45 protein-coding genes, 5 pseudogenes and 1 riboswitch (2 of these 51 only partly in view) are annotated in these 57,671 nt (G+C 59.1%); of the genes and pseudogenes, 21 read left to right on the top strand and 29 right to left on the bottom strand.

Annotated features, from left to right (window positions below):
- Both ACVWYP_RS15770 and ACVWYP_RS15765 read left to right on the top strand, forming a co-directional pair.
- Positions 1 to 470 (top strand): annotated as a pseudogene (locus ACVWYP_RS15770) (YciE/YciF ferroxidase family protein); it begins 42 nt to the left of the window's first position.
- A 263-nt stretch (positions 471 to 733) separates the two neighbouring features.
- Positions 734 to 832: pseudogene (locus ACVWYP_RS15765) on the top strand (low affinity iron permease family protein); the annotation flags it as partial.
- 305 nt (positions 833 to 1,137) lie between these two features.
- Here ACVWYP_RS15765 and ACVWYP_RS15760 read toward each other — a convergent pair.
- From ACVWYP_RS15760 to ACVWYP_RS15745, 4 genes are read right to left on the bottom strand one after another with little or no spacing between them, the layout of a single operon-like run.
- Positions 1,138 to 1,848, bottom strand: a complete 711-nt coding sequence (locus tag ACVWYP_RS15760) for a hypothetical protein (protein WP_028344472.1) — start codon at positions 1,846 to 1,848, stop codon at positions 1,138 to 1,140.
- On the bottom strand, positions 1,845 to 2,261 hold the full coding sequence (locus tag ACVWYP_RS15755) for a phage holin family protein (RefSeq protein ID WP_038379332.1): 417 nt from the start codon (positions 2,259 to 2,261) through the stop codon (positions 1,845 to 1,847). Before ACVWYP_RS15755 ends, ACVWYP_RS15760 begins: the two co-directional genes overlap by 4 nt.
- Complete coding sequence (locus ACVWYP_RS15750) at positions 2,258 to 2,827, bottom strand: hypothetical protein (RefSeq protein WP_016846832.1); 570 nt, start codon at positions 2,825 to 2,827, stop codon at positions 2,258 to 2,260. Before ACVWYP_RS15750 ends, ACVWYP_RS15755 begins: the two co-directional genes overlap by 4 nt.
- A 10-nt stretch (positions 2,828 to 2,837) precedes the next feature.
- The gene (locus ACVWYP_RS15745) at positions 2,838 to 3,821 is read right to left on the bottom strand and encodes a hypothetical protein (RefSeq protein WP_038376411.1); all 984 of its coding nucleotides are present in this window, start codon (positions 3,819 to 3,821) and stop codon (positions 2,838 to 2,840) included.
- A gap of 191 nt (positions 3,822 to 4,012) precedes the next feature.
- Here ACVWYP_RS15745 and ACVWYP_RS15740 point away from each other — a divergent pair, with 191 nt between their 5' ends.
- The gene (locus ACVWYP_RS15740; RefSeq protein ID WP_016846830.1) at positions 4,013 to 4,972 is read left to right on the top strand and encodes a sensor histidine kinase; all 960 of its coding nucleotides are present in this window, start codon (positions 4,013 to 4,015) and stop codon (positions 4,970 to 4,972) included.
- A 637-nt stretch (positions 4,973 to 5,609) separates the two neighbouring features.
- Here ACVWYP_RS15740 and ACVWYP_RS15735 read toward each other — a convergent pair.
- Positions 5,610 to 6,065 (bottom strand): TspO/MBR family protein, encoded by a 456-nt coding sequence (locus tag ACVWYP_RS15735; protein WP_050999403.1) that lies wholly within the window; start codon positions 6,063 to 6,065, stop codon positions 5,610 to 5,612.
- A gap of 192 nt (positions 6,066 to 6,257) precedes the next feature.
- Here ACVWYP_RS15735 and ACVWYP_RS15730 point away from each other — a divergent pair, with 192 nt between their 5' ends.
- Both ACVWYP_RS15730 and ACVWYP_RS15725 read left to right on the top strand, forming a co-directional pair.
- Positions 6,258 to 6,461: a hypothetical protein gene (locus ACVWYP_RS15730; RefSeq protein ID WP_307724583.1), complete on the top strand. Its 204-nt coding sequence runs from the start codon at positions 6,258 to 6,260 to the stop codon at positions 6,459 to 6,461.
- Positions 6,462 to 8,475: 2,014 nt separating this feature from the next.
- Positions 8,476 to 8,736, top strand: a complete 261-nt coding sequence (locus ACVWYP_RS15725) for a hypothetical protein (RefSeq protein WP_035633761.1) — start codon at positions 8,476 to 8,478, stop codon at positions 8,734 to 8,736.
- A 17-nt stretch (positions 8,737 to 8,753) separates the two neighbouring features.
- Here the strand turns inward: ACVWYP_RS15725 and istB are convergent, their stop codons facing one another.
- The 3 genes from istB to ACVWYP_RS15710 form a co-directional block, all read right to left on the bottom strand.
- The gene (istB, locus tag ACVWYP_RS15720; protein WP_016842034.1) at positions 8,754 to 9,563 is read right to left on the bottom strand and encodes an IS21-like element ISBj11 family helper ATPase IstB; all 810 of its coding nucleotides are present in this window, start codon (positions 9,561 to 9,563) and stop codon (positions 8,754 to 8,756) included.
- Positions 9,560 to 11,074, bottom strand: coding sequence for an IS21-like element ISBj11 family transposase (istA, locus tag ACVWYP_RS15715; protein WP_026191872.1), 1,515 nt, complete (start codon positions 11,072 to 11,074; stop codon positions 9,560 to 9,562). The genes istB and istA overlap by 4 nt, the downstream gene beginning before the upstream one ends.
- Before the next feature lie 650 nt (positions 11,075 to 11,724).
- Positions 11,725 to 11,886, bottom strand: coding sequence for a sigma factor-like helix-turn-helix DNA-binding protein (locus ACVWYP_RS15710; RefSeq protein WP_018270246.1), 162 nt, complete (start codon positions 11,884 to 11,886; stop codon positions 11,725 to 11,727).
- Positions 11,887 to 12,195: 309 nt separating this feature from the next.
- Here ACVWYP_RS15710 and ACVWYP_RS15705 point away from each other — a divergent pair, with 309 nt between their 5' ends.
- Complete coding sequence (locus tag ACVWYP_RS15705) at positions 12,196 to 12,369, top strand: hypothetical protein (RefSeq protein WP_018270245.1); 174 nt, start codon at positions 12,196 to 12,198, stop codon at positions 12,367 to 12,369.
- 379 nt (positions 12,370 to 12,748) lie between these two features.
- On the opposite strand, the gene ACVWYP_RS15700 is transcribed toward ACVWYP_RS15705, so the two are convergent.
- From ACVWYP_RS15700 to ACVWYP_RS15655, 10 genes and pseudogenes are all read right to left on the bottom strand, one after another.
- Positions 12,749 to 14,083, bottom strand: coding sequence for a glutamine synthetase family protein (locus ACVWYP_RS15700; protein WP_016841940.1), 1,335 nt, complete (start codon positions 14,081 to 14,083; stop codon positions 12,749 to 12,751).
- Positions 14,080 to 15,369: an ATP-grasp domain-containing protein gene (locus ACVWYP_RS15695; protein ID WP_456684114.1), complete on the bottom strand. Its 1,290-nt coding sequence runs from the start codon at positions 15,367 to 15,369 to the stop codon at positions 14,080 to 14,082. The genes ACVWYP_RS15700 and ACVWYP_RS15695 overlap by 4 nt, the downstream gene beginning before the upstream one ends.
- Positions 15,366 to 16,268: a DMT family transporter gene (locus ACVWYP_RS15690; RefSeq protein WP_172648453.1), complete on the bottom strand. Its 903-nt coding sequence runs from the start codon at positions 16,266 to 16,268 to the stop codon at positions 15,366 to 15,368. Before ACVWYP_RS15690 ends, ACVWYP_RS15695 begins: the two co-directional genes overlap by 4 nt.
- Positions 16,269 to 16,397: 129 nt before the next feature.
- Entirely contained in the window at positions 16,398 to 17,216 is an 819-nt protein-coding gene (locus ACVWYP_RS15685) for a gamma-glutamyl-gamma-aminobutyrate hydrolase family protein (protein WP_016841943.1), read from the bottom strand.
- Entirely contained in the window at positions 17,213 to 18,271 is a 1,059-nt protein-coding gene (gene rtxC / locus ACVWYP_RS15680) for a dhydrorhizobitoxine desaturase (protein ID WP_016841944.1), read from the bottom strand. Before rtxC ends, ACVWYP_RS15685 begins: the two co-directional genes overlap by 4 nt.
- Positions 18,272 to 18,302: 31 nt before the next feature.
- Complete coding sequence (locus ACVWYP_RS15675) at positions 18,303 to 20,714, bottom strand: 2-aminoethylphosphonate--pyruvate transaminase (protein ID WP_016841945.1); 2,412 nt, start codon at positions 20,712 to 20,714, stop codon at positions 18,303 to 18,305.
- Positions 20,715 to 22,521: 1,807 nt separating this feature from the next.
- Positions 22,522 to 24,406 (bottom strand): annotated as a pseudogene (gene cysN, locus ACVWYP_RS15670) (sulfate adenylyltransferase subunit CysN).
- Entirely contained in the window at positions 24,406 to 25,305 is a 900-nt protein-coding gene (gene cysD / locus ACVWYP_RS15665; RefSeq protein WP_035632909.1) for a sulfate adenylyltransferase subunit CysD, read from the bottom strand. Before cysD ends, cysN begins: the two are co-directional and overlap by 1 nt.
- Before the next feature lie 271 nt (positions 25,306 to 25,576).
- Positions 25,577 to 26,695, bottom strand: coding sequence for a nodulation protein NoeE (gene noeE, locus ACVWYP_RS15660; RefSeq protein ID WP_253592501.1), 1,119 nt, complete (start codon positions 26,693 to 26,695; stop codon positions 25,577 to 25,579).
- A 13-nt stretch (positions 26,696 to 26,708) separates the two neighbouring features.
- Positions 26,709 to 26,900: a sulfotransferase gene (locus tag ACVWYP_RS15655; protein ID WP_259239969.1), complete on the bottom strand. Its 192-nt coding sequence runs from the start codon at positions 26,898 to 26,900 to the stop codon at positions 26,709 to 26,711.
- 269 nt (positions 26,901 to 27,169) lie between these two features.
- On the opposite strand from ACVWYP_RS15655, the pseudogene ACVWYP_RS15650 reads away from it, so the two are divergent.
- Together ACVWYP_RS15650 and ACVWYP_RS15645 are read left to right on the top strand one after the other, a co-directional pair.
- Positions 27,170 to 28,116 (top strand): annotated as a pseudogene (locus ACVWYP_RS15650) (IS630 family transposase).
- 757 nt (positions 28,117 to 28,873) lie between these two features.
- The gene (locus tag ACVWYP_RS15645) at positions 28,874 to 29,425 is read left to right on the top strand and encodes a MarR family winged helix-turn-helix transcriptional regulator (protein ID WP_018270242.1); all 552 of its coding nucleotides are present in this window, start codon (positions 28,874 to 28,876) and stop codon (positions 29,423 to 29,425) included.
- A gap of 1,863 nt (positions 29,426 to 31,288) precedes the next feature.
- On the opposite strand, the gene ccoS is transcribed toward ACVWYP_RS15645, so the two are convergent.
- From ccoS to ACVWYP_RS15595, 10 genes and pseudogenes are all read right to left on the bottom strand, one after another.
- Complete coding sequence (ccoS, locus tag ACVWYP_RS15640; protein ID WP_018270241.1) at positions 31,289 to 31,507, bottom strand: cbb3-type cytochrome oxidase assembly protein CcoS; 219 nt, start codon at positions 31,505 to 31,507, stop codon at positions 31,289 to 31,291.
- Positions 31,507 to 33,693 (bottom strand): heavy metal translocating P-type ATPase, encoded by a 2,187-nt coding sequence (locus ACVWYP_RS15635; RefSeq protein ID WP_016841956.1) that lies wholly within the window; start codon positions 33,691 to 33,693, stop codon positions 31,507 to 31,509. Before ACVWYP_RS15635 ends, ccoS begins: the two co-directional genes overlap by 1 nt.
- 19 nt (positions 33,694 to 33,712) lie before the next feature.
- Positions 33,713 to 34,207 (bottom strand): annotated as a pseudogene (locus tag ACVWYP_RS15630) (FixH family protein); the annotation flags it as partial.
- 22 nt (positions 34,208 to 34,229) lie between these two features.
- A complete protein-coding gene (gene ccoG, locus ACVWYP_RS15625; protein ID WP_026192394.1) occupies positions 34,230 to 35,699 on the bottom strand; it encodes a cytochrome c oxidase accessory protein CcoG in 1,470 nt (489 codons plus the stop codon).
- Positions 35,700 to 35,776: 77 nt separating this feature from the next.
- Positions 35,777 to 36,649 (bottom strand): cytochrome-c oxidase, cbb3-type subunit III, encoded by an 873-nt coding sequence (ccoP, locus tag ACVWYP_RS15620; RefSeq protein ID WP_018270238.1) that lies wholly within the window; start codon positions 36,647 to 36,649, stop codon positions 35,777 to 35,779.
- Positions 36,650 to 36,655: 6 nt separating this feature from the next.
- On the bottom strand, positions 36,656 to 36,820 hold the full coding sequence (locus ACVWYP_RS15615) for a cbb3-type cytochrome c oxidase subunit 3 (RefSeq protein WP_016841961.1): 165 nt from the start codon (positions 36,818 to 36,820) through the stop codon (positions 36,656 to 36,658).
- An 11-nt stretch (positions 36,821 to 36,831) separates the two neighbouring features.
- On the bottom strand, positions 36,832 to 37,566 hold the full coding sequence (gene ccoO, locus ACVWYP_RS15610) for a cytochrome-c oxidase, cbb3-type subunit II (RefSeq protein ID WP_018270237.1): 735 nt from the start codon (positions 37,564 to 37,566) through the stop codon (positions 36,832 to 36,834).
- 8 nt (positions 37,567 to 37,574) lie between these two features.
- The gene (gene ccoN, locus ACVWYP_RS15605) at positions 37,575 to 39,227 is read right to left on the bottom strand and encodes a cytochrome-c oxidase, cbb3-type subunit I (protein WP_026192393.1); all 1,653 of its coding nucleotides are present in this window, start codon (positions 39,225 to 39,227) and stop codon (positions 37,575 to 37,577) included.
- A gap of 67 nt (positions 39,228 to 39,294) precedes the next feature.
- Positions 39,295 to 39,627 carry a hypothetical protein gene (locus ACVWYP_RS15600; protein ID WP_125459132.1) on the bottom strand — a complete coding sequence of 111 codons (333 nt, stop codon included), beginning with the start codon at positions 39,625 to 39,627 and terminating at the stop codon, positions 39,295 to 39,297.
- Between the two features lie 386 nt (positions 39,628 to 40,013).
- Positions 40,014 to 40,241, bottom strand: coding sequence for a hypothetical protein (locus ACVWYP_RS15595; protein WP_075968369.1), 228 nt, complete (start codon positions 40,239 to 40,241; stop codon positions 40,014 to 40,016).
- A 248-nt stretch (positions 40,242 to 40,489) separates the two neighbouring features.
- Here ACVWYP_RS15595 and ACVWYP_RS15590 point away from each other — a divergent pair, with 248 nt between their 5' ends.
- From ACVWYP_RS15590 to hemN, 9 genes are all read left to right on the top strand, one after another.
- Positions 40,490 to 40,780 carry a hypothetical protein gene (locus ACVWYP_RS15590; protein WP_125459131.1) on the top strand — a complete coding sequence of 97 codons (291 nt, stop codon included), beginning with the start codon at positions 40,490 to 40,492 and terminating at the stop codon, positions 40,778 to 40,780.
- Between the two features lie 481 nt (positions 40,781 to 41,261).
- Positions 41,262 to 41,462 carry a hypothetical protein gene (locus ACVWYP_RS15585; protein ID WP_018270235.1) on the top strand — a complete coding sequence of 67 codons (201 nt, stop codon included), beginning with the start codon at positions 41,262 to 41,264 and terminating at the stop codon, positions 41,460 to 41,462.
- 52 nt (positions 41,463 to 41,514) lie between these two features.
- Positions 41,515 to 41,748: a hypothetical protein gene (locus tag ACVWYP_RS15580; protein WP_311990172.1), complete on the top strand. Its 234-nt coding sequence runs from the start codon at positions 41,515 to 41,517 to the stop codon at positions 41,746 to 41,748.
- A 114-nt stretch (positions 41,749 to 41,862) separates the two neighbouring features.
- Positions 41,863 to 43,293, top strand: a complete 1,431-nt coding sequence (locus ACVWYP_RS15575; RefSeq protein ID WP_016841968.1) for a PAS domain S-box protein — start codon at positions 41,863 to 41,865, stop codon at positions 43,291 to 43,293.
- The gene (gene fixJ, locus ACVWYP_RS15570) at positions 43,290 to 43,895 is read left to right on the top strand and encodes a response regulator FixJ (RefSeq protein WP_016841969.1); all 606 of its coding nucleotides are present in this window, start codon (positions 43,290 to 43,292) and stop codon (positions 43,893 to 43,895) included. The genes ACVWYP_RS15575 and fixJ overlap by 4 nt, the downstream gene beginning before the upstream one ends.
- Before the next feature lie 653 nt (positions 43,896 to 44,548).
- Positions 44,549 to 45,382: a universal stress protein gene (locus ACVWYP_RS15565; RefSeq protein WP_016841970.1), complete on the top strand. Its 834-nt coding sequence runs from the start codon at positions 44,549 to 44,551 to the stop codon at positions 45,380 to 45,382.
- 492 nt (positions 45,383 to 45,874) lie between these two features.
- Positions 45,875 to 46,558, top strand: a complete 684-nt coding sequence (locus ACVWYP_RS15560; protein WP_233475709.1) for a helix-turn-helix domain-containing protein — start codon at positions 45,875 to 45,877, stop codon at positions 46,556 to 46,558.
- A gap of 151 nt (positions 46,559 to 46,709) precedes the next feature.
- Positions 46,710 to 47,336, top strand: coding sequence for a hemerythrin domain-containing protein (locus tag ACVWYP_RS15555; protein ID WP_035632897.1), 627 nt, complete (start codon positions 46,710 to 46,712; stop codon positions 47,334 to 47,336).
- Positions 47,337 to 47,821: 485 nt separating this feature from the next.
- Positions 47,822 to 49,174, top strand: coding sequence for an oxygen-independent coproporphyrinogen III oxidase (gene hemN / locus ACVWYP_RS15550; protein WP_026192392.1), 1,353 nt, complete (start codon positions 47,822 to 47,824; stop codon positions 49,172 to 49,174).
- A gap of 712 nt (positions 49,175 to 49,886) precedes the next feature.
- Here hemN and metE read toward each other — a convergent pair.
- A complete protein-coding gene (metE, locus tag ACVWYP_RS15545) occupies positions 49,887 to 52,232 on the bottom strand; it encodes a 5-methyltetrahydropteroyltriglutamate--homocysteine S-methyltransferase (protein WP_018270234.1) in 2,346 nt (781 codons plus the stop codon).
- Between the two features lie 102 nt (positions 52,233 to 52,334).
- Positions 52,335 to 52,537, bottom strand: a riboswitch (cobalamin riboswitch).
- A 1,348-nt stretch (positions 52,538 to 53,885) separates the two neighbouring features.
- Between metE and ACVWYP_RS15540 the strand changes: the two genes are divergently transcribed.
- From ACVWYP_RS15540 to tnpA, 4 genes are all read left to right on the top strand, one after another.
- The gene (locus ACVWYP_RS15540; RefSeq protein WP_016841977.1) at positions 53,886 to 54,734 is read left to right on the top strand and encodes a hypothetical protein; all 849 of its coding nucleotides are present in this window, start codon (positions 53,886 to 53,888) and stop codon (positions 54,732 to 54,734) included.
- A gap of 1,147 nt (positions 54,735 to 55,881) precedes the next feature.
- Positions 55,882 to 56,076 (top strand): type II toxin-antitoxin system VapB family antitoxin, encoded by a 195-nt coding sequence (locus ACVWYP_RS15535; protein WP_016841991.1) that lies wholly within the window; start codon positions 55,882 to 55,884, stop codon positions 56,074 to 56,076.
- 44 nt (positions 56,077 to 56,120) lie between these two features.
- On the top strand, positions 56,121 to 56,522 hold the full coding sequence (locus ACVWYP_RS15530; RefSeq protein ID WP_016841992.1) for a type II toxin-antitoxin system VapC family toxin: 402 nt from the start codon (positions 56,121 to 56,123) through the stop codon (positions 56,520 to 56,522).
- Between the two features lie 1,112 nt (positions 56,523 to 57,634).
- Positions 57,635 to 57,671 carry the start of an IS66-like element accessory protein TnpA gene (gene tnpA / locus ACVWYP_RS15525; protein WP_157183433.1) on the top strand. The gene runs 344 nt beyond the window's last position, so 37 of the gene's 381 nt are visible here — the first part of the coding sequence; the start codon lies at positions 57,635 to 57,637; its stop codon lies off the right edge, out of view.

Raw genomic sequence — 57,671 nt, 5'->3', positions numbered from 1 at the left:
ACGTTAAAGGACATCTATTTCGCTGAAAACAAGATCCTCAAAACCCTCCCGAAGATGGCCAAGGCGGCGCAGTCGCCCGACCTCAAGGCGGCGTTCACGCAGCATGAGCGCGAGACGAGGGCCCAGGTTAAGCGACTCGACCGCGTATTCAGGATCATCGGCAAGCCCGCGCGCGGCAAAACCTGCGCGGCCATCAACGGCATCGCCGAAGAAGGCTCCGAGATCATGAAGGACTTCAAGGGAATGCCCGCGCTCGATGCGGGTCTTCTCGCAGCCGCCCAGGCCGTCGAGCACTATGAGATTTCGCGCTATGGCACGCTGTCCACATGGGCTGAAGAGCTCGGCTATGATGAAGCGTCCAGCTGCTTGAAGAGACCCTGACCGAAGAAAAGAACACTGACAAGACTCTGACGGGCATCGCCAAGTCGGTTGTCAACGTTGAAGCCGAGAAAGAAGAGGAAGACGCCTGACTGATGTCAAGCGCGACCTCTTAGTCTGGCCGACGCCGCTCCGACAGGCGTTCTAGCAGGCGATCCATACGGTGCGGCTGCCTCGATCGTCGAGAGCAAAGCAATCGCACGAACGTGCGAGCGCTCTCGCAGCCTGCGCGTCAGAGAGGCGAGCAAGCACGGCGTTCCAAGAGCGCGCCCTGAGCGAAGGAACCACACCGGCACTTAATCCGGCCGGTCGCGAGGCGAGGTCGTCGAACGTGTCAATCCGACGAGAACTTCCTGTCACCTTCCTTATGGTTTTCCTGATCCAGAATTCGCAGAACCGCGACAGCGCTGCCATGCAGGTAAAACTCGATCGCGGCGAACAACAGCGCGCCGACGCCGAGAACCGTCGCCAGAATGCCCTCGGCGGGGCGGCTGGCTCCCGCCAGCATCGCATCGATTGCGTTGGCTCCGGTGTCCCCGAGCATGTCCTTCAAGGAGGAGGTGACTTGTGAGGTGACGGCGTCGTAGCCGAAGAACAGCCCCGCGCTCGCAATCGCCATCACGATAATAGGACCCAAGGAGAACACCGAGTAGTGTGCAAGGTCGGCGCTCTGCCGCGCATCCTTGTGGCTCGACCAACTGGTCGCCGCCTCTTTCCCGACCGTCCGCCACATTGCAGCTTGTCCGGTTCGGTTCAGGCTTATGGCGACCTCACCTTTTTCCGTGCCGCATCCGCCGCATCGATGCCAGCCTGCTTCACCCGATCGATGGTTTCGGCGCCGACGTCGCCGACTTCGGCGCTCAGCGTATCGGTGGCTTCGCGCAGGCTTTGCGATACCGCGCCGGCGCGCGTGTTCAAGTCGGCTTTGACATCGTCGCTGAGCTCGCCCACCCATTCGTTCTCGAGATCGGAAGCCCGGAACGCACCCGCGATTGCCGCTCCGATTGTCAAGCCCACGGCGCCGAGGACGAGCGGCTGCCGGTCAAACATGCCGGCCAACGATGACTGCGCTTTCGTGAAAGCCTCCTTTCCGGGCATGCTGAGGTTCTCGCGCGCATAGGCGAGGCCTTCGTCAAACCGGTCCTTGATCTTGTCCGCCGCTTCCGACATGGCGTCCGAAGCCGCGCTACCGGCCTCGCGTGTGGTTTCCGTGGCGTCATCATGATCCATTTCTGGCGCGGTCGGCGGCGCCGCGGTCCTTTGGAGTCCGGACGCGGCCGCGCGAACATTGCGCGCGCCGAGATCAACGATCGGCGAAGCCGCCGCTGTCGCCGATCGCGTCGCGCTCTTGAGCTTCTCGTCGCCTGCCAACAGCCAGAACACACCGCCTCCGATCAGTGCTGCGGCGAGCGGGTTTTCCCGCACCGCCGTTACGAGACTATCGAAGAAACTCGTCTGCGTGCTGCTCATTGCACCATCCCTTTCACGGTATCCTTGTCGTTATCGAGCTGCCGCATGGTTTCCCGCGGCACCAGACCGCGGGCATCTAGCCGGTTGATGCCGATCGCGAACAGTATACCCGCGATCACCGCGGCCACGATCGCCGACGTCAAATAGGAGAGCGGCTGTGACCATCCTGCGCCGATCATCGCCGCCGATAGGGCGAACAGCGCCATCACCAAGGCTGGGATCACCAGGAGGGCACCGCCGGCGATGAAGACCAGCGCGCTGCCGACCTTCTGAACCTTTTCGCCTAACTCGGCTTTGGCGAGATCCACCTCGTTCTGGAACAGCTTGGCGAACTGCGACAACGCGTCGCCGAGCAGCGTCGAGATGGTTCTAAGATCGTTCTGACTTGTCCTGATATCGTTTTGGATGCTCATGACACGTTGCTTTGCTGCGAGGATGACGATTGTTCGCGGTGTTTCGAAGGTGAGGAACGCCCGCCCGACGCCCTCAGAAAACGGACTGCCGCGAACCCGGCAAGGACCGAAATCCCTAGAAACGCGGCCGGCTGCCGCTTCGCAAAATCGGTGGCGCCGTCGACCAGGTCGCGAAAACTTCCGTGGCGGACTTTATCGGCCGCGTCATCGACATATTCGGCGGCAGAAGTCATGCCACGAGCAGCAAACGGCGCATCGCTCTCGAAGGCGCGGGCCGCTTCACGAATGTTATCGGCAAGGCGCGCCATGAAGTCCGCGCCCGACCGCTGCTTGTCGCGCGCCTGGTCCTCGATCTGGTCCACTGTCCCGGAAGCCACGTCTTTGGCGGCGTCAGCCGCTTCCTTGAACTTGTCGCTGGCGACATCGGTCGACGCTCGGAGGGCGTCGCCGGCGCGCTGCTTCACCTCTGCGCCGGCATCGGCCATCTGCTCCTTCAGGGTCTGCGAAGGGCCGGTATTCTGGTTCTGCGTGGAATTCGTCTCTTTAGTCAGGTCCACATCGCTCATGATCGTTCTTTCAAGTGTTTGGGTTTGGGGAAGGACTGAAGGCCGCCCTGACGACGTCGTCGGCAGCCTCTTTGAGTCTGTCCGCCACGTTTTCGGTCATGCGGCTGGCATGCCCACCGAGATCGGCCTCGCCGACGCTTCTTGCCGCCGCGTCGGCCGCCGACATCGTCGCATCCTTGGCTGCTTCGAAACCGGATTGTGCAGCCTCCCCCGCCGCCCGTTTCATGCTGTCGCTCGCCGGGCCCATCGCCTTGGCTTCGGCGGTTGTTTCGGGAAGAGCCGCGGCAAGGATGGCGCCGATCGCGATCCCAAGGCCGGCGATCAAGGCGGCATTGTCGCCGATGACCTGCCGGGCCTTTGCAGGCGCCGTGGCCGCCGCGTCCTTGACCGCGCCAGCTCTCCCCTTGACGGCATCCATGCCGCTCTTGAGCGTATCGCCGACAGTGCCGGCGGCCTGCGCCGCCCGCTTGCCAAGATCGTCGGCCAGGCCCGCAGCGGCATCTTGCGCATCGCTGGCCATGTCGCTGGCCTGACTCTGAGCCAAATTCAGCCGATCTCTCATGTCGCTGCTCGGCGCGTCCACTCGGTCGGCGGGCTGATCCAGCATCTCTCCCGCCTTCTCCATCACCGGTGCGGCCGCTTCCGCGGCCTGCTCGCGCACCGTCTTCGAGGTCAGGGCAAGGCCAGCCCCGATCATCAGAAGTGGTAGTGGAAAACCGCGCGCCAGGCGCAGCAGCGGGATTGCGACCGCGGTGCCCGCAGCGACCGCCTGCATCGGATTGTCCATGGCTTGTTGCTTCAGCGCCTCGACCCAACTCTGGGTCTTGTTGCTGATGTAATCGGAGACTTCCGACTTGATGTGTTGGGGCGAGACCTTGTGACGGAGGTCGTCAGCGGTATCCGATATCCGCTCCCTCAACCTATCGACCGTCGCCGCGAACTCGGCACGGCTTCGCTCGCACTCCCCCCTCAGCTCCTCCACTGATCGCGTCATGGAATTACCCTCTTGGATTTTTGTTCGGTTCTTTCGGGACGAACTCACGCTTTGTTGAATCGTTCCTCAGGACCAGAAGAGAGACAGGCCCAGAGCACCCCACTTTGGTTTAGGCTCAGCAGTCCGCGCGCCGGCCGAAGCGCTTGAGGCAAGCGACAGGAACACGCCGACAAGCCGGTTCGTTGCTTTCCATGGACCGGCTCCTGCTTCGCTTCATGTCCGTCACGCCCAGATATCCCCTGTGGGTGCGGTACCTCTTGAGCCTCGGGCTTGTCGGGTTGGCATTTGTCGCCAAGCTCCTGCTGGACGATCAGTTGAGACCCGATCCGCTGATGCTGTTCATCCCGGCCATTTTCCTGGCCTCAGTCATCTTCGATCGCGGCTCAGGCTTTCTCGCCACCGGCGCGAGCGCGGCGCTGGCGGCGCGATACTTTATCCCTCCGCCTCCGAGCGCCGCTATCGCGCCCCTCCTGATCTTTCTCGCTAGCGGGCTATGTCTTGCAGGGGTAACGGAAGCCCTGCGCACGGCACTCCAGAAGCACTCGGAGGCAAAGGCCTACGCGGACGTTCTCATGATGGAGTTGGCGCACCGGACCAGGAACGACCTCGCGACGATCATGTCGATCCTCCGTCTGCAGGCGCGATCGGACCCTAATCCCGCCGTGCAGGCAGCGATCACCTCCGCGCTGGCGCGGATTGAGGTTGTCGCGAAGGTTCATGATCGCCTGCGCGACACGCCGGTCAACAGCTCGGTCGACCTCCCCGCTTATCTTGAGGCGTTGTGCGGGAGCCTTTCGGATCTGCACCGGGGAGTGCGCCCGATCGCGATACGGGTGTCCTGCGACGAAATCGCCGTCAAGAGCTCGCAGGCCGCATCCGTCGGTTTGATCGTCAACGAGCTGGTGACAAACGCGTTCAAGTACGCGTTTCCGGAGGGGCGCCCGGGCGTCGTGGAAGTCGACGTCCGGAAGAGAAACGAAAAGGTCGTGATCACGGTGAGGGACGATGGAATCGGATGCCCCACCGAGGCGAAGAGCGGTTTGGGAACCCGCCTGATCAATCTGATGGTGGCCCAGATGCAGGGAGGCATGACCAGGGCGCCGATGGCGCAAGGCTGCGAGGTGGAAGTCGTGGTCGTCATCGAAAGCTGATCACGAACGCCTACCCGAAGTTGGGGAATTCAATCGCTGATGCATCCGACTCTCAACATGCGAGAAGCCGCCTTGGCTTCGAGCTTCTGCACATAGTCCGCAAGGCTGAATTGGCGCTTGAAATTGCGGGTTGAAATGCTGCGATGGAGGAACTGGCGCTCGCCTTTTTCAGGCTTACTGCCCTCGATGGTGACTGATCGGCGTGATCGAGATGTTCTCAGGCGCGAAGCCCGCCACGGCCAGCGAAATCTGGTAACGGTCGTCATCCGCTCGATGTTGTAAGGCGGGTAATTGTCCTCGCCCGCCCGCTGGCCATTTCCGCGAGGTCAAGATCGAAACCGATGGTCGAGCGCCGGAGAGACGAAAAGTTGTGACTGCGCAAGCCAAATCCTCCAAAGAGCACGATGGTTACGAGCGGCAGCGGGCAGGACCGGTGCCCGTCTCACCTGACCAAGCCTCGACGCCATCCTTTGAAGGCGACAAAAAAGCAAAGCGGATTTTGGTTTCAAGAGGGACCCGAAAAATTTCGAAGCCGTCGCCCCCAACCGGGCGTGCCGGGTGCCGGGCTGGATCGCTCAAAGCGCCGAGCCCGCCCGCCGGCGGCTCTTAACTCGCGTTTAGCAGGTCCATCAGGAATTCAATTAAGGCGGTACAAAGCAAAGTTTAAAAGCGATGCAAACGCTACCCAGCCCGCATACGGGATAAATAAGAGCGCAGCAAGCCGATTGGCCCGCCATTGCAGGCCTATAAATAACAGAATCAGGCCCAGCAGCAGAATGATGACCGAGAGCCCCATGGCCAAGTTGTGCAAGCGGAAAACAATAGGAGACCAAAGAAAATTAAGCGCCATCTGTCCGAGCCAAACCTGCAAGGCCAGGCCATTGACCTCCTGCAGGTAGGTGCGCCAGCCCGCGATTGCGATCATCACATACAGAATTGTCCAAGTTGGCGCGAACACCCAATTCGGAGGATTGAATGTCGGCTTCTGCAGTGCGGCATACCATGCACCAGGCAAGTTGGTTGCGCCAATTAGCCAACCAATACCCACGACGGCAACAAGAAAGATGAGCAGACTTCGATTTCGTGCTTTCATGATCCAATATTGCACGTTCAGCAGAGGCGGGAATAGGCAGTCCAGACATCGGCGGGCCAATAGTCCTGAGGCGCCCCTCGCGGCGTCTTGCCCGACGGTAAGCTATGTTGTCCGGCTGGAGCCGCGATCCGCCGGCATTTACAACAGGAACCATCGATATCGACGTCTGTTTTGTCTCGTATGAGTGAATCGTTGCCAGTCCTCGTGGAGAGGTCGATCCAGATCGCCTGGGACTTGCTCGAACGCTCCGGCGAGATCACAGATCCTGGCGATGTGAGCCGCTTTCTTCTCAGAAATATCGATGACATGGTGCGGGCTGGAGAGCATCGGCAGCTCATGCTTGCGAACAATGCGATCGACGCTTATCGCCGCTACAAGCGTCTGCTTGCGGCATGATCAACTCCAATTGTCCGTTCTGCGGCGGCTGGGCTGGCTCCGTGAAAACCATTCGCATCTGACGAGACCCGCGCGACTTGCAGTGTAGTGCAGCAACGAGGTGTGCAACCGTTCCGACGATATTGACCAAGGCGTGGAGAAGCCCAATGTGAGCGGGCCGTTCGAGGAGAGCCGCTCGCCACGAACCAGCAGCTCGCGGTGTTGTTGCAGCCGTTGTAGGGTGATAGGTTGAGCGAGATACCCTCGCGCCAGCGTTCGAAGCCGCCTAGATTCCGTGTCGGTTTAGGGCTAGCGCAAACGGCATTTGTACTTTGGGCTGGCTTTGCGTGGGCCATTCTTGTCGAGGGCTACGGCGCTCTGCAAAAGATCATCGGCCGCTACGCTGTCGACCGTGCCGCTGAGATGAACCGCAGCGAAGCCGCGGTACGGCTCGGAGCCAAGTTTCTCAGTCTAACCTTGGCGGAAAAATTGCTGCTCTTCCCGTCCACAGCAACGGTCCTAATGGAAATGTGCCTGGTAAACCTATTCGTCTAAAGTCGATTGCCAAAATTCACATAGTTCAATGACCGCTTAGCTGGCGGAAAGCCCAATTGTGGGATTGCACCTGCCTATTGGGGGCGCCAGTGAATTACGCCGAACACCCTACGCAATCCAGATTCCTTGTTCGAATGGGAAGGACGGGCTGGATGGTCTACGATCGAGAACGCAAGGGTCCAGCACTGCTACAGAATGGTGATCGAGCTGAGAAACTTACAAAGGAGCGCGCTGAGTTCATGAAGCAAATCTTGCAGAGCCAGGGCGACAGGTAAGAGACAGCACCCGCTGGACTTGGTGTTTGCGGAGCCATCCGATGAAAATGGTTGCCGAGTATCCAGCGCGCGCACGAGTTCGAGCGAACGGCTACGCATGAAAGTGAACTCAGGAAATGGGATTGCCGTCGCCAAGGACGGAAGGCCAGTCCAATCAGGCCTCCGGCTGGCTAGCTCACTCGGACCCGCGTTTCATACGAACGACTGGCCGATGGTCAGTCCAACGCTCGATGAACTCGTGGACATTCAGATATTAGCCCGCCTTTTTGCCTCGTCATCACCTTGGCTAGTGAACCCATAGTAGCCCGAAAAACGCCCGCAGCATCGAGGACGAAAGCTTCACAAACCCTTTAACCCATCTTTCGATAGATCAACAGGGCGCTCTAGCCCACGTAATGGAAAAGCGCTTGTCAACGAGCCAGAATGCGCCCCAGCCCTTTTGGGAGCAAGAGCCGGGGCACGTTCATCCGCCGATGCCGCTCTTCTTATGAGCGACGACCAACGCTCAACGCGCGAGCATCATTCCTAGCGACCTCTTCATTGCTGCTCCGAGCCGACGCTCAATCTGCTTCCGACCGGTACCGCCCTTTTGCGTTCGTTTTCGCCAATCGGAGCAAGGGATCTAGCCAAGGCGGATCGGCAACTGCTATCCGCCGAGCGATCCTTGGGGCACTGACGGGCGTTTTGATCCCGGCGAGGGATTTCGCTCAATCCCGATATCGAAGGTAAAGGCTGGCCGCTCTCCAGGGGGTTCGGCGCTGACGCAAGTCGAGACTTCGACTTAGTTCCGGCGCCTCACGGCTGCATCGAGCACTTATCGCTCCGGAGAAGCTTCGTGTCTTGAAATTGCCGTGGCACAAATTGCACTAGCGGCCACCCAGCATCCGGGCATAGGATTTCAACCTTAATCGCGAGGGTTGTGTCATGGGCAGTGATATACCTTTTAGTGCGCTCATCGTGGCGCTCGGGCTGAGCCCCATCGCAATCATGGCTATTGCCCTATTCATGTAGAACCAACGCAGGCCGCTTGACGGCCTCTTCTTTTGGCCTCAAGCAGCTTGATGAGCCGTGTGCCGGTCCTCACGAATGGGTGTGAAACTGTATTGTGGGTGCCGGTGAAGCTGCCTATCGTTTGACGAAGTATATCTCACCGGCGAAGGCCTCTTGGTGAAGACGAAGACTGGGTTAGCGACATTGCCATCGAAATGCAGATCGAGGACGGCTTGATCTGGGTCTATGGCGTCGGCGAAGATGGCGTTCAGGCGTTCACCGACTTCGGCATCGAAAACCTGGAGTTCGTCGGGTTACAAGGAAAACCCCAAGCTGCTCACGCGCTCGCAACGGGAATGATTATAGCGCGACGATCTGGGTCGGAAGAGCGCGGCGATCAGGATGGCGAGTCAGTGTCGCGGCGCGATGATGATCGCCGCGATGATTGTCGCGCGCAAGAGTTTTGTTTGCTTTGATTGTCGCGGAGCGTCAATCAAGCGAGCGTTTTTTGTGTCGCGTGCTCCGGTGGCCGCCCTGGACCACGCTTTCGCTCGAGGGCAGTCCGCCTGCGATAGCTCTCGACGTTCATCTCGACGATGGTGGCGTGGTGAACAAGGCGATCGATCGCCGCGAGGGTCATAGCTGGGTCCGGAAAGACCTTGTTCCATTCTCCAAAGGGCTGATTGGCGGTGATCAGCAAAGAGCGTCGCTCGTAGCGTGCGCTGATGAGCTCGAACAGCACACTGGTCTCGGCCTGGTCCTTGGTGACATAGGCAAGATCGTCAAGGATAACGAGATCGAAGCGATCGAGGCGGTTGATGGCACCCTCGAGGTTGAGTTCGCGGCGCGCCACCTGGAGCTTCTGCACGAGATCGGTGGTGCGGGTGAAGAGGACGCGCCATCCGTTCTCGATGAGAGCCAAGCCGATTGCTGCTGCCAAGTGACTCTTGCCGCCACCGGGCGGACCAAACAGCAGCAGATTGGCGCCCTTGTTCAACCAGCCGTCGCCGGCGGCGAGCGCGGTCATTTGCGCCTTGGAGATCATCGGTACGGCTTCGAAGTCGAAGCTGTCAAAGGTCTTTCCGGTGGGCAGCCGCGCCTCGACGAGATGGCGCTCGATGCGGCGACGGCTGCGTTCAGCGATCTCGTGCTCTGCAATGGTGGCGAGGAAGCGCGCCGCCGGCCAGCCTTCCTTATCGGACTGCTCGGCAAATTGCGGCCACAGCACCTTGATGGCGGGCAGCCGCAGCTCGTTGAGCAACAGATTGAGGCGCGCGGTGTCGACTACGTTGGTTGTGCTCATGCGGCACCTCCGATCTCGGCAGTACCGATGAGGCATTCATAGGTGGCGAGCGGTGCGAGGCGCACCACGACGTTCGGCATCTGGGCGGGATCCGGGGCGAAGTGAGTACGTAGCCGGTTGAGGTCGGGCAGCCGGCCGTCGTTCAGGTCGGCCGTGAGCTGATCGGCGAGTTCGGCCTCGCAACCGCGCTCATGGGCGAGTGCGAGGAGATCGACCATGATCCGGCAGGCCTTCTTGTCCGGTAAGCGTTTGCGCAAGACGTCGAAGGCTCGGCGGTAAGCTTCCCGGGGGAACAGCTGGTCGCGGTAGACCAGGTTGAGGAGCGCCATCGGCTTGCGCCGCAAGGAATGGATCACGTGCCGATAATCGACGACCTGATCGTGCTTGCCATTGGGATGCGGCCGCCCGCGCGGCAAGGTGAGGAGATGCGTGCCGCCGACAAACACGTCGAGGTGATCGTCATACAGGCGCACCCGCAGCCGATGGCCGATCAAGCGCGACGGCACCGTGTAGAACACCTTGCGCAAGGTGAAGCCGCCGGACGATGTCACGTGGACGATCACCTCTTCATAGTCCGACGTGCGGCGGTCCGGCAGATCCTGAAGTGCGGTACGTTCGCTGTCGATCCGCTTGGCGTTGCGGGCATTGCGGCGGCTGACGATCTCATCGATGAAGCCACGATAGGCAGCGAGATCGTCGAAGTCGGCGGTGCCACGCAGCAACAGCGCGTCGCCGACCGCCCGCTTGAGATGGCCATGCGAACTCTCGATCGCCCCGTTCTCGTGGGCGATGCCACGATTGTTGCGGGAGGGGCGCATGCCGTAATGGGCACAGAGGTCTTCGTATCGCCGCGTCAGATCGTCTTTGGCGTCGCGGTCGAGATTGCAAAAGGCGGCCGACAGGCTGTCGGTGCGATGCTCCCGTGGCGCTCCACCGAGTGACCACAAGGCATTCTGCAGGCCTTCGGCCAGAGCGATGAAGCTCTCACCGCCGAGCACGACATGGGCGTGCTCAAACCCGGAATAGGCCAGCCGGAAGTGATAGAGACGATGGTCGAGCGGCACGCCCGCGATCGTGACACCCAATTCGCCCATGTCGGTGAAGTCGGACAGGCCGCGCTGACCGGGTTCGTGGGTCTGCCGGAAGATGACCTCCTGCTCCTCGCCGTGGATCGCCCGCCAGGCCCGGATCCGGCGCTCCAGCGTGCGACGGATGCCGGCGCCGAGCTCAGGATGGCGTCGGAGCAACTCCTCGAAGATCGTGACCGGCCGCACACCGGGGGCGGCCTTCAGCATCGGCACGATCTCTGTCTCAAATACGCGGGCCAAGGGATCTGGCCGGCGACGGCCGCGAGGAGCCTTCTTCTGCGACGGAAGGCGTCGATCCTGCTCGATCCGGTAAGCGGTCGAGGTGCTGAACGACGCCTTGGCGGCGGCCACGGGCGGGCTATCGGTCTGACGGTACTTCATGTAGAGCCTCATTTGGTGATCGGTAATGTGTCGGCCTGGCACGCGAGTGATTCCTCTTGGCGGAAGAACCACTTGCATAACCAGCCGGCCGCGATCACCAGTCGGCGCGGTCCGCTGTGGATCGCGCCGACGCCGGGCTCGTAACTCCGGTCGGGCTACGCCCTCCCTGCGTCACGAGCCCGGCGTAGCCCTCTCATCATGGTCGACGCTCCACTTCCATCCTGTTCGCCGCGCGGCAAATGATCCACGAGCCTGCGGCGTACCCAGCAAGGGGATTACCCGCCGAGGCCGAGTCGACGTTAAGCCAAAGGATCGCCTTATTGGATGAGAAGAAGGCCGACGACGGGGAACGACGAACGATTTGCAGCGAAGCTGAGAAAGCCTCACGCCACCTGGTCGATATGGTCGAGCCTGACCGTGTTCGCAGGATGAGCTGGCTCTCTGTGAGCGTATGCTAATTGGCGCACAAGAGGCGGGCCGAGCAAGGGAACCGAGCTTTGCCACTTTTTCCCGTATTCTTACGGACGCGTTAACCATTCTTAGGTATGCGCGCGATTTGCATTTTGTGCCAAAGTGTACGTATCAGGATTTTGCCAACAACCTTCCTGGGGCTAGAGCAAGCGCCGCTCGCATGTATTTTAAGCGGGCGGCGTTGCGTTGAATCCTTACAAAAATTGGCTCCGCACTTGGGGTTAATCCGCCCTCTCCGCGGCGCGCTTCCTAATAAGGATCAATCGCCCGCTCACCGCTGCCTCAGTCCGCCCGAGCTTCTGAGCGATCTCGCGCTGCGTGAGGCCTGTTTCTCGAACCAATTGCAGTAGTCGCTGTTCGTCCGCTGCGGACCACGCGGGCATTGGAAACTCCCCAAAATTGTTCCGTCCTGAAATGTCGGAGAGGATCGCAGATATTGGCTAGCCTGTCTGTCCGGTTTTTCACCGGGCTCTAATCTGTCGCAGGGCGTGTCCTTGCCACAACGAGCACGAGTAGAGCGCTATCCGTATCCAGGCCCCGTGTCCTGATTTGATTCTTGGCGTGTCCTAGTTCGGATTAGACGAACGGGATGTGCTCAGCCCATCTTTTCCATCGGTCGCCGTCTGTTGTCATAGCTTGTTCCCGTCAGGTTCCCCATGAGATGATCCCCGCCTCTTGCGGGGAGGCCTTCCATGAAGAACATGCAGGCGCGCTTGGAAAAACTTCGGATCGAGGCGGAAGAGTGTGAGCTAATCAGCAAGCTGGCGACCAGTCCGACTAAGAAAGAGCTATTCGCCAAGCTGGCAGCTCATCATCGGACACTGACCGATGAGGTCGAGCGGACGATAAGAGCAACAAAGCCTTAGTTCCCTTAACAACATAGGATGCATCGGCGCATTGTCTGCGTCACGCTGTCGGCTGGGAGACCGAGCGCGCGCCCGCTGCCGAAGCAATAAGCGCGGCCATGGCCGACACCGATCGCGCTTCGCGCGTGCACCATGAGGCTTTCCAAGATTACGTAGGGCGCGTTTGTGAGCTGATCTCGCGGGCTGCGGAATTACTTAGAGTGCCAGGCCGGACGCCTTCATCGGCCGCAAGACGCGGGAGCCTTCCCTCCAAGGAGGAGGAGCAACTCACCAATTGGAGCGCTCGTCCGCCTGCTGCTAAATGAGAGCATGGATGACTTATTGAAACCGGCCGATCAGTTGATGCTTGGAAGGCGCCGGTCTGTACAGCTCAAGCTGGCTAAATGATCTCGAAATACCGCCGGCGTTCAAAGTCTGTGACCCGATGTTGAACGGCCTCCCATTCCCAACGGCGGGAGCAAGAAAACGCTTCAACAAACCTTTCACCGAAGACATCATTGGCTGCCGGAGACTGTGCAAACCGATATGTTGCCTCTGCCAAGCTTTGAGGCAGCCTCCCAGACGGAAGGCAGGCCTCCGCGCTTGCATCACCGACGATCGAAGCCGGGAGCGCCGCGTTTGTCTCGATACCCAATATGCCGGAACCGATGGCACATGCGAGGGCAAGATATGGGTTCAGGTCTGCACCGGGCAGCCTGTATTCGAGACGATGTGCAGACGGGTCTCCCGGAATGACGCGTACCGCGCAGGATCGGTTGTCGATTCCCCAGCTCGGATAGATTGGTGCCCAACAACCAGGTACCAATCTCTTGTAGCTATTGAAATTCGGCACAGCGAGCACACAGAAATCATTCATGTATTTCAATTGTCCGCCGATGAATTGCCTCATGAGCTTCGAGACGTTGCGAAACGCCTCACTATCGTAAAACACATTCTGACCATCTGCGGACATCGAGACGTGAATATGGCCGGACTGGCCCGGCCAATTCTCTGAAACCTTGGCCATGAATGTAGCCATCATGCCGCGCGTCTGCGCCCAGGCCTTTATCATCGACTTGAATATGATTGCTCGATCGGCGGCTTCCAGGGCATCACAATGACGAAGTGACGCTTCAATCACGCCTGGTCCCGTTTCAAAGTGCAGCCCGCTGAGAGGGATTCTGGACTTCTCACAAAGCGCCAGGATCTCACCGAACAGCTCCCTGTGCGCGACAGACCGCGCAATCGAGTAGCCGAATGGGCCCCGCGTCAAAGGAGCCCATTGGCCGAACGGCTTGTCTTCAATTATGTCGGCGTTCTCCTTGAACAGCATAAACTCAAACTCGAACCCGGCGCTGCAGCTGTATCCGCGGTCGGCAACCCTTTGCAGGACTTTACGCAGAATACCGCGCGGGCAGACGCTCTCATGTGCGCCCGCAAACTCAGCCAGATAGAGATATTGATCGCCGGCATAAGACACCGAACGGCCGGTGCCGGACAGAACGCGCAGATCGGCGTCCCCAAATACTGACTGCGGCTCTTGCGTGAAGCCCGCCGGAATGACGCGGTCCGAACAATCCCACGCGAGCACCGCTTCAGAGAACTTGATGACCTTATTCCCGACGGAAAGATCTTCACCCAGGACGTGTTTGCCTCGAAGGATGCCATCGAAGTCGCTCACACCGATCATCGCCGCAGCGGCTGAATTCGTGCAACTGTCGCAGATGCCGGTCATTGGTTCGCTTCCTGCGGCACCAAATCGAACACCTGGTCCATCCGCATCGCACGCAGTTGGCGATAATCTTCCTCAAGCTGTATCAGGTCGTTGTTCACGAGATACACAATGCCTGGCGTCGACGCCAAGTCGATCGTCGGAACCAGGTTTTGCCCTATCGGAACGAACGCAATGGCATCCGCGAAGCTCGGCAGCTTGCCGATCGCATCGAGTCCGGGATAGCCGGCAACAACACCGCCCATGTCGGAGATCAGCGAGACGCACAGTGCATGAGCCTGCCGCTTGTAAACCCCGCGTCGCCTCATATACCCAGCAAAGCCTTTGGGATCTGCGTAACGCCACGCGGTGAGCGTCAAATGGTTATGGCCCAACGCCATCGTCCTGGCTTTTGCCGACATGGTTCCTTGCAGCCTCGCTCCGAAGTCGACCAGAACCGGTCCCCGATCATCGACGATGATCTCGGCATGAGCAGGTCCGTCGGTGATCCGAAGCGCCCGCAGCGCACGTTCAAGGTAGTCGGATAGTTCAAGAACGATTGGCTCCTTACCTCCCAATAACCGCTCGAGTGAGCAGACCGAAGACGCGCCCTCAATAGGAACAGTGTCATAGGTCCAGGCCTCCGTGACGAAGGTCTCGCCGTCGATCGAGACGGCATTTACGGTATATTGCTGGCCGTTGATTTTCTCCTGTCCAAGCGCCAATTGATTGAGCGTTCCGACACGGTTCGTCTTACCGACGATCGCGGTTACAGCGCGCTGAATATCGGCATCCGTCGAGCAAAAGAACACGTCCTCCGTGCCTGTGCTGTTCAGCGGCTTGATCACAAGCTCATCGAAGGTCTCTTGACGCTTCCATCTTGCGATCACTTCAGCATTGTCGGACACCACTTGTCTGATCGATCGCACGCCTGCTGAGGCCAACGCTTCAGACAGGCACGATTTGTCCCGTCGGGCGGCCGAAAGGGCGGTGCCATTTGAAGGCAAGCCCAGCCGCTCCGAGATCGAATCGGCCAGCTCAACTCCTGTCTCGCACCCCGCTATGACGAACTCCAGCTCCCTGCCCTGGAGAGCCCGAAGATGATATTCAACGATCTCGTCGTACCCCATGCGCTCGGGCGGGCGAATGACTTCATCATACAGATTAGCATTGAAATGCGATTGAAAGATCGACGGAATCTGTGCAGCCGACATCACATGCACTGTTGAAATTCCATACCGCTTGAACTCTTCCGGCAAGAAGCGGCCGGTCGAATATGCGTCGACGATTACACAGTTTCGCTCGTTCATGCGGACCTCCGGTACTGCAAACAGACGTTGCCGACGGCAACAGCCGTGATGAGAACATTTCCAACGAACGTATGCGGCGAAGGCACGATACGAGAATCGAAGTACTGGAACAGAAACGTGATGACAGGAGCGGTGGACAGGACCATGTTGACCGTGAAGGGCTCGACGCGGCGAATACCCTCCTGGAACAAGAGCAATGGAACGATGATCGTGGATAGCCCAATCGTTGCGATCGCAAGCCAATGTTGCGAGATCTCGAGCACGATGGAGGAATGGTCGACCAGTCCCAGCAGCAAAAGGATCGTTCCGTAAAAACGATGCGCCAACACCTGTCGACCCGAAAATCCGCGGTCGAATAGCAGCTTGACGAGTATATTTGTAAGAGCGAGCGATAGGCCGGCCACGATTGCCAAGACGATGCCGAAGGACGATCGAGCTCCCCACTCCACGCCAGCGTTGCCGGTTGCCGAGATCCATATCATGTAACTTCCAACTGCCGCGATCGTCACGCTCACGACGATATCGGATGCTGGAGGAACGCCCTGGCGCCTGATCAGCGCGTTTAACCACACCGTCGCAGCGGGTCCTAGCGCCACCATGAACGCGACGACGATCGCCGGTTCGGTGTATTTCAGGCCGATAAACAACCCGATCCAACTGATCGCGGTCACGACATTGAGCGACACGAACACCAGGAGCGCCGACTTCGCAACCCGTGCCGTTTCTCTCTCGTGACCTGCCAGCAGATTAAATGTCAGACAGACCGCGGCAAAGGACACGAGGAGAGCGACGAACGCATCCGCCCGCTGAAAATACGATGCCGCATAAACTTCGCCTGCCGCGCTCAGGACGACATAGAGCGCTACAAAGAGAACTCCCAGAGCGAAGCGTCTTGTCAATCGCCCACCCGTCCTCTGCGGGCGGGGCGGCGCGGCCCGCCCCCCGGACCACGCTTGTCCACCAGTTCCGGAAGACTCACCTTTCGACCTGGGCGGACCGCGCTTGGTTTGAAACGTCACAATCCGCCTCTAATGTTTCTTTGTTTGGTAGTACGCAACACACGCCTCTCCAAAAGCCGTGAACAGTCGCTGGCTCAGGAGATCAGTTGAGGCGTGCCATTCGGGGTGCCATTGCACACCGATTTGCAACGTCGGCGCGCCGATGACCGAAGCCGCTTCGACCAGTCCGTCAGGCGCCCATGCCTCGCGCCTCAGTGCGGCGGCAAGCAGCTCGATGCCTTGATTATGCAGGGAGTTCACTTGCGCTTCGATGGCGCGCACGATCGGAAAGAGCGCACCATCAGGAGATATCCTCACGCTGTGCGCGGCATCGTACTGACGGTCTCTTGGACGATCTGGTTTCTCGGCATGCATCAGGCCACTTCCCAGTCTCCACTCAGCAAGCGATGGATGGAGAGTGCCGCCAAAATAGACGTTGAGCTCCTGAAGCCCGCGGCAGATGCCCAAGATCGGCATTCCGAGCGCGATGGCGCTCCCAATGGCTACCGCAGAGAGCCTATCCCGCGGGCGGTCACGAATTCCACCATCAACGTCCTGTTGGTCAGCCGGCGGAAGTGATGCAGGTGCCTTCAAGACGGCAGGGTCAATATTCGATTCATCCCCTGTCAAAACCAGACCGTCGAGCGCGCCCATGATCGCCAGGCCGACCTCTAGCCTCACATCTTCCGCGTCGATCGTCGGCAATATGACGCATGCCACGCCCGCATGATGAAGGAGGGCCTTGAGGTATTTTTGCCGTAGCCAGTCGCGATGCACACCATCGACCAAAAGACGGTTCGAGGTGACGCCGACCACGGCGCGAGCGTTGTCTGAGCGTTGCAATGTCACGCCACGTGCCCCTTCGCATGGGCATCAGCAAGCGATTGCTCATACAAGCGTCGATTTCGCTCCTTCAACTGAGTTATGACACTGGGTTGACCTTGCGGCCCCTTGACGAAGAGCCCTCCCCAGCTCGCGGCAACCTTTGCGTAACCCGGATCCTGCATCCGGATCTTCTGGGCCTTGTGCAACAGCCAGAATGGGATACCCGGCGAGAGGTGATGCTCGAGGTGATACTCGTCCAGGTTTTGTCCAAGGATCGCCCGCTCCAGGAAATTGCCTTTCCGATTCCTGGTTAGATAGACGTTCTTCGTTTCGCTCTCGCACATCGGCGAGTGCTCGGCGAGCTCGACAAACCAGCCAAGAACCTGAAACGTTGTGAGATAGGGGACGATCCAAAACAGGATCACGATGTGGAGCAGCCCAAGAGCGTATGATCCGGCCAGGATGCCGATCCAGAAGAGGTAAAAGCCATACTTGTCGACAAGTATGCTTGACCGGCTCTGGTCCTCGGAATCTGTGATCGAAAACCGGTTGGTCCAGAGATACTTCAGGTAGGCCAGTGTCGCGCCACCAAATATCGGCTTCCAGATGATATTGAAGGCGTACCGCTTGGGAGGCTGGACGTCGTAAACACCATTGGCCATGAAGAACTTCAGGTCGGGATCCTTCTCCGGGTCGCCGAGATACGGATGATGCAGATAGACGTGCGAGATCCGGTAGGCCCAGTGGCGCTGGAACAGGGGATAGGCCGCGAACAGAATGCCGAGGACGTAGTTCCAGGTCGTGTTCTTCGCGAGCGTACGGTGAGCCGCATCATGAGCGATCGTCGTCAGGCCGCGCTGGTAGGCACCGATCAGAAGAACGGCGAGCGGGTACAGCCACCAGGAGACGCAGAGCGTCGCGAGCGTGCAAGCGGCAATTACAGCGTAATCCTTGGCGATGTAGATCGCTCCCATCACATTGTCCGGCCTCAGCTCGGACAATTGCTTATTGATCTCCCGGCTGAACTGAACAGCCTCATAACGAGACGACCTCAGTTTCCAAGCGTCTGCCTGATTCATGAGAACCTCCTCCTGATCGCCTTACAAGTTGTCAGATTGCGGAAAGCGCCCTGTCCAGATCGCGCACGATGTCGTCGACATCTTCGATGCCCACGCAAAGTCGGATCGAGCCGCCAAATATGCCGGCGGCTTCGCGCTTCTCCCGCGGAACAGTGGTGTGGGTGGTCGAAACAGGATGCGTTACGAGCGTACGGGCGTCCCCGACATTCGAGACGTGATACATCAGGTCGACATTCTGGATGAATTTCCGCCCGGCCTGCTCGTCCTCAACTTCGAACATGACCATCGCGCCGTGTCCGTATGCGGGATTGAGTGTCTGGTCGACAGTTTCCCGATCGGCTCCCTCGAACAGCCCCGGGTAGAAGACGCGGCGCACTTTTGGATGCTCCTTAAGAACGTCGGCCACGATCCTGGCGTTTGCGCAGTGCTGCTTCATGCGAAGGGGCAGCGTTTCAAGGCCTTGGATCAGCTGAAAGCTCGCAAAGGGGGCAATGGCCGCGCCAGTATCGCGCAACCAGGTCATGCGAGCCTTCAAGAGAACCTCGCTTTTTCCGAGATCGTCGACATCTTGCAGCGCGTTGCGCCAGATGATCCCGCCATGCGCCTCGTCAGGACTGTTGAACAAGGGAAAGCGAGAGGCGCCGCGGTAGCTGAACTTGCCGTTGTCAACGATCAGACCGCCCAGCGTTGTGCCATGGCCGCATATGTATTTCGTAGCGGAGTAGGTCGTAATCGCAGCACCGAGATCTGACGGCCGACATACCAGCGGGGTCGTCGTATTATCCACCACCAACGGAACGCCGTGCTTTCGGCCGATCTCAGCCAGCTGTTTGACCGGAAGCGGAATCAGGCAAGGATTTGAAATCACCTCTCCGAACAGGCAGATCGTGCGATCATCGATGGCACGTTCGAAGGTCTCGGGCCTTCGGGGGTCTGCCGTTCTGACGCTGATACCAAGACGCTTCAGCGTGTTATGGAGCAGATTCCACGTGTTGCCATAGAGATACGGTGAGGCGACGATATTGTCCCCCACCTCGCCGCTTGACAGGTTGACGATGGCAAGGAAGGTTGCCGCTTGACCTGATGCGACGGCGAGCGAGTCGCTTCCCATGTCGACCGCGGCATACCTTTTTTCCAGCGCGCGGGTCGTCGGGTTGATGATCCTCGTATAGGTGAATCCATCAGCCTTGACGTTATAGACGTCCGCAATGTGATTCAGATCGCCATCAAGTTCGTAAGCCGTGTTCTGATAGATCGGCACTGCGACAGCTTTCGTCACCGGATCGCGTCGGTAGCCGGCGTGCAGAACAGCAGTTTCGGCAGAGAACGGCAGCTGCGAGTCCTTTGCGAAGGACGATGACATCTCGACCCCACGCTCGCAGGCCTGGCGGGTTGACGGCGTCCCCATGGATGAAGCCGGGCCGGACCGAAAATATGTACGAAAGGCGCACCCCAACTGCTCGATCCAACTGGGCTGGATCTCGCCAATGCAGCCGACCCGAAAACTCCGCGTCGCAAGATGCAGCTTCGAGTAGATATAAAGATTGTGGGCCGCCAAGTGACGATATAGCCCATCGAAGCCTGCCTGATCCGCGATTCCGGACGGCGCGCTGAACGCGACGCAGACCGGAGACTGCAATTCGGCGGATAGCAGCGGAGACACTACCCCTTCGAGTTCTTGGACGAGATCGTCTCTGACCTTCTCATACCTGCGGCGCCTGGCATCAATGCCCTCCCCCTCCAGAATCTCCAAAGCCTTCGTTGTTGCCTGAACGATGTGGGTGGGTGGGGTCGATCGCCACTCTCCGGTACGCTCGAGCGAGAGCCATTGGTCTCTCACGTCGAGCACAAATGACCTTGGTTCTTGAACCGCTTTTTCCAGCAGCTCGCGAGACGCGATGACAAAAGCTACTCCTGGCGGCCCTTCGATGCACTTATTGCTCGATGTGACCAGGACATCCGGTCCACCACGGCTTAGGTCGATGTCAATCGCGCCAAAAGAGCTCATGCCGTCGACGATCGTCTTCACACCACGCCGCCTCGCCTCCTCTATGATCGCGTCAAGCGGATTGACGATTCCGGTTGTTGTCTCGCAATGCACAAGACATAGGTGAGTAACGCCGGGATTTCGGCTCAGCTGCTCGGCAACTTCCTGGGGGTCCAGGGGCTCGGTCGCTCGCTTGACAAGCTTCAGCGCTTCGACGCCCCACAGCCGCAGAATCTTGAAAATGCGCTCGCCATAGATGCCGTTTATGCAAACGAGCGGCTTGTCGTTCCTGGACACGAATGAAGAGAGCGCGGCTTCCATTGCAAAGGACCCGCCCCCCTGAATGGGGACCACCGAATAGTCCTTGGCACCTCCCAGCAGATTGAGCATCAGCCGCCTCATGCGGGCGGTCACTTCCTTGAACTCACCATCGCGCGATGCGAGGTCGAGCAGCATCTGGCTCCTGACCGCCAGCGACAGCGACAATGGACCAGGCGTCAGCAGAGAGCGTTGTCTAGTCACACCAATTCCCCTTAAACCGTATTCGTCGATGGATCTGAAGCGCGATGATGCGACCTCACCCCCTTGGGCGCAGGCTTTCTCGATTCATCTGCTGCTGGGAGAAACACCATAGGCGCGGGCAAGCATCGCCAGCAGCCCACCACATCATGCATGCAAGGATTTGAGCGCCATCGCATTGCTAGCTAGGCGTCGATCGGTTTACGCCAAACCGTGCATTCAGGCGAACGTTGAGGTTCGGACGAACGTGCACATCGGGTCCATCGCGTGCGGATATCGATCCGCGCCTGACGGACATGATGCGTTCCGTTGCTGATGAGCCTGATCCTGCGTGAGCCTGAGACTTGGGACATTCGCATACTGTCACTCGTTGGAGAATTCGGGACGTTGACGACCTTTGCCGTCCATTTTCAGATCGTACAACTTGACGTTAGGTGCGTTTCAACCCTCTCCCGAACTCTTCTCGTGTGAATTTTTTCTGACGTGCACCTCCAAAAGGAGCGATAAGCCAACTCGAGCGGCTGAACGATGTGATTTGCGGCAAGCGAGCTCGGAGTTTTCATAGTTCGACGTCAGGATCGTCCCGCAGTCCATCATCACGGCGGTGGGCGTGTCGTGGTTGACGGCTGATCCAGAGTGTCGCCGCGGGGAGTGCGCCGTCGTGGAGCTCGAATGCTCAACTCGATCGCGGAGCAGCTCAACGGCTTGCGGACCGATGAGCCTGCCCGCAGTCATGAGGCGTTTGACCTCGACGGCTAGCTCCTTCGAGCCGTTCTGCTCGGTTGGCTCCTCTGCTAGATCTGCCAAATGTCGAGCGCACTCTCGATCCGGCGTCCGGCTCGAGGCCGGTGTCGCTCAAGCTCAAGACAGAGCGTCGAAAATGCCGGAAATCGAGCCAGCGATAGCCTCGCCCTTAGCGTCTACCCCCTCGCTGGGGCCGTTAGCGGCCTTGGGTCGAGTTTTTCCCCACGAGAACTGACGCCAGCAAGCTGCAGGCTCATTGAGGAGGTGAGCGGTCCGGCATGAATTGAGTGTGGGGGGCGACCCGCGTCGCGAGCCTGTCCCGCGGCTTTCGCATTGTCCCCTGCCGGCCCGCCTCGTGCAGACATGTTCACAGCCAGCCCCGCAGACGGCCCTTTGAAGCTCGCGCGCAGGTGAGGGATACGGCCCAAACTGAAGACAGCGCGCCGGAGGGTAGGCCTAGCGCCCGAGCGTCGGGACAGGCTGCTCCTGCTTCCCAAGTCAATGTACTGGCAAACAATTGCGCCGGATGCGGCTAGACCCGGAGGAACGAGTTGCCCTTCTTCATCGTGCGCGAGAGATCGAAGCTGGATGTCCGAGACGCCGGCAGCTCGGTTACGAGAGCCTAGGCATGACGCTAGTCGGACGCGCGGGAAACGGCATCAAGCGAAACTTCAAGCTACTGGAAGTCGGACTTCCTCTCTGGCCTTTGTCCTGGCGTCATAGATTCTGACCTGGAGCATGGGACGGCGCTTCTTGAGCTCCTGGGCTCCTGCGAAGGCCCCATCCCTGGTTGCGAATTCGGTTTTCAATTGACCGTCGATTTCGAGCACATAACCAGAAGCGGGCAATCGACGTGTGGACGCAACCATTTTGTTCCTTTGGAGCCTGAGTCTGATTGATGCCTTTGCTTAACCTGAGTCGCCGTGGCCGGGCCAGCAGGTTAGTGGGGGGCATCTCCTGCTATCGATGGTGCGATGCGAGGTGACAGGTTTGACGAACACTAACGGCCAAGAATTGCGCGAGCCATCAACACATCGATCACGGCCTGGGCCATTTGCTCAGGTGTCTGCTCCATGGTCCTGAGATGAATTTCGGGTCTTATCGGCGCTTCATAGGACGCATCGATGCCGGTGAAGTTCTTGATCTTACCGGACTTCGCCTTTGAATAAAGACCTTTGGGATCGCGACGCGCGCATTCTTCGATCGGCGTATCGACAAAGACTTCGACAAACTCCTCCTTGCTGACCAGACTGCGCACCATGTCTCGTTCGCTCCTGTGGGGCGAGATGAACGAACAAATTACGATCAAGCCACTGTCCGCCATCAGCTTGGCAGCCTCCCCGGCGCGCCGAATGTTTTCCATGCGGTCGACCTCGGAGAAGCCGAGGTCCGCATTTAATCCGTGCCGCAGGTTGTCCCCATCCAGCAGCATGGCATGCCGGGACATTGCGAACAGCTTTTGATCGACGATGTTGGCAATCGTCGATTTTCCTGCGCCGGACAGGCCGGTGAACCAAATGATGCAGGGCTTCTGGTTCTTGAGGTCGGCCCGCTCCTTCCGTCCCACTGCAACGGGTTGCCAAGCGACGTTGGTCGCCCGCCGCAGTGGACATGCGATCATCCCGGCCGCGACCGTACGGTTTGTATACCGGTCGATGACGATAAATGATCCGGTCTTGCGATTGGCCTCGTAAGGATCGAACGCCGCAGGCCGGGTGGTTGATATATTGCAAAAGCCGATCTCGTTAAGGCCAAGCGTCCCGGCTGACAGGTGCTCCCGTGTATTGACGTCGATCCGATGATTGATCGCGGTAATGCTGCCGGCTATGGTCTGCGATCCAATGCGCAGAATGTAATTGCGCCCGACAACGAGCTGGTCCTCATCCATCCAGATCAGATGAGCGGCGAATTGGTCGGCGAGCTCCGGCCGCTCGGTCGGACGTGCCAGGAGATCGCCACGGCCGATATCGATTTCGTCTTCAATGGTGATCGTGATTGCATCGCCGGCCTCGGCGCAGGACAGACCGCCGCCCTGCGTCACAATCCGCCTGACGCGCGTGGTCCGTCCAGACGCTGCGACGACGATGTCGTCGCCCACCGAGATGCTTCCCGAAGCCACGGACCCGGCGTAGCCGCGGAAATCCAGGTCCGGCCGGTTCACCCACTGTACTGGAAAGCGGAAGGCCTGCCCGGAGCTGTCGCACCGGATATCAATACTCTCCAACTGGCCGAGCAGGCAGGGACCATCGTACCAGTGAGTGTTGCCGGAGCGGTCGACGACATTGTCGCCGTACCTGGCAGAGATCGGGATCGGAACGATCGATTCGAAGCCAAGATCGCTGGCAAAGGCCACATAGTCGGCGACGATCCGATCAAAGCTCTCTTTGCTGTAGTGGACGAGGTCGATCTTGTTCACTGCCAGGACGAGATGGCGGATACCAAAGGAGCGAACAGATGAACGAGTGGCGCTTGGTTTGAACCAGCACGCCCTTGCGGGCATCGATGAGGATGATAGCGAGCTGGGCGTTTGAGGCGCCCGTTGCCATGTTGCGAGTATACTGCTCGTGGCCGGGCGTATCTGCCACCATAAAAGAGCGCCGTTCCGTCGCAAAGAAACGATAAGCCACATCGATCGTGATGCCTTGCTCTCGCTCGGCTTCAAGCCCGTCGACGAGCAGCGCGAAATCGATCTCACGGCCGGTCGTGCCGTGCTTGGCGCTGTCCCGTTCCAGCGCCGTCATCTGATCATGGTAGATCATCTTGCTGTCGTGCAGCAGCCGGCCGATCAGTGTCGACTTCCCGTCATCCACCGAACCGCACGTGATGAATCGCAGCTGATCCTTTGGCTTGGCCTGGACAGACTCCGTTATCGCCTTGACAAGCATCAAAAGTAGCCTTCCCGCTTCTTTTTCTCCATCGAAGCGGCTTCATCGGCATCAATCAAGCGCCCCTGGCGCTCCGACACCGTCGCAGTCTGCATCTCTGCGACGATGTCTTCGATCGTCGTCGCGTCGGATTCAATAGCCCCGCTCAACGGATAGCAGCCCAGCGTGCGGAAACGGATCATCCGCATTTGTGGCGTCTCGCCAGACCGAAGCGGCAATCGCTTGTCGTCGATCATGATCGTCGCGCCATTTCGACGCACGATCGGTCTTTGCTTGGCGAAGTAGAGCGGGACGACCGGGATCTTCTCGCACATAATGTATTCCCACACGTCGAGCTCAGTCCAGTTTGACATCGCAAAAACGCGCATGGTTTCGCCCTGGCGAATCCGCGTATTGAACAGGTTCCAGAGCTCCGGCCGCTGATTGCGGGGGTCCCAGACGTGCCCGGACGAACGGAAGGAGAGTATCCGTTCTTTTGCGCGGCTCTTCTCCTCATCACGCCGGGCGCCGCCAAAGGCGGCATCGAATTCGTGGAGGTCGAGCGCCTGCTTCAGGGCGTCGGTCTTCATCACCCGGGTATGAAGCGCGGAGCCGGAGTCGATCGGATTGATCCCGCGCGCGATGCCCTCCTCGTTTACATGGACGATCAGGTCGAGGCCGAGGCGCTTGGCTGTCGCGTCCCGGAAGCTGATCATCTCACGAAACTTCCAGGTCGTGTCGACGTGAAGCAGGGGAAACGGGAGCTTTGCGGGATAGAAGGCCTTGATCGCAATATGCAGCATCACGCTCGAGTCTTTTCCGATCGAGTAGAGCATGACCGGCTTTTTGAACTCGGCGACCACGTCACGCATGATTTCGATCGATTCAGCTTCGAGACGGCGCAGATGTTTCGGCAGCATGTGTCTTCTACGATGCGGGATCTTTAGTTCGTTCAGTACCGCGTTTGCCTTGCGATAGGCCCGATAGGCGTTGCAGCGATCGGCTGCCTGCCATAGCGCATCGGCGTCCACCGGGTCAAACAGCGGATAGCGTCCATCCTTCGTTCGGCGTCTGCCAGCAACCAATCGAAGCGCGGCTGGACACGCGAGCCGGCGGACTTACTTCCGCTTGCCAGCTAGACAACGAGCTCGATAAGGCAGGCAGCACATTTTGACCATAGTCCTGGGAGGATCATCGCTCGTGATTGTTGCTCCCCTCCTTGAGCCGCACAATCTCGCCCCGCAGCGCCTCGATAACGGCGTCGCGATGCCGAACGGCCTCTTGCAGTGCACCTCGATCCGATTCCGAAGCCAAGAGTGCCATGCGCAACTGCGCCTCCATCGAACTCGTCAGCTCCTGATTTTGGTCGAAGTCGGTTCCGGATAGATGCTGCGCATCGTGCCCTGTGGACGCATTTGGTGTGGAGCATGAGTTCTCGATTGGCCGCCGAATGCCAGGGGTCAGCTTACCGGGGTTGGCTGAAATGCTCGACCATGCCCGTTCCTTGCTGAGGCGCAGATCCCACCACATTCGAAATATCTGACGATATAGCTCGGTGACCTCGCGCCCTTTATCAACCACTCCGGCTTGTTGTGCGTGCCGCAATTCCGCTTCATATCCGAGCTGTATCATCAGCTCGACGCCGATCAGATCGGTTATCGTTTGCATCTCTTCGACGCTCAATTGGACCTGCCACGCGTCGACAGACTTCTCATCGACGGTCCTTCTTTCAAGGATTTTCCGATCTCCAAAGCTGCTGGAGTGAAGATAATCGGCCCGAGCCGTCGACGTAGCTGCGGTGTCTTTTGGATCACAGCCAAGGCCAGCGATGAGACGCTGGATTTCCTCCTCCGGACACGCCGCCAGGCGTTCGTACTGCACCACCATCGTCTGCCGGCGATCGCGGTGCGCAGCGAGTTTGGGCAGGCCGAGAACCAGATCAGCAAGCGAAGAGGCAATAACGTCAGGCAGGCGGAGCATGAGATCAGCAAGCGAGGACAAGCTGACCGAACGGGAGCTTTTCGCCTGAAGGGGGACTCCCCAAGTCGACTTCAGGGATGCGGCAATGGCGTAGGGATTGCGCATCAGAAGAATATGCGGCGCCTCAGGATAAAGAAGATCCAAATAGTCGAGCACCATCCAGTAGCGTGGTGTCTTGTCCACGATGATGCGCTTGCCCGCCGAGGACAGATACGCACCGTACGCCGCATCCGCAAAGGCACGGCTGACGGCAGCGCGATCGATCCTGCCCAAGAACTCGGAAGTTGCCGTTTCGATCAGAGATGTTCCGGCCGGGTGACGATGGTCCACCCTGCCAAACGCCTCAAAGAGCCAGCATGAGCCAAGGCTCTGGTGGAGCTGTAATTTCCGGATGCTGTTGGAGCAAATGCGCCAACAGCGTCGTTCCGGACCGTGGAAGGCCGAGCAGAAAGCAGACCGTGGCCCCGCGGTTTGCATCCTGGCTCAAAATACCGCTCCTGATGCGCTCGAGGAAAGCGCCCCCCGGACCACACACTTGTTCGCTCGAGGGCGACGGCGGCCGCGCAATTTCCCATCGGCCGATCGCTCGCGACACTTTGCCATACGAGGAGGGAGGCGCCTGCAATTCATGGTCTGAATCCGTCGAATTGATGAATCGCGCAAGCGTTTTTGGCAATTGCAATCGGCAGCCTGCCGCCTACTCGCAAGGCTAGAGCATTTTCCGACCGGAATGAATCGGGTGGGGATTCCCAAAACGGCGCGAGTCAGATTCAAGCTGCATGCTGGCGAGGGAGGTCAGCATGTATGGCCAGGGCGCTTTCGGTTGATCTTCGCCAAAGGGGGTGGTAGCCGCGATAGACGGTGGCATGTCCTGTCGACAGGCTGCTGAGCGCTTTGGTGTCAGCGCGGCAAGCGCGATCCGCTGGCGCGGTCGCCTCAAGGAAGTTGGCGACATCGTTCCTAAACGCCAGGGCGGTGACCGCAAATCGCAGCGCATCGAAGCGCATTCGCAATTGATTTTGGAGGCGGTGACAGCGAAGCCGGATATCACGCTCGCCGAGTTACGAGAACTGTTGAAGCGTCGTGGAATATCGACTGGCATCGCGTCGCTCTGGCGTTTTTTCCAGCGCAGAAAGATCACACTTAAAAAAAGACAGCGCACGCCGCCGAGCAACGGCGCGGCGATATAAATGCCGCGCGTGAGGAGTGGTTCGAAGGGCAAATCGATCTTGACCCTGAGCGTCTCGTCTTCATCGACGAAACCAGCGCCAACACCAAAATGGCGCGGCTTTACGGGCGCTCGCCACGCGGCGAGCGATGTCGTGCAGCTATCCCACACGGACATTGGAAGACGACGACATTCACCGCTGGATTGCGCTCCGACGGTCTGATCGCGCCGCTTGTTCTGGACGGTCCAATGGATGGCGACGCTTTCCTGGCCTACGTCGAGCAATTGCTCGCCCCATCGCTGCGGCCGGGCGACACCGTTATCATGGACAACTTGCCCGCTCACAAGGTCCATGGCGTTCGGGACCATCCAGGCGGTCGGAGCAAGCCTGCTCTATCTTCCGCCCTACAGTCCAGACTTCAACCCCATCGAAATGGCCTTCTCTAAATTGAAGGCGCTGTTGCGGGCCGCGGCAGCGCGCACCATGCCCGATCTCTGGCAAGCAATCGCCGACGCTCTCAAACGCTTCTCACCCGAGGAATGTCAAAATTATCTCGTCGCGGCTGGTTACGACGCAACGTGATCGGAAAATGCTCTAGTTGTGACCAAAAGCCCGCTCAACTATACGAAGGCAAGCCGCCGATATGGAATCGGATGAGAAGACTATACTGCGGTTTATCGGGCAACCACCACACAACACTGTTGGCGAAGGCGTGAAGCGACGACACTAGCCCCAGGCAACCGAGCGTCAAGACGTATCGTCTCGGCTTCGGAAGCAATTTGCATTGGCTTCGATGATAGCCCACCGGCGGACCTCGTCGTTGAACTTGCCTTGTCGCTTATCGATCGCTTTCTGCATAATCGGCCCGATCTCATCGAGGCTGATGGTCTGCGCCCAACGGCTCGCGGTGCTGGACATTGCAGTCCGACCGCGTGGGAAGAGCAAGTCGTATCCTTTAATCAGAGGGAAAGATGGCGCGTCGAGATTTCGCGACACGCGGCGCAGATGTTCTAACGTTCCTCGCTCGAGACTTTGACCGCTCGATGATCCGGCAAAGGAGTGAGCAAGCCGGCGAGTAACCAATGAAGCAGACCATGGACGTCTCGTTGGTAGGGGCATCAATCTTACCGGCGTGTGGGATCGACCCGACAAGTGGATGCCGCCGGTTCGTCAAGACAATGAGCGCTCTGTTGCCGCAACTGCTCCGGCCAGTTCATGATTGGCACACTCCCCTTTCGTCCGTACCGTACCAAGCATTTGATTTGCCTGCTCTTACGGCGTTGTCGCCACTTCTCATTCGCGCTAAGGCAAGCTGGTAAAAGATGGAACCAGAGCTTCGATGCCGCCGGATTTGCCTGGCCCAGCAAACGCGCTTGGCAGTACCTCTACTGACGAACTGGAGACGATCCGGCCGTTCATGTGGGAGATCAGATCGATCAGTGCGTGGCTCGAAGAGCTTGCGAGATCCCGAGCCGATGTCCTTGGCATCACCGGGCCACAGTGGATGATCCTGATGGCCGTGGCCTATTTGGGGAAAGAGAATGGTGTCCCCGTCAACATGGTTTCAAAGTTGATGCACGTCGATCCTTCCTTCGTCACGACCCATTCAAAGCTGCTCGAGAAAAATGGATTCCTGCGGCGCAAGCACTGCGCAAGCGACGCTCGGGTCGTGCAGATGACGCTGACAGCCAAAACTCGTAAACGTCTGGCATCTTTGGCAGGGCAGGAAGCACTGGATGAGCTCGCTTCTGATGAATTCGGGGTTAACGGATCAAGCGAGTTCATTGCCAAGCTGGCTGCAGTCAGGCGTCGTCTGGAGAAGGTCTACCGCGAGAGCGGTTCTGGCCTTCCGAAGACCAAACGCACGTCCGTCAGAAATGATGCCACGTAGCCATGTCAACGCTTCCAGTCTTCGAGTTTTCCTTGAAGCAGCGCCGACGAAGGTGGTTGTGGTCCGTGCATACCGACGAGGGCAAGCAGATGATGACGGGCTCAGGGCGCAGCCGCTCGGCCGCCAGATATCAAGCCAACCGAGCGCTGTTTTTATTGCTGCTGAGCGCGCCGTATCGTTCCGAAGCTCGAGCTCACCAGCAGGCTGGGCGGGGCACTCTTGCGCCCAAATGATCTTCGAGGAACGCCCCACTCGCAAGGTTGTTTCTATCGGCTAACCCGTGGGCCCATGACTGCGCCGCGTCCCAATTTTTGCAGAATCCACTCTTAGGCCATAACGACGACCTTCTCAACTGTGGTCAGCCAAAGGGGACCGTCGCAGTAACAACGAGGTAGCTACGAGCCGACCCCTGATGAAAGCTGAACATTCTTGAGCGGTTTCGGGCGCGTCGTCTGTACAGACCTCGATGTGGCGGGAGCTGAATCTCGCGCTTAAGCAAATCGCGCAGAGCTGGCTTAGATCTGCGGGCTCATGTGACTTAGCGTGTCACCAGCTTTTTGCCGAGATATTGCCACAAAGCGCTTTCCAAAAATCTCATCGAAGATGCCGGACGCTCGAGGCCGCTCCGCCATCGCCAGGCTCCGCCCAGCACGTGGTGTGAAAAGCCCATCTTCATCTGCAAATCGATCGTCGGTCGAAGCCACGAAGATCTTTGACGCGCCGCCGATCGTGGACACACACGCCCTGCCCTGTGTTGGAGAAGCTCCTTGTTGAGGTAACCGCCCCTAACGTCGTAGGTGAGAAGCTCTCCTCTCATCAGCCAGCTGAGGACTCCGGGACCTCGTCAAAGCTGATCGGCTGCAGAACCAAGCGGCCAGTCCTCTGGCAGGTACACGCCGAGAAGCAGACCAGACGTTCGTCGTAGCAGGAATGCAGACTGTACTCACTGAGTTCGCTGGATTCGATCACCTCACTTTATAAAGCTCCGACAATGCTACGTTCTCGGACAGCAGCAACAATCGCGGCGCTGAAATCGATAGGAAATTACCCGGGCTCGAAGCTGGTTGATCAACGGTTGGGCGGAACCAGCTGTTGCGACACAATCCAACAGCCAATAAGGGCGGCCCGGGAGCCGCCCTACTGTAGCAATCAACAGCGCAGCCCAATTAGCTACCGCTGATGTCCCAGTCCGATTCCGAGATGTAAGGCCTTCTGGCGTAGCGCACCGACAGAGCGTTTGGTCATTTTTGATATTTTCGTGACCGGGGTCCGAGCCTTTGAATGGACCTTGAGTTCTTTGATATCTGCCTTAGTCCACTCGCGCCGCTTAACGCGTTTCTTGGTTGCTTTTTTCACAATGAATGCTCCTTTTGAGAGGAGCGGCTTCTAACATAGTTTTTTCACAGCGACGACCGTAAAAAGGAGGCAAGCATAGACCTCGCGCAAAGGTGCAAGGCTCTGTCATGTGTTCAGAAGCAATAGCTACAGCGCCTTCCCAGTTGTTAGTTTCGTGGAGGTTTTCGTATCGAGAAATTTGGCCATGAATTGGCGTATCCAGTCTCCTAATTGACACATCGTTGTTGGAACCTAGCAGGTTGTTACAAGTCTTTGAAACACCATGAGAAAGGGAATTGCGATTAGCCAGAGAACTTCAGGTAGGGTCGAGATTTGTATCCAGCTCAGAGGGGATCAGGCATTGAATCCGGCAGACACCATCGCGCTCTCATACTATGGTCATCGATAGCGAGTGGGCCACTGAGCAGCCGCTGCTGATCACGGCGCCCTGCCGCCATCAACAGGCTGCTAACCGTCCGACCTTCGCCTGTCCCACAGTTGCGGCGGTGGACCGCCTGGACGGGCGAGTTAGTACTCGCGTCGACGCCCGCTTCCACAAATGCGCTGGTCCGTTGGCACTATTTGGACCGGCACTGGAGGCTGATCGGGCTCCTCATCGGCGATGGCGCGCCAGGCCGCGCCGTCGAGATCGTCATATTGGCCGCTCTTCAGCGACCACAGAAAGCCAAGCAGACCGAGGAAGCCGAGTGAAAGGGCGAGCGGAACCAGATAGATCAGCACTTCCATCAGAGGGCCTCGCCTCTTCGCGCCCGCAGCGCGTTAAGCATGACCAGCACCGACGAGCATGACATTGCCGCGGCGGCAATCAGCGGCGTCACCAAGCCGGCGATCGCAACGGGCACAGCCAGGACGTTGTAGACGACAGCAAGACAGAGATTCTGCCGCATCAGCCGCAGCGCCCCGCGCGAGGCAATGACCGCCTTTATCACGGGCCCAAGATGCGCACCGAGGAAGATCGCATCAGCGACCGCCTGGCTCATATGGGTAGCGGTGACAGGCGACATCGAGGCATGGGCTGCTGCGAGCGCGGGCGCGTCGTTCAAGCCATCGCCGACCATCAACACCTTGTATCCCCTGCTCGTCAGATCTTCGACCCGGGCGACCTTGTCCGTCGGCGAGACGTTGGCCCGCCACTTGTGAATGCCAAGCGTCTCGGCCGCCCGCCGAACAGCCGGCTCGCGATCCCCGGAAACGATCTCCACCATGATGCCAAGGCGTGCGAGGCTTGTGACGACCTCGACCGCGTCCGGCCGCATCCTTTGCCTGATGGCAAAGACATGCCTCGCCTCGCCGTGGCTGAACGCGACGACGGAGGCCTCGGGATCATGGCACAGGATCTCGTCAGCGAGGCTGTCAGCGCCGCAGAACAAGGGGCGGCCCAGCCGGATCGGCGCGCCCTCATAGTAACCGCGGACGCCCCGTCCCGGCTCCTCTTCGATATCGGCCAACGGCTCGTTTGCGCCGGCAGCACGCGCCAGGGCGGCGGCGACCGGATGGCGGCTCGACAGCGCCAGCCGGCCCGCCAATTTGACGACATCCTCGGGAATGCCAGCGAGATTGGCGACATCGAGTTCAGGCAGCGTCAGCGTCCCGGTTTTGTCGAAGATCACCCGATCCACCTCGGCGATACGCTCGATTGCATCCCCGGCATTGAGCAGCACGCCGGAACGGAACAGTGCGCCGGCGGCCACCGTCTGCACCGCGGGGATAGCCAGACCCAGCGCGCAGGGGCAGGTGATGATCAAGACTGCGATCGCCGTGACCACCGAATTATGAAAGGTGGCGCCAGAGGCAAGCCAACCCAGCATGGTCAGGAAGGCCGTGATGTGAACGATCGGCGCATAGAGTCGCGACGCGCGTTCGGCGAGGCGCAGATAGCGCGAGCGCGCTTGCAGGGCATGATCGAGCAGCCTGGAAATCTCAGCAAGCAGTGTGCCGTCCGAGGTCGCCGCTGCACGGACGCGCAGGGTGCCGGACCGTACCAATGTGCCGGCGAACACCGCGCTGCCGGGCGTCGCGATCGCCGGCAAAGTCTCGCCGGTAATAAGGCTTTGATCGATCTCGGAGCTTCCCTCGATCACGTTGCCGTCGACTGTACAGCATTCGCCGGGGCGCACCAGCACGATGTCCCCCGGCTTGATCGCCGCCACCGGAACGGTTCTGATCTCGGTCGGGCTAATGAACTTCGCCGCAGTCTCCGCCTTGAGTGCTGCAAGGTTGCTGGCGAAGGCGCGGGTGCGTCGCCTCATGTTCTGGTCAAGATAGCGACCTGCGAGCAGAAAGGCGATCAACATGATCGCCGCATCGAAATAGGCGTGCTCGGCATGAGCGATGGTCTCGATCAGCGATGTCGCCAGGGCGAGCAGAATGCCGATGCTGATCGGAACGTCCATATTGGTTCCGCGCGCCCGCAGCACGGCAAAAGCGGAAGAGAAGAATGGTTGCGCACAATAAGCCGCGGCCGGCAGGACGATCAGCGCGGAGAGCCAATGAAAGAAGTCGCGCTGTTCCGGCAGCATATCCGAGACATTTCCGGACCATACCGGGATCGACAGCATCATCACGTTCATCGCGGCAAAGGCGGCGACGCCCAGCCGCCGCAGCAATTCCTGCGCTCTCTCCGCCTCCAGCGTCTCCGCATTGTCCCGCTGGAACGGATATGCCCTATAGCCTAATTCGGCGAGCCGCTTGACAAATAGAGCTGGATCGAGGGCTCCGGCCTTCCATTCGAGCGCCAGCCGATTATCGGTGAGGTTCACGCGTGCCGAGGTCACATCCGGAATGCTCGACAGATTGCGCTCGATCTTGCCCATGCAGCCCACGCAACTGATCCCCTCCACCGCAAGGTCAAGCTGGAGACGGCCCGCGCCTGTCCTCTTCAGAAAGTGAGAAAAGTCGATGTCGGACTGCATGTGCACACGCTCTCAATTTCAGGACGATGCGGTTCTTCGACAGAAACATGCGGCGGTCGTCATCGTCGCCCTCGATCACGAGATCCCACTGTCCGACAGCGACGCCCGAGGCGCTGCCGCGGTAGATCCCAGCATTGGCCTGCGAGACATCAATCGCCCGATCGGCCCGGCGGTCGACCGGGCGCTCGAGGCGGGCCACGAAATTCATTCCGGCGAGAGGCGCACCTAGGCGGTCGCGCGCCTCGATCGCAAGCTCAGCTTCACCATCCGACTGCCGGTGGATGTATACCTGCACCTGCCAGTTTCGCTCGTTCTGCTGCCGTGCCGCGATGATCTCGCGCTGATAGGCGAGGCTCGCACGATAGGCGCTGTCAACCTCCGTCCCCGGCAGCGTAACGATGGCAAAGCGCATCATGACCAGATTGGCGCCGATCACGACCGAAAAGAACGCAAGGATCGCGATCAGGACGAAGCGCCCGGTAATGGGCCACGTGACTTGATTTGATGCGGTCATGGTCACATCCCGTCAGTGATCGTCAGGGGAGAACAAAATGATCCGATGCGGAGGCGACCTCGCCGAGGCCAAGGTCGGTGACCCGAAACCTCACCGGCATCGAGCGTTCCGCCATGCCGTCAACCGGCGCCGTCAACAGCACACGCAGTTCTGTCGTCGTATCGCGAGCCAGGACGATCATCGGCCGATCCACGGTCACCGAATCGGCGCCGACGACGTGGACGGACGTCTTGGGCGGCCCATCGATGTCGATCGCGATTACCCGATCGAAGTCGCGCCTGTTGAGCAAACGCACGGTATAGGCGTTGCGAACCGATCCATCGCTGAGTCTGACAGCCATGGGATTACGATCATGCAGAACGCTGAGATCGAGCATCGTTCTCGACAACAACTCATAAACCATCACCGCGCAGATGATCGTGATCAAAAAGGCATAAACGAGCGTGCGCGGGCGCACCGGCTTGAACAGCTCCGGCTTGCCGTCCATCCGCCGGCGGATATTGATGTCGTTGTCGTAACCGATCAGGCCGCTTTTGCGCCCGATCTTCTTCATGACGGCATCGCAGGCATCGATGCACAGCCCGCACTGGATGCAGCCCAGCTGGGCGCCATTTCGTATATCGATCCCGGTCGGACAGACCGCCGCGCATTGATTACAATCGATGCAGTCTCCGACCCTTTCGCCGCGTGCGCGCAGATCGAATGATTTCTTCAATGAGCAGCGCTGCTCGCCGCGGTCGTATTTGTAGGCGACATTGAGGGCCCATTCGTCGGTGAGCGCGGCCTGGATGCGCGGCCACGGGCACATATAAACGCAAACCTGCTCGCGCATGTAGCCAGCCAGCAGATATGTCAAAGCGGTCAGGATCCCAATCCAGATATAGGCGGTTGCGGGCGCTTGGAACGTTGCCAGATCGTGCACCAAGGTCGGCGCGTCGGCGAAGTAGAGCACCCAGGCGCCGCCGGTCCACCAGGCAATCATCAACCAGATTGCGTGCTTCAGCACGCGCTTTGCCGCGCGCCCTGCTGTCATCGGGCGCGCGGCGGCCTTCAGCCGCTCGCGACGGTCGCCCTCGACCCAGCGCTCGACCGCATAGAACAGGTCGGTCCAGACCGTCTGCGGGCACAGATAACCGCACCAAATCCGCCCGCCCAGTGCGTTCATCAGGAACAGCACGATGGCAGCAAGCACGAGCAAACCGGTGAAGTAATAGAGCTCTTGGGGCCACAGTTCGATGAAGAAGAAGTAGAACCGCCGGTTTGGAAAATCGAGCAACACCGCCTGGTCGGGAGCGCCGAGGCCGCGATGCCAACGCACGAAGGGCAGCAGATAGTAGATCCCCAGACACACGACCATCAGCCGCCATTTGATCGTGCGGAAAGTACCGCGGACGCTCTGCGGATAGACCTTCCTATGGGCTGTATAGAGGGGTCCATCCTCGTCACTCACTGGCTCATCGAGCGAAACGGTCTTGTTTACGGTGGGCTTCATGACCGACCTGACATCGGGCGCGGATGGCTCGCGTTGATCCTGGGTCACCGGCGCGCAGGTTTTGCGGCGCATCTCGCCTATTGTCCGCCGCCGAGCGAATGGACATAGACGGCAAGTGCCCTGACTGTGATGGGATCGAGCCGCCCGCTCCAAGCCGGCATGATGCCGGCGCGGCCATAGCTGATGGTCTCGACCAGCGTGTCCTCGTCCGAGCCGTACAGCCAAATCCGGTCAGTCAGATTCGGTGCGCCGAGCGCCTGATTGCCTTTGGCGTTCTCGCCATGACAGACCGCGCAATTCTCGGCAAAGATCTTGGTGCCGGCCGCAGCATCGAACTTGGCTGCCGTGGTCAGGCCTGACAGCGATCGCACGTAGTTTGCTACGGTGACAATCTCGGTTTTCGTGAGAATGCCGTCGCGGCCAAAGGCCAGCATTTGTCCCTCATGCGCCTGGGCATGCCCGGAACGTGCGCCGAACTGGATGGTCTGCAGGATCTGGTCGAGCGATCCGCCCCACAACCAGTCATCGTCATTGAGATTCGGATACCCCTTGGCACCCGCGCCACCGCTCCCGTGGCATGGCGCGCAATTGTCCGCGAACACCGTCTTGCCGCGCGCGCGAGCCAATCCCAGCAGGGCCGGATCCTTCTCGATCTCGGTAAGAGACGCTTTGCCCAGCACGGCCATCTTCTCGCCGCGCAGCTCCTCAAGACTTGCGAGGTCGTTGACGACGCTGGCGCGGGTCGAATAATCAAACACGCCTGTCGTGTAGCTTGAGAGGAGCGGCCATGCCGGATAAACGACCCAGTAGCCTATCGCCCAAAGGATTGTGGCGTAGAAGCTCAGAATCCACCAGCGTGGCAGCGGCGTGTTGAGTTCCTTTATACCATCCCATTCGTGCCCCGTCGTGGAGCGGCCGGAGATGTGATCGATGTCGTTGTGCTCGGTCATGATCTGTCAGTCCCGGCGCAGCGGCATGCGCGCCGCAGAATCAAAACGCCTCTTGTTGCGAGGCCACAGCGCGTAAACGACGATGGCTATGAAGATGCCGACGAACAGCGGCGTCCAGAGCGTCACAACGAAGCTCGATGCCAGATTCTCGATGGAAATAACCGCTTTCATCAGAGGATCCTTCAGCGCAGATTGGCTTTTTCGTCGTAGAGCTTGAAATCGATCAACGTGCCGAGCATCTGCAGGTAGGCGACGAGCGCATCGAGTTCAGTCGGATTGCCGGCCCTGCCGTCGAAATTGCGCACAGCGGCCTTCGGGTAACGCTTCTGGAACGATTCGACGTTCGCGCTGTCAGGATCGAGTTGCGTCTTCATGTCGGCGACAGCGTTCTTGATCTGGTCCTCGCTATAGGGGACGCCGATCGCCCGATTGGTGCGCAGATGTGCGACCATGTCGGTCAGGTCGACCTCGGTGTTCGCCAGCGACGGATAGCCCGGCATCACCGATTGCGGCACGATCGCGCGCGGATTGGTCAAATGCGTGACGTGCCATTCATCGGAATATTTCCCGCCAATACGTGCGAGGTCCGGGCCAGTCCGCTTCGAGCCCCATTGAAACGGATGGTCATACATGCTCTCAGCGGCCAGCGAGTAATGCCCGTAGCGCTCGACCTCGTCGCGTAACGGCCTGATCATCTGCGAGTGACAGACATAGCATCCCTCGCGTACGTAGATGTTGCGGCCGGCAAGCTCGAGCGGCGTATACGGCCGCACGCCGTCCACCGCCTCGATCGTGCTCTTGAGGTAGAACAACGGCGTGATCTCGACCAGGCCACCGATCGCTATCACGGCAAGGATGCCAGCGATTAAGATGATCGAGTTCTTCTCAAAGATCTTGTGTCGGTTCCAGAGCGACATGCGATGACCTATTCCGCGACCTGGAGCGCTCGAGCGTCCTGGATTTGATCAGCTTCCCGCGCATTCACCGTCATCCAGAGATTGGCGGCCATGATCAGCGCGCCGATCAGGAACAGTGCGCCACCCGCGGCACGGATGATGTAGAAGGGATGCATGGCCTCGACCGACTCGATGAACGAGTACTCGAGGAAACCGAGCGAAGTATAGGCGCGCCACATCAGCCCCTGCAGGATGCCGGACACCCACATCGCGGAGATGTAGAGCACGATCCCGATCGTGGCGATCCAGAAGTGCCAGTTGACGAGCTTGAGGCTATACAGCTGTCGATTCCAAAGCCAGGGAATCAGACAATACAGCGCGCCGAATGATACGAAGCCAACCCAGCCCAGTGCGCCCGAATGCACATGGCCGACCGTCCAGTCCGTGTAATGGCTAAGCGAGTTGACGACCTTGATTGCCATGGTGGGACCTTCAAATGTCGCCATGCCGTAAAAGGCAACCGAGACCACGAGCATACGAAGTACCGGGTCGGTGCGGAGCTTGTCCCAGGCGCCCGAGAGCGTCATCATGCCGTTGATCATGCCGCCCCATGAGGGCATCCACAGCATGATCGAGAACGTCATGCCCAGCGTCTGCGTCCAGTCCGGCAGGGCGGTGTAGTGCAGATGGTGCGGTCCGGCCCAGATGTAGAGGAAGATTAGCGCCCAGAAATGGATGATTGAGAGACGGTAAGAATAGACCGGCCGTTCGGCTCTTTTCGGAATGAAGTAGTACATGATCGCCAGGAAGCCGGCGGTCAGGAAGAAGCCGACCGCGTTATGGCCGTACCACCACTGAAACATGGCATCCTGCACGCCGCCCCAGGCAATGTAGGATTTCGAACCGAACACCGATACCGGCAATGCGGGATTGTTGCCAAGGTGGAGCACCGCAATGGTGACGATAAAGGCGAGATAGAACCAGTTGGCGACGAAGATATGCGGCTCCTTCCGCTTCAACAGTGTCGCCACGAACACAATGAGATAAGTGATCCAGACAATGGTGAGCCAGAGATCGGCGTACCACTCCGGCTCGGCATATTCCTTCGACTGGGTGACACCGAACAGATAGCCAGTGCCTGCGATCAGAATGAAGAAATTATAGCCAACGACCACAAACCATGGCGCCAGATCGCCAGCCAAGCGGGTGCGGCAGGTCTTTTGCACGACGTAGAACGAGGTCGCGATGAGCACGTTTCCGCCGAACGCAAAGATCACAGCCGATGTGTGCAAGGGCCGGAGCCGACCGAAGCTCGCCCAGGGCAAATCAAAATTCAGTGCAGGCCAGGCAAGTTGCGAGGCGATCAGCAGACCGATGGAAAAGCCTGCAATGCCCCAGAACATCGCCAGCACCGAGGCGAATTTGATCGGACCGAGATTGTAGTTCGGTCGGCCATTGATCTGCGCCGGCGGTAATTGCGCCGGCCGTTCGTAGTAGCGATTGAGGATGACGCCCGTTGCGGTCAGACTGGCGGCGGAAGCCAGCAATGCGTGGAAGGTAAACGCAGAATCGTGCCCCATCGCTCCGGCGAAAAAGAAGACGTAGGCAGAAACTGCAAATACCGACATCAGGCCTGCTTCACCCATCGTCGTGGATTTCGAGGCAAAGGATGGGCTTGTCATGGCTTGGCCTTCTTTGAAAGCGGGATGCTTGGGGAATTATTTCCGGCGAGCTAAGCGATTGGGTTCATCAATCGCAAAAGCGCTGCGGGAGGCCGTCGTCGACCTCACGACCGAGCGCGCGCAGGGTTTGTTCGTTGGGGCAGTCTTTCAGCGGATTTCGATAGTTCCCTGTTTGGAGGTTGGCGACGCAACGGGCTTTGGCCTGACATAGGCCGCATACTCGCTGCAGATCGCGCAGTACGTCGCCATGGCGGGCGGCAAGCGCATGCTCGGAAAAACCGGCAAGTGCGAGGCGCTTGCTCAAGAGTTCGGGAGAGCCCGGACTTTGTGCCAGGGTTCGAAAAGCGGATGTAGACAGATTAAGCTCGCGCGCGATCGCATCGATGTCCTGCGGGCTCAAGCAAGCCAGCTCGGACGTCCGAGACAGGCTCGCTCGCAATCGGCTGAGCAAATTCCTAAACCGCCAAGGACTACCGATATGTGCAGGTTGGCTGACCATGTGTCATGTCCCTCGAAGCAGCCATAGCTGCTGGAGGCAGGTTTGTTTTTGACCTGCATCAAATGTAAGAGCAAATCGTTCGATCCGGATCGCTCTACCCCGGGGCGCCTGCGAGACTGCGCCGAGGCCCATTTCGTGTTGCGGGCAACAGCCCGCCTGCCGCATTAGCGACAGCATCGCGAGCTCCTTCGAATCGACTCGGCGCGATGTTTTAAAAGATCGCGCTTGAACTCGCGGATTGACCATCGCCATGAAATTCGCAAGGACCTGCGCTAGCCGAACTCAGGCTAGCCGCCCCATGCCGGGGGCAACGCAGGCGGGGTTCGAAGCTCCATCGCATCCGCGAAAATGGTCCAATCGCGGACACCTTTTTGCTTGCAAAAGTCGCTCTCCGCTTGCTGTGCAGCAGCACTCAGCGATGCGGCATCGACCTTGAACGCTGCCTGACAGGCACGATGCTCGTGGCCGGTATCGTCACAGACGGTCTTAATGAAGCGAACGTTAAATGAAGGCATGACTACCCTCTTGCGGTGGGTTTGCTTATCCGTGCCTATTCTGCCATTAGCGCGCGGAGAGTATTTGATTTGTCTCAAGCAGCATCCAAAGTAATCGGTCACTTACCGTGACAGAGACTGTTCTGACGCGTGCTGGCGGCCCGGCATGTCGTTAGCCAGACCTGCGTCCCCGTGATCGTGAGCAAATGGGGCGAACCGCCCCTATCTCGCGCCTGACGACCCACCCTGCCGCCGCAATGGCAAAGCCGATGACCAAGCTCGCCGCAGCCAAGGTTTCGATAAGGCCAAGGTTCAGGGCTTCCGCGCCAAAGCCTATGGCTGCGATCAGCGCCGGCAAGACCACCGACAATGCGAGGCGAGCAATCACTAAGGGTCTCCTTTGCGCCTCTCGCATCATTGATGACACGTGTGTCATGGTCCGATGCGCGTCCAGTGCGCTTCAACATTCGCATGATTGCATCGCCTCTATTTTGATTTCCATCAATCCGGCCGTTCCAGGGCTTGTCGGGATCAAGGCGCGAGGCGAGCAAATCATCTGAACGGGAACATGTTTGGCCCCTGTCCTGCTCGCGGCAGCCATACGCCGTCGGTCGTTCTAGACGCGCATCGCTTTTTTTGACCTGGATCAATACTTCAGCGGCGGCCGAGCGATAGAAACGATCTCCAGTCAAGGTCAGACATATGGCTCACAGAAAGACTTGGCGCCCCATCATCTTTTCGTGCTCAAATACGGGCGACCGTGTTCAAGCACTGCTGCCGAACGACGCAGTCGAGCCAAGCGCCAACGACCTGCACCCGGTAACCTGCATCGCCTGCGATGGTGTCCACGTCATCGACCCGCGGACCGGCCCGACGCGCGGGGCCGAGCGCAGCTAGCCGATCCGTCCCACGACCGACGCCGTAGCAAGGAGATGTCCCACCAACAAAGGATGTTCGATATGACAGGCCACGGCGAAACTCGCTCGGCGAGGGGCTCAATTGTGGGCCGCGGTCCAGTCCAGTTTCTGCAAACACCCGATCATGACCAACCGGGGAAGGCTTGAGCAGGTTCGAATCAGTTCGACCGAAGGTGGCAAGGTGCTTCGTAGCATCAATCCCGATATTTGGATCGGCAAGAGGGCCATGACCCAGCACGATGGGTTCGACGATGCCTCCGCCGACAGACCCGAGGCGGCGACTGCTGCGATCGAACCGCGCGCCGCCTGCGCAATATTGGGCTGAACCAGGTCGCGGGGCGGACAAGCGATGTGGTTCGTACTGTCTGAAAGGTTACTTGAATTTGTCAGTCGGCGGCGATGAACACCGTCCAGGATCTAATGGCAACGTGACGTGGGAGCGGATCGAGACGGCGCCCTTCGATCGCGACCTTGAGATTGGCGTGATCGAGGGTAATACCATTCATCGGCTGGTCTTCCCTTGCCGCCGCATCTTTGGCGGCTGGATCAAGGCGAAGACCGGAGAACACGTCGCTGTGCAGCCCACGCACTGGCGCATTTGGTTCAAATAGCGATGGCTATCCTGCAACAATATAACGGCGCGAATTGACGCGCATCTGCCTCCGGTGGCCCTCCCGCGGCCAAACGATGTAGGATCGATCTCATAAGAGGGTCTGCCGGCAAATATGTCCGACCACATCTGGTATCGCTATGGTACTGCCGCGGCAGCCGCCGCGCTCGCCCTCGTGCTCCGCGCGGCGCTCAATCCGTATCTCGATGACCGCTCATTTACGATCATCTACCTTCCGGCGATCGTTTTTGCCGCTTTCGCCGGCGGCCGCGGACCAGCGAGCTTCGCGACCCTGCTCTGCCTCGTCATCAGCGCGGCATTTCTTGGGAAAAGCCTCATCACCGTTTCCGCAAACATGATCGATATTGCCGCATTTGCGGTACTAGGTCCCATGCTTGGCTTCATGGGCGACCGGCTGCGGCAGGAATCGGAGCAGGCGCGGTATCGGCAAGCTCATCTGCAGTCGATCCTGGACACCGTACCGGAAGCCATGATCGTCATTGACGAGAAGGGTATCATTCGCTCGTTCAGCGCCGCGGCAGTGCGTTTATTTGGCTGGTTGCCGGACGAAGTGGTTGGAAAGACTGTATCCAAGTTGATGCCGCAGCCCTACCGGGCCGAGCATGACCGCTACATTGAACGTTATCTGACCACCGGCGAGCGGCGCATCATTGGCATCGGTCGCATCGTGGTGGGCGAGCGGAGCGACGGCTCGACCTTTCCGATGGAGCTTGCCGTCGGCGAGGCCAAAGTGCGCGGCGAACGCTTCTTCACCGGCTTTATCCGAGACTTAACCGAACGGCGGGCGCAGGAACGGCGGCTGCAGGAGCTGCAGTCCGAACTCGTCCATGTGTCGCGGCTAACAGCCATGGGTGAGATGGCATCGTCTATTGCCCATGAAATCAACCAGCCGCTCTCCGCCATCACAAACTATATGCGCGGCGCAAAGGCTCTGCTGGCGTCAGACAAGCCGAACGCCAATCGCATTGGTGATGCACTCGAACACGCCGTCCAACAGGCTCTGCGCGCCGGCGATATCATCAAGCGCTTGCGGGAGTTCGTTGCCAAAGGCGAGACGCAGCATTCTGTGGAAAATCCGCTCACGCTACTTGAAGAGGCTGTAGCGCTGGCCCTGCTCGGCGCCAAGGAGCAAGGCGTGCGGGTGACAATGCGCAGCGACCGCGATCTGCCGTCAATGATCGTAGATAAGATCCAGATCCAGCAAGTCGCTCTGAACCTGATACGCAACGCGATCGAGGCGATGGCTTCCTGTCCGCGCCGCGAATTGACCGTCGGAGTCAGCAAGGTCGATGGTCTCGCCAGGTTTACCGTTGCTGATACGGGTTCCGGTATCAGCCCTGATGTCGCCGACCGCCTGTTCCAACCCTTTGTCACGACGAAGGAACACGGCATGGGTGTTGGACTATCAATCTGCCGGACAATCGTGGAATCCCATGGCGGCCACATCGTGGCGGAAGCAAATCCGGGTGGCGGCACGATCTTTCAGTTCACGCTGCCATTTGCGGACGTCGGTGAAGAAGCATGACCGGGCGGCGCATTCTTGTGATCGACGATGAAGCCGCGATGCGGGATTCGCTGGCGTTTCTGCTTGATATTAGTGGTTTCTGGGTAGCAACCTACGAGACCGCGACCGAGTTTCTCAATGACATTGCAAGCGGTCCGATCGACTGCGTTGTATCAGACATCCGCATGCCAGGAATGAGCGGCCTCGAACTGGTCCGCAAGCTGAAGGCCGATCGCCTCGACTGTCCGGTCGTCCTGATAACCGGTCATGGTGATGTATCACTCGCAGTTGAAGCGATGAAAGCGGGTGCGGTCGATTTCATCGAGAAGCCGTTCGAGGATGAGGTGCTGTTGCGTGCCATCAACGCTGCTTTGGAAGCGCGGCCAACGAAGCCAGACGATGACGCAGCGAAACTGCAGGCAGAAGGGCGCCTTGCCGACCTCTCGTCGCGCGAACGTGACGTCCTGCAGGGACTATTAGCCGGCAAGATCAACAAGGTAATCGCCCATGATCTTGGCATCAGCCCCCGGACGGTCGAGGTTTATCGCGCCAACCTGATGGCCAAGACCAATGTACGCAGCATGTCTGAGTTGATGCGGATTGCCATCGCCGCAGGATTCTAGCAGGGGCGCGAGCGGCACGGTCCAGGCGACGAACAAGGGCTCGAAAGATCTTGGAGAATTCGTCCAGGAATGATCCTCAATCGCGAGCATGGCGCGCCTTAAAAACGCATTGTCCAGCGGAGCCTTGAGCATAGGCCACAGACCGGCAATGGAGAAAATCAAGACGAGCCCAGCGAACGATGCACCCGCACGTCGCGCTGCGCCCGCTCTCCGTCTGCGACAATGTCCTCTCATGTTGCTGATTGATCCCCCGGCAGCCGTTGGAGAGGCTTGAGCATTGGCGTATTCGGCTTGACCGCGGACTAACCAGCCGCACATCATCTTCCGTACTGGCGATCCTCTCAGTGTACCTGTTGTCGATGAGGGTGAATGTCGAGCAGGCAACGGGGAGAATCGACGGCATCCGCGATCTCGGGCCGCCCCCTAATCTGTGCAGCAAAAATCGCTGTGCACGAATCGTGCAGGATTCGCAGTTGACATGAGCGATGCAACACATGCCATGCTGCTTCTACTTGGCATCGGACTCTGCGCGAACTGTCCGTGGCCGGTTTGATCCTGCCTAACTAAATCGGCGAGCGTATGAAGCAGATCAATTGTCCGGCCCAGATTTGTGCTCCGATCGGCAGCAATCCTTTCACGCCCGGAGAACGGCAATGTTCGGGAACATATTGGTCCATCTTCCCACGGAGCTCCCGGTGCGGGCCGCGGTGAACGGTTCGATTTCCTTCGCACTGAGCACGGGCGCGCATCTTGACGTTGTGGCCATCGGTTATGAGAGGACCATTATTCCGCTCGCCGCACTCAGCGGGGTGGCCGTCACTTCGGTCTTTGAAATCGAGCAGGCGCGTGCGTTGGAGAGAGCCGAAGCGGCACTCCGTGTCTTTGATCTGCGGGCAAGGAGCTCCGGCATATCCTATGCGAGCCGCGCGCTCAGTGCGGTTCCAGCGGAGGCGCGTCGAAGCATCTGCGCCAGCGCGCGAGTGCACGACATGACTATCGTCACGCAGCCCCAGAGCGGCTACGAGAGCTATGACAACGTTATCCCCAAGGACGTCCTGCTCCAGGCCGGCAAGCCAGTTCTGTATCTGCCAAGCGTCATCCACGGCTCTTTTTCGGCCAGACGAATTGGGATTTGCTGGGACGGCAGCCGCCTTGCGGCCCGCGCGTTGCACGACGCGATGCCGCTGCTGCGCGAAGCGGACGCGCTGACCATCATCGCGATGACTGATGCGCACAAGGTCCCGGCGGAGAGCTCCGCCGACCATTTGGGACGGTATCTTGAAAGGTCGGGCCTTCCTGCAAAGATCGTGTCGCTCCCAGCACCCCAGTCGGTACACCGCGCCCTCCTGTCGCTTGTGGCGGACGAAAGCCTCGACCTGCTGGTGATGGGCGGATACGTCCGCTCTCGGCTGCAGGAAAGGCTGCTCGGTGGCATTTCGGGAAATCTGCTTCGTGCAAACGTCATTCCGGTTTTGATGTCGCACTGAAGGCAAGAAATATAGATGCGATATGCCGCCAGATGCGCCCCGGACCCAGTCGATGGGCGCGGGGCAAGGCACCAGCCGCCCGCCGATCTGGAGAACAGGAGCGCCGTTTGTCCCGGCTTTCGCGGGCCCGCCGTCGCTCCATCGACGAGGCGGGGCGAAACCGCTGAACATGCGCCGCGGTTTTCGAACGTTGCACGTAGGCTGCCGGTCTAGAGGAGCGGGACAATCTGGTCACCGCCCACCCGAGGATGCCCGAGCTCAACTTCAAGCCGAACGGCCAAGTCAGAATGCAGCTTCCTCATTCAAACGCGGCTGGTCGGCTTTGAGCCGCATTCGAGATACCGAAAGGCTGCGTCGCCCCCATCGAGAATTCTTCTCACGGCATACGTATAAATACTTAGTGGGTTCTACTTAGGGGAAACATCGAAATTTTCCAGTTCATCAGAAGCGGCCAATCTCCGCTCCATTGACGTTTCGAAGATCGAGTCCGCCATGTACGCTCAGGCCACAAGTATTCACGAGATCAGCCATCATCCGAGCAGCGTCTTGTGCAGGCAATCTCGTACCTATGGACCGTTTGGTATGGTTGCGACCCCGATGCGGTTCGCTCGCAATAGCGAGATCTACGGCGAGGACGAAGCAGCCGAACACCTATACCAGGTGGTATCGGGTGCTGTACGAACCTACAAGATTATGGAAGATGGGCGTCGTCAGATTGGTGCGTTTTATCTGCCCGGTGACATCTTCGGCTTTGAGGCCGGAGACAGCCATATCGCTTCGGCGGAGACGGTCTGTGAGACGCACCTTTTGATGGTGAAGCGCAGCGCCCTCATCGTTCGCGCCAGCCAAGATTGCGAGCTCACAAGGCAGCTCTGGGACGCGATGGCGCTTGAGCTCCGCCGCTTTCAGGAGCATCTGATGCTTTTGATCAGCAGCGCTGAACAGCGGGTCGTGGCATTTCTGCTCGATATGTCTCGTCGTACTACGAAGAACGCTGCGATCGAGCTGCCGATGTCACGGCAGGATGTTGCCGACTATCTTGGCTTGACGATCGAAACGGTCTCGCGCACCCTCACTCAACTCGAGCAGAATGGCGTGATTGCCTTGCCGACCTTGCGCCGAATCGAGTTACGTAACGACAAACTGCCGAGCCACGTTGCACAGAACTTGGGCTAAGCTCAAGAAGCGCTGTGAAATGCGCGGACTTCCTTGCACCGATCAGCGCCGACGGATCGCAGCACGTGAACGACACCCGAACATCGGCTTGGGCGATCGCGCACAGATGGCAGGATCGCTCGCTTACATTGTTCCGCCCTGGAGCACCGCAATGATCATCGATTTTTTGCTTCGAGAGCATCGCAATATTGACCTACTTCTGGTCGCCCTCCAACGTGAATTGGAGATCTTTGAGCATGGGGCCCGTCCTGACTATGAGGTCATTCGCGCGATTATCAGCTACTTCGAGGTTTACCCGGAGGTGTACCATCATCCTCAGGAAGATTTGATTTTCTCCAAGCTTAGAACTCGCGATCCGGATGCGGCTGCAATCGTCGGCGATCTCGCGCATGAACACCAGGAAGTCATCGACCGCCTGCACCATTTTGCTCAAGCTATCGATGCTATCCTCGCGGATCGTGAAATCCTTCGACAAGACGTCGGTAACATCGTACGCGACTTTATATTGCGGGAGCGGCACCACATGATGTGGGAAGAGCGAGATTTCTTCCCCGCCGCCGTCAAGGCTCTATCGGCTGAGGATTGGACGGAAATCGCTTCCGCCCGCACTGATCATGGGGATCTGCTGTTCAGCGAGACGGCGGAAGCGACTTCCGATGCACTAAGAGCGCATATTCTACAATTAGAGCAAGAAGCTGAAGCCGAACGGAGTTCGGTGGCGTTTTCGTCCGCAATGGCCGGCAAGCCGCCAGATGGCGCCAAAGCCGATGGACCGTAATTGATCACTGACTCTGCACGCCGGGCCGTGCAGGTCATGCTCATCTCATTGAAATGAAGGTGACAGTCCTTCTGGCGCGTACGCCGCGCGCGGCCAGCGCGACATCCGCGCCCGATGATCACTTGCAGCCGGTCCCTTCGCAAACAGCACGGCCGGGGTCCGGCTGGTCCCGTGACGTGAACGTCGCGGGGCAATTGGCAATACCGCTCGACCAGCGCCCCAGTGATATTACGTAATATGAGTGCCCCTTACGTCCACCGACCGACCGCGATCGATCGTTGCGGCACTGCTGGACCTCTTCTTGCCCGGAAGAGGGCAGGACCTTCATCGCGATCCAAAGTGCGATGCGTACGTTGCCGGCATGCCCTACCAATCTTGGCTTTAGGGCCGCTATCGCCATCAACAACGCGGATATTTTGAGCCAGCGCAAAGCCTATCCGCCGCGTGTCCGGTAATCGGTTGGCCAGGGAAGAAAGGCACTCTGAATGCGACCGGACTTGGCACAAGCCTACGGGCAGCAACGGCTGCCGCGCTACACCAGCTATCCGACGGCCCCCCATTTCTCAGCTTCGATTTGCGAATCCGACTATCAAATGTGGCTCAAGTCGTTGGGCGCGCAGCAATCCGCATCGATCTACGTGCACGTGCCGTTTTGTCGACGCACGTGCTGGTATTGTGGCTGCCACACTTCTGTCACGAAGCGCCAGGAGCCGATCTCGTTCTATGCAGCGGGACTGCGGACCGAAGCTTACCTCGTTGCAGAAACCCTTGGCCGACGGCAACCGATCACTCATATCCACTTCGGGGGCGGCACCCCGACGATCATGACACCTGAAACGTTCGCTGATCTGGTCGGTTCGTTGCGCCATTCATTCGCGGTCCTGCCTGATGCCGAGATCGCCGTAGAGATCGATCCACGCATGTTGAGCGAGCCGATGGCCGAGGCTCTTGGCTATTGCGGGGTCAACCGGGCGAGCCTTGGTGTCCAGAGCTTCGATCCAGTTGTTCAGCAGGGCATCAACCGTCTGCAGAGCTTCGGACAGACCGCGACCTCGGTCGATCGGTTGCGCCGTGCCGGCGTCGAACGTATCAATTTCGACCTGCTCTATGGCCTGCCCCGGCAGACGGTCGCTTCGTGCCTGGATACCGTCGCCAGATGCCTCGAGCTTCATCCGGACCGGTTTTCGGCCTTTGGCTACGCGCATATTCCTTCCTTCAAGAAGCATCAACGTCTGATCGATGCGTCCACCCTGCCCGACAGCATTGCGCGCCACGTCCAATCCGAAACGATCACGGAAGCTTTGGTTGATGCGGGATATGTCCGCGTCGGAATCGATCACTTCGCCCTACCGGACGACAATCTCGCCCTGGCGAGCCAGGAAGGCAGGTTGAGGCGCAATTTCCAGGGCTACACTGACGATAGCGCGGACACCTTGATTGGTCTGGGCGCCAGCGCCATCGGCCGTATGCAACAGGGCTTTGTCGCGAACGCCGTCCCGACGAAGGACTACCTCGCTCGCATCAGCGAGGATCGGCTGGCCATCGCAAAGGGCTATTTACTGACTGACGACGATCGCTTCCACGCCGAGATTATCGAACGAATCATGTGCGATTTGACAGTCGATCTTTCCGAGACATCCCGTCGTTACGGCCGGGATCCAAGCTTGGCCGTCGTTGATCGTTCTCGCCTCGACGGCCTTATCGCCGATGGCGTCGTGGTGATGGATGATAGCCGGCTTTCGATAGCCGGTGGCGCAGAGTTCCTGGCCCGGAGCGTCGCATCGATCTTCGACGCTCACCTTACTCGGAGCGGGGCTACACATAGTCTGGCGGTCTAAACCAGACGAAGCCGAACCGAGCCGTTTCAGATCCGAGTTCGACATCACCAAACCGGTTTATGCTCTGGATCGCGAGCAGTCGCGGCGATCAAGAGCACGCTGATCGGCATCCCGTTCGCCGGCTCTTCGTCGAGCCGCACAAGATTTCCAACAGAGGTTGGTATAAAAACTTGACTAGACCAATGACTAGCTGAAGCGGGATCAATAGCAAGCCGCAGATTGCATTGGTCACCACGATAAGATCCTTGCTGTGCGCGTTATCGTATGGTCCCGTTGATCGAGCCCATCGTTTCCGGCAGAAAAGCGTACCAACGTGCGCTTGGTGCCCGTCCATGATCGCCCGGCACGACCGCCCCACATTTCTCGGCCCTGCAGAGCGTTGCGAAACTACTCATAAGTGACAAACCTTGGTGTAGATTTCAAATCTAGGCTATATCGGCCGCATACCAGGGCATGATTGAGCTACGCTGAGCTTGCGCCTTAACTGGGGTCAGATTTCGGCGGATGTCCCCGCCGTAATCGAACCATCGGCGCCCTCCTTCCGCCGATGGAAGTCAGCACGTTGCCTAGCAGCGTCGCTCCTCCCGGACACACTTCCGCCCGGCCGCTAAAGGCGGCCGGGCCTTTTTCTGCTCACCAATGCCTCCCACAATTATCGAGCCCGCAAATCGTTGACAGGCGACCGGCCTTCTCGACGAAAGACCAGACCAGGTCAACGGTCGGCTGGAGTGGATGCAGCGCGTAGTTCGCGGGCGGCGGAGACCATGTTCACCAGCGCCGGGCGAACCTCCTCCCATTTGCGCGTCTTCAGACCGCAATCCGGATTGATCCAAAGTTGCGAATCCTGCAGCCGCTTTCGAGCCAAAGCCACGAGCTCTTTCATCTCGCTCGACTCGGGCACGCGCGGAGAATGGATATCGTACACACCCGGCCCGATTTGATTTGGATATTTGTAGTTCCGAAACGCGTCGAGCAGCTCCATTTTCGACCGCGAAGTCTCGATCGAGATGACATCCGCGTCCATTGCAGCAATCGCATCGATGATGTCGTTGAATTCCGAGTAGCACATGTGGGTATGGATCTGGGTTTGATCGGCGACGCCCGATGAGCAGATGCGGAAGCAATCCCCGGCCCACTCGAGATAAGCCGTCCACTCCGATCGGCGCGGCGGCAATCCTTCGCGCAGCGCAGCCTCGTCGATCTGGATCATGGCTGCACCAGCATTTTCGAGATCGCCGACTTCGTCTCGGATCGCGAGCGCAATTTGACGACAGACCTCGGCTCGGGGAATATCATCGCGAACAAACGACCAGTTCAAGATCGTCACTGGTCCGGTCAACATCGCCTTCATCGGCTTCTTGGTTAGCGATTGCGCGTACCGCCACCACCCCACGGTGATCGGCTTCGGCCGTGAGACATCGCCAAACAAGATCGGCGGCCGGACACAGCGCGAGCCATAGGATTGTACCCAGCCATTTTTGGTAAATGCGAAGCCGGCGAGTTGTTCGCCGAAGTACTGCACCATGTCATTGCGCTCAAACTCGCCGTGCACAAGCACGTCGAGGCCAATGTCCTCCTGCCAACGTACGGCACGCGCAGTCTCTTCCTTGAGGAACTCGTCGTATTGTCCGTCGTTCATCGTGCCTCGCGCGTGCGCTGCGCGGGCATTACGAACCTCTGCAGTCTGCGGAAACGATCCGATCGTCGTTGTCGGAAACGCCGGTAGTTTGAAGCGCTTGCGCTGGATCTCGGCACGGCTGGCAAATGGACTGGCGCGCCGGCGCGTGGCCTGGTTGATCGCTCTCATCCGGATGGCGACATCGGCATCTCGGATCTTTGGCGAAGTCCCACGATCGGTGGTGACGCGCTCCGACTGCGCAAGAGCGCCAGCAACATCCTGATCGCCTGCAAGAGCGCGCGCCAAGGTCGCAAGCTCGCGAATCTTCTGAACGGAGAATGCTAGCCAACCCTTGATGTCTGAAGCGAGCTCCGTCTCGAGTTCAACATCGACCGGCACGTGAAGCAGCGAACAGGATGGAGCGATTTGTATGCGATCTTTGCCCAGCTTCGCGATAGCGGGATCGAGCCGTTGGCGCAGTGCCGACAAATTCGTCCGCCACACATTGCGGCCGTCTATCGCGCCGAGTGACACGACGAGATCACTTCGCTTGGCGGTAATGATCTGGTCCAATAACGCTGGCGCCCGAACCAGGTCGACGTGCAGCCCGGCGACAGGTAGGCGCAAGGCGGTGGGAAGATTGTCGCCGAGGCCACCGAAATAGCTGGCGACCATGATCTTGATGGCCGGCCCTTCCTTGGCGAGCCGGTCATAGGCATGTAGCAAGGATTGTCTTGATTCCTCATCCAGATCAAGAACCAAGCAGGGCTCGTCGAACTGAACCCAATTTGCCCCGCGTTTGGCCAATTCCTGCAGAACCTCGATATAGACCTGTATCAGGTCATCCAGGAGTGACAGTGGCTGGAACGCAGGATCAGCACTCTTGCCTAGCTTTAGGAATGTGACCGGGCCGATCAGGACAGGGCGAGTCTGAAAGCCAAGGGCCTTGGCTTCCTCATACTCGTCGATAGGCTTGCGAGAGGACAGCCTGAAAGTCTGTCCGCGATGAAATTCCGGGACCATGTAATGGTAGTTGGTGTCGAACCACTTGGTCATCTCCTGCGCGGGTGCGCCATCGCCGCGAGATCCGTGGCCGCAACTCGCACCCCGGCCGTCGTATTGTGAACCGCGTGCCATGGCGAAATACGTCTTGAGGGAAACGGGCTCGGCTTTCGAGGCGTAGACTTCCGGGATGGCGCCGACCATGACACTGGTGTCGAGCACCTGATCGTACAACGAGAAGTCGTTCGACGGAATCACGGTGACACCGAGGGACTTCTGGCGCGCCCAGTTCGCGGCACGTAGGCCGGCTGCGTCCTCAAGCAACTGCTGTTCACTAATTCTTCCGGCCCAATAGCCTTCGAGTGCGACTTTGAGCTCGCGTCTTGGACCGATGCGCGGCGTTCCGAGCGTGGCAACCGGAAGGGAGAGAAGAGACATAGCGCTAACCCCATGTTGGGGGCAAAGGCCATGGCGGACGCAGGCAGGAGAAGTCGCCCGAGCGACGGCTGCTTGGCGCACCACCGGGACACCCCGCCCGTGGATGAATATTTTGTCGGGGCAGGTCTCCTGGCTCGCGGGTCATTGCCGCCGTCCGGCCTTCCCGAAGCCGCGCGGGCTTCAGTGACTTTGTTGGACAGTGGCTCACCGCTCACAGTTGCGGGGGCAGCGCCGGCATTGGCACCGGCTTCCCTCTTAGCTCCGGATCAAACGGAAACCGGAGAACCTCGACGACTTGGATTATCGGCAAGAGAACTCGGCCGTCAACCTCTCAAATTGGTGCTGCGACCTCTCTTACGCGAATGCTCCTCCGAGGCCACGCTTGATCGCGACGTAGAAGCCATCTCCAGTCATAGGATATCGGAATGACCATCTCGGAGACGCATTGGCGTCGGGCGGCGGGTCAGATCTGTGCACGAGACGAATGCGCCCAGCACGAAGAAGCTCACGGCGCCGCGCAAGACGCTTGTCATGCGGCCCGGCTTTTGAACGATTCATCGAGCACGCTTCGATGCGCCCTCCCTTCTCCATTAATAACCATGGATCAGTGGCGAATACGCGCAAGAGGTATTCGCTTAATCCAGCAGCGTGCTCAGCGGACGTGTCGATGTGCGACCAGCCAATCCTGGTAGGCGTCACGCCGACGTTTTGGTGATACTGGCCAAAGCAAGCATATTGAATCACCACAACCAAAAGAGACCCTCGCAATGAAAATGGCTGTTTGGAGCGCCCTCGGCGTCTTTGCTGCTGCCGTCTTTACTGTCGGTCTGTTCGGCTGGATGGCAAGGCCTTTTATGAGCCGCCCCGTCAGACAGATGCTCTCGGAAGTGTTGAGTAGTTCGAGCCGAAGCTAGCAAGACCTGAGGCTTCCCTCTTGCCGGTCGACACGGCTGCGTGGAAGCGCAGCTCCTTGAATGTTGACTGCAATGACGAGCAGGTAGACGACGGCCCCTAACGTTGCGCGAGCGGAGAATGCCACGTCTCGTCCCCTGCTTGATCCGTGAAGTTCCTTAACATCGATTCCAAATCGCCCGCCGCTGAAGGGCGGCTCCGCGTTGGTGTAGGCCGCAAAGTGCCAAGCACAACAGGCTGGGGCGCCCTCGACATTCGTAGTAGCGGCAACGCCCCCGGATCACACGGATCGATGGCGGCATACCTGCTCCCAATTGTCGTCAAGACTCTGGCAGCGAGGCATTCGCCCGCTGTCGAAGATTCAGTGCGTGACAAGAATCATTCACGGAAGTCGTGGCGAATAGGCTGAATGGTAACATTAGAACGTGCGTAGGTCGGTAAGTCGACAAAGACAGCACAAATCTGCCGCGAACTGCCGGTTATTGCCTGGCACGAACAATGCAAGTCCTCATCATGTCCAGGCTTCTCCTCCTGGGCAGGTCCAGCATTGCAAATTGAGGCTTTGGCTGACCACTGAAGTTAGCGGCGCGTGACATCGAGGGACGGCGCCTGCTCGCGCGGGACATCGGCAGGCGCCTGCGTCACGTTGCCGCTAACTTCTTGCGATCTGCGCAAAGCACGCTGAGGAAGACGTGCCGCTTTGGATTGACGTGTGGATGATAACCAGATGAGCCGGAAGCAATGAAGAAAAAGTCTGGAAAGCGCGTGCTTTGGTTCTGTATCGCTCGGTCGCTGATCTGCCTGGCCGGGCTGGCGGCGACGAGCAACAATGTTCGCGCCAACGACCACACGCTTGTCGAAAGGGTCAAGTCAACGTGGCGAGCGCAAGATGGTGAGACTATAGAACAAATCATTTCCAAGGTCTCGAAGGTGGCTCACTTTGTGCCTCGATCGTGGGGAGTCGCTGAAGGAATTGACCGAACAGAGTACGTTTATTTTTCATGGACCAGGCACCCGGACAACAGATCAGACGAACAGTACGCTATCACTTGGAAGATCGCGACTGACGGGACGATTAAACTTGCATCGACATATGCAAAGCCGATTGAATTGGGCTGGCGCGCCTTGGCGCTCTCGTTGATCGCCAGTGAGGTTACAGATGGCGAAAGGGACGCGAATCTTCACTTTCTGCATGATCCGGCCAACTTCAACTTCGTGACGACTGCGCAAGGCAAGCTCGGCAATCTTCTGCGGCACGGCCGCTGCCATATCATTGAACCCGTTGTAGTGGATTACGTGTCGAAACCCAATGCCAAGCCGACCGAGAAGGGCGATCTGTGGCGCGTTCTGCTTTTGGTGAACTGTAACATCCCAGGCCCCCATTATTTTACCCACAACGGCGTCATCACTTTCGAGAAGAGCGAGGGACAAGATTGGGAGCCGCAATCTTCCTTCGCTAAGCGTATCGCGGCCTATCCTCCAGGCTCCTGGTTCGATCGGATAGAGCCAAGTGAACGGGAAGCAATAGAGAGGGCGCGAAAGGCCTCGGCCAATGGTCACACAAAGCAAGATCGCGGCGCAGCTCCTTGACGCTGAGCGCCTCGGAGTAGCAGCAAAGCACACGCGTTCGGAAGCGCTGACTTGTCCTGTAACGTTTTTGCGACAAACCGCCAGCCTCTCGCAGCTCGTCATAGGGCAGTACCGTTGCTCTCGGCCCATTCCGCGAAGCAAGCGATGCCTTGACCAGGCGCGCACGTGCCAGCTTACGAGAGCCGGTTAGCCCTCCCCGCTCACATGCAGCGAGCGGACGCCAATCTGCGACGCGGCCAGCTCTAGATCCATTCTTCGGGGGAGTTGGCCTAGCGATGCTTGCGGCCCCTGCTCTGACCAGGCGTGCGCGCAGCGCATCGCTTCAACGGACAATGGCACCCGCAGGAGCGTGACGCCGAAGGCGGCACGCGGGAGCGAGTGCAGCGACGAGACCGGTTAAAAGGGTACCCGGGAACGGGGCAGTGATAGCGACGCCGGCATACCTCATGGCGGCGGGCCCTTTCCCGAGTACCCCCGGCGAGGAGTTCTGCAGCCATGCTGCGTCGGATCGACTGCAGAATTGGGACGGAAGATCTAGATTTCCTCACGCGGATCGTTTGCGCGTCGTAAATCCTGATCTGAAGCATGCTTCTTTCGCTCTTCCCCACCCGCCGGGCGCCGTCTCTCGTTACAAATTCGGCTTTGAGTCGGCCGTCCGCTTCAAGCCTGTAACAAGAGCTCGGCAGTTCACGGCTGCCCACTGCGCCCCTGGATCGCGATGGCCTTCCGAAGGTCGGACGCCTTCTCCGCGCCGACGGAGCGCTCGATGTTGTCAAATTCGCTAAGCCTGGATCGCTCTGCCTTTCGCCGGCGTACCCGATCGTCTGACCACAAAGTTCGCGCAGCTGAGCCACTCGCTATCGTGCGGAGGCGCCGCCTGGTCCCTATGCATCAAGACTTTTGAAGACCGGGCTGACCGCATAGATCGGACCGAACACGGCCTGCAGTCCTTCGGTGCCAGATCCCGATTTAGGCCCGACCGCAGAGCTCGTCGTTGCTGCATGAAACCGGACCTGCAAATTGGTGGCTCGTCTCTCTCGCGACCCATTTTGCGACAAATATAATTGTAATATCAATTAGAGCGTGGAAACGCGCCCTTGCTAAGGTACCTAAGTATGGACACCTATATACCTGAGCAGAGGTACCCATGGCCTACAACATTAAAGACCGCGACACTGACCGGATCATTCGTGAACTTGCCACCCTCAAAGGCAAGCCGATCCTCGATTGCATTCGCGAGGCTTGCGAACATGAAATTCAGCGTGAACGCCTAAAGACGCCGCTCTGGGAGGTGCAACCGCTGCTCGACCGCATCGCACCCGCGCTCCCAAAACCGGCCTGACCGCCGATAAGGCATTTTTTCGACGATCTGTCCGGTGATGCCTGATGATGATCGATGCCTCAGCCCTGGTCGTAATCTTGCTACGCGAGCCAGACGCGGCTGAGGTCGTCATGGCAATTGCGGACGCCAAAGCGCCGTTTACCTCACCATCGCGGTATACGAACGATCTGTGCTCTCATGCGCGTCAACGCATGGGGTGCGCCGGAAGCGGAGGCGGCAGTGCGAAAGTTCTCGACGCCGGATCCATCCGCGTGTGCGCGATTGCCGACGGCATGATATCGACCGCCGCCATGGCATTCGATCGGTTCGGAAACGCGCGACATCCGGCTCAGCTCAATCTTGGCGACTGTTTCGCCTCTGCCTGCGCCAAGACCTATCGCGCGCCACTGCTGCACAAGGGTGACGACTTTCCGCGAACCGATCTCGAGCTGGTCTATAAAGGATAGACCGCTGGCAACGTCTGCACGATTACCCCGAGGTCCCTGCCCTGCCCCAAATTCGCGGCGCTGATGCCAGCGGCCGACGAGCGGCTTTCGGAAAACTCCGATCCGCGACGGCTGGATCGCACGCAGATCGTTCGTGCCGGTAGTGTCGGAGTCGGCGCTACCGGCCGCCGCGTGGCCTTCCAGATCAGGGGATGCAGCCGTCGTGACGGTTGAGTTCCAGGGCGCCCGCGTGGAGGTGCGCGGGACGCCTGGCTTCGCTGCGTTGAGTGATGTGTTCATTGCGGTCCGACGGACACGTTCATGCTGACGCCACCCGGGAACCTCATTCGCAAGCGAGGGGCGCACGGGCGCTTGTCCGTCGTCACAACGATACCCAGGAAAAGGCGAAGGTGTTTGTTCGCGGGCTCACAGTAGCCTTTCCGGCAATCAAAGTGTCAGCACGGTCGACATGATCGCCGGCCAACCGTCAACTGGCGGGATGGGCAGCGTTCTACAAGTTCACCGATTCACCACGTACCAATTCCGGCGCATCGACCATGTCGTATTCTGAAAGATAGCGCATTGGAGGGCGCACAAATACCGATCTCGCATCAAACCTTTGATGCGGAAATGGCCCCCCCCCGGAACCGGGCAAGTTGAAACCTGGCTCGTGTTCAGTCGGAATGAGCGCGGCGGGCCGCACGGAAATGCACTTCACTGGCTTGTCTCAAGTCCGAAGGCGGAATTCCGGTGGCGCAATCCGTAGGCACCGAATACCCCTTCTCTTCCGTAAAACAATTGCGCTTCATGCTCTGGCCCTCGTCGTGTGGCCAGAGCGCACTTCAAGCTGGATTGAGCCCACGGGATGCGGCAAATGAGGCAGGCGCACCCCAGGCGCGCACTGCAGTCTACGACCATCGTTCGCGAGAATCAGGGAAGATAGACGAAGTGTGTCAACGTGTCCTCACCGGTTAAAGGTGAGCGTCATCCGGTGACCACGCCCTGAGGGCTGATCTGGTCGGCTAGGAAGACCTCGTGGATTGGTTTTTCACGAGGTCACCATGTCAAAGGATAGTTGTAAGGATGGCGCTAAGGATAGGCATACGGCTATCCTTGAGGACGGCTCTAACACGTTGCAGCGCATCGAGATCATCACGGGGACTGGCCGCC

The organism is Bradyrhizobium sp. USDA 3262 (assembly GCF_054060035.1).
Note: the sequence above shows the minus strand (reverse complement) of the source record. Positions and strands in the feature narration are given on the sequence as shown.

Excerpts from the sequence above, each read along its gene's own strand:
- ACVWYP_RS15760 (WP_028344472.1), bottom strand. The coding sequence starts at position 1,848 with ATGAGCAGCACGCAGACGAGTTTCTTCGATAGTCTCGTAACGGCGGTG.
- ACVWYP_RS15755 (WP_038379332.1), bottom strand. The coding sequence starts at position 2,261 with ATGAGCATCCAAAACGATATCAGGACAAGTCAGAACGATCTTAGAACC.
- ACVWYP_RS15750 (WP_016846832.1), bottom strand. The coding sequence starts at position 2,827 with ATGAGCGATGTGGACCTGACTAAAGAGACGAATTCCACGCAGAACCAG.
- ACVWYP_RS15745 (WP_038376411.1), bottom strand. The coding sequence starts at position 3,821 with ATGACGCGATCAGTGGAGGAGCTGAGGGGGGAGTGCGAGCGAAGCCGT.
- ACVWYP_RS15740 (WP_016846830.1), top strand. The coding sequence starts at position 4,013 with ATGGACCGGCTCCTGCTTCGCTTCATGTCCGTCACGCCCAGATATCCC.
- ACVWYP_RS15735 (WP_050999403.1), bottom strand. The coding sequence starts at position 6,065 with ATGAAAGCACGAAATCGAAGTCTGCTCATCTTTCTTGTTGCCGTCGTG.
- ACVWYP_RS15725 (WP_035633761.1), top strand. The coding sequence starts at position 8,476 with ATGCAGATCGAGGACGGCTTGATCTGGGTCTATGGCGTCGGCGAAGAT.
- istB (WP_016842034.1), bottom strand. The coding sequence starts at position 9,563 with ATGAGCACAACCAACGTAGTCGACACCGCGCGCCTCAATCTGTTGCTC.
- ACVWYP_RS15710 (WP_018270246.1), bottom strand. The coding sequence starts at position 11,886 with ATGCCCGCGTGGTCCGCAGCGGACGAACAGCGACTACTGCAATTGGTT.
- ACVWYP_RS15705 (WP_018270245.1), top strand. The coding sequence starts at position 12,196 with ATGAAGAACATGCAGGCGCGCTTGGAAAAACTTCGGATCGAGGCGGAA.
- ACVWYP_RS15700 (WP_016841940.1), bottom strand. The coding sequence starts at position 14,083 with ATGACCGGCATCTGCGACAGTTGCACGAATTCAGCCGCTGCGGCGATG.
- ACVWYP_RS15695 (WP_456684114.1), bottom strand. The coding sequence starts at position 15,369 with ATGAACGAGCGAAACTGTGTAATCGTCGACGCATATTCGACCGGCCGC.
- rtxC (WP_016841944.1), bottom strand. The coding sequence starts at position 18,271 with ATGAATCAGGCAGACGCTTGGAAACTGAGGTCGTCTCGTTATGAGGCT.
- ACVWYP_RS15675 (WP_016841945.1), bottom strand. The coding sequence starts at position 20,714 with ATGCTGCTCGACCTCGCATCGCGCGATGGTGAGTTCAAGGAAGTGACC.
- cysD (WP_035632909.1), bottom strand. The coding sequence starts at position 25,305 with ATGCTGCCGAAACATCTGCGCCGTCTCGAAGCTGAATCGATCGAAATC.
- ACVWYP_RS15645 (WP_018270242.1), top strand. The coding sequence starts at position 28,874 with ATGCCGCCGGATTTGCCTGGCCCAGCAAACGCGCTTGGCAGTACCTCT.
- ccoS (WP_018270241.1), bottom strand. The coding sequence starts at position 31,507 with ATGGAAGTGCTGATCTATCTGGTTCCGCTCGCCCTTTCACTCGGCTTC.
- ACVWYP_RS15635 (WP_016841956.1), bottom strand. The coding sequence starts at position 33,693 with ATGCAGTCCGACATCGACTTTTCTCACTTTCTGAAGAGGACAGGCGCG.
- ccoG (WP_026192394.1), bottom strand. The coding sequence starts at position 35,699 with ATGAAGCCCACCGTAAACAAGACCGTTTCGCTCGATGAGCCAGTGAGT.
- ccoP (WP_018270238.1), bottom strand. The coding sequence starts at position 36,649 with ATGACCGAGCACAACGACATCGATCACATCTCCGGCCGCTCCACGACG.
- ACVWYP_RS15615 (WP_016841961.1), bottom strand. The coding sequence starts at position 36,820 with ATGAAAGCGGTTATTTCCATCGAGAATCTGGCATCGAGCTTCGTTGTG.
- ccoO (WP_018270237.1), bottom strand. The coding sequence starts at position 37,566 with ATGTCGCTCTGGAACCGACACAAGATCTTTGAGAAGAACTCGATCATC.
- ccoN (WP_026192393.1), bottom strand. The coding sequence starts at position 39,227 with ATGACAAGCCCATCCTTTGCCTCGAAATCCACGACGATGGGTGAAGCA.
- ACVWYP_RS15595 (WP_075968369.1), bottom strand. The coding sequence starts at position 40,241 with ATGCCTTCATTTAACGTTCGCTTCATTAAGACCGTCTGTGACGATACC.
- ACVWYP_RS15590 (WP_125459131.1), top strand. The coding sequence starts at position 40,490 with ATGACCAAGCTCGCCGCAGCCAAGGTTTCGATAAGGCCAAGGTTCAGG.
- ACVWYP_RS15585 (WP_018270235.1), top strand. The coding sequence starts at position 41,262 with ATGACCAACCGGGGAAGGCTTGAGCAGGTTCGAATCAGTTCGACCGAA.
- ACVWYP_RS15575 (WP_016841968.1), top strand. The coding sequence starts at position 41,863 with ATGTCCGACCACATCTGGTATCGCTATGGTACTGCCGCGGCAGCCGCC.
- fixJ (WP_016841969.1), top strand. The coding sequence starts at position 43,290 with ATGACCGGGCGGCGCATTCTTGTGATCGACGATGAAGCCGCGATGCGG.
- ACVWYP_RS15565 (WP_016841970.1), top strand. The coding sequence starts at position 44,549 with ATGTTCGGGAACATATTGGTCCATCTTCCCACGGAGCTCCCGGTGCGG.
- ACVWYP_RS15560 (WP_233475709.1), top strand. The coding sequence starts at position 45,875 with ATGTACGCTCAGGCCACAAGTATTCACGAGATCAGCCATCATCCGAGC.
- ACVWYP_RS15555 (WP_035632897.1), top strand. The coding sequence starts at position 46,710 with ATGATCATCGATTTTTTGCTTCGAGAGCATCGCAATATTGACCTACTT.
- hemN (WP_026192392.1), top strand. The coding sequence starts at position 47,822 with ATGCGACCGGACTTGGCACAAGCCTACGGGCAGCAACGGCTGCCGCGC.
- metE (WP_018270234.1), bottom strand. The coding sequence starts at position 52,232 with ATGTCTCTTCTCTCCCTTCCGGTTGCCACGCTCGGAACGCCGCGCATC.
- ACVWYP_RS15540 (WP_016841977.1), top strand. The coding sequence starts at position 53,886 with ATGAAGAAAAAGTCTGGAAAGCGCGTGCTTTGGTTCTGTATCGCTCGG.
- ACVWYP_RS15535 (WP_016841991.1), top strand. The coding sequence starts at position 55,882 with ATGGCCTACAACATTAAAGACCGCGACACTGACCGGATCATTCGTGAA.
- ACVWYP_RS15530 (WP_016841992.1), top strand. The coding sequence starts at position 56,121 with ATGATGATCGATGCCTCAGCCCTGGTCGTAATCTTGCTACGCGAGCCA.